The sequence below is a fragment of the Sorangium sp. So ce406 genome (genome assembly GCF_051474675.1).
Classification (GTDB): domain Bacteria; phylum Myxococcota_A; class Polyangia; order Polyangiales; family Polyangiaceae; genus Sorangium; species Sorangium cellulosum_G.
In genome coordinates this window covers 2,536,985-2,594,655 of record NZ_CP150340.1, presented here as the reverse complement: position 1 = coordinate 2,594,655, position 57,671 = coordinate 2,536,985, and the positions used below count along the sequence as shown (strand labels likewise).

General features: G+C 73.4%; 41 protein-coding genes and 2 pseudogenes (2 of these 43 running past the window's edge). 24 read left to right on the top strand and 19 right to left on the bottom strand.

What is annotated here, in order from left to right:
• A protein-coding gene (locus WME96_RS09725; protein ID WP_437289866.1) for a response regulator crosses the window boundary here: on the top strand, positions 1 to 319 show its final stretch. 1,253 nt of this gene lie to the left of the window's left edge; the window shows 319 of its 1,572 coding nt (coding positions 1,254–1,572); its start codon lies off the left edge, out of view; its stop codon occupies positions 317 to 319.
• Between the two features lie 27 nt (positions 320 to 346).
• Here the strand turns inward: WME96_RS09725 and WME96_RS09720 are convergent, their stop codons facing one another.
• Entirely contained in the window at positions 347 to 2,077 is a 1,731-nt protein-coding gene (locus WME96_RS09720) for a hypothetical protein (RefSeq protein WP_437289865.1), read from the bottom strand.
• Positions 2,078 to 2,848: 771 nt separating this feature from the next.
• Between WME96_RS09720 and WME96_RS09715 the strand changes: the two genes are divergently transcribed.
• The 4 genes from WME96_RS09715 (at position 2,849) to WME96_RS09700 (ending at position 7,780) form a co-directional block, all read left to right on the top strand.
• Entirely contained in the window at positions 2,849 to 3,142 is a 294-nt protein-coding gene (locus WME96_RS09715) for a GxxExxY protein (RefSeq protein ID WP_437289864.1), read from the top strand.
• Positions 3,143 to 3,834: 692 nt separating this feature from the next.
• Positions 3,835 to 6,312, top strand: coding sequence for a hypothetical protein (locus tag WME96_RS09710; protein ID WP_437289863.1), 2,478 nt, complete (start codon positions 3,835 to 3,837; stop codon positions 6,310 to 6,312).
• A complete protein-coding gene (locus WME96_RS09705) occupies positions 6,309 to 6,857 on the top strand; it encodes a hypothetical protein (protein WP_437289862.1) in 549 nt (182 codons plus the stop codon). Before WME96_RS09710 ends, WME96_RS09705 begins: the two co-directional genes overlap by 4 nt.
• Complete coding sequence (locus tag WME96_RS09700) at positions 6,854 to 7,780, top strand: HTTM domain-containing protein (RefSeq protein WP_437289861.1); 927 nt, start codon at positions 6,854 to 6,856, stop codon at positions 7,778 to 7,780. Before WME96_RS09705 ends, WME96_RS09700 begins: the two co-directional genes overlap by 4 nt.
• 322 nt (positions 7,781 to 8,102) lie before the next feature.
• Here the strand turns inward: WME96_RS09700 and WME96_RS09695 are convergent, their stop codons facing one another.
• Positions 8,103 to 9,194, bottom strand: a complete 1,092-nt coding sequence (locus tag WME96_RS09695; protein WP_437289860.1) for an alpha/beta hydrolase family esterase — start codon at positions 9,192 to 9,194, stop codon at positions 8,103 to 8,105.
• A gap of 217 nt (positions 9,195 to 9,411) precedes the next feature.
• Entirely contained in the window at positions 9,412 to 10,404 is a 993-nt protein-coding gene (locus tag WME96_RS09690) for an SGNH/GDSL hydrolase family protein (RefSeq protein WP_437289859.1), read from the bottom strand.
• A 210-nt stretch (positions 10,405 to 10,614) separates the two neighbouring features.
• Between WME96_RS09690 and WME96_RS09685 the strand changes: the two are divergent.
• Positions 10,615 to 10,914 (top strand): annotated as a pseudogene (locus tag WME96_RS09685) (AAA family ATPase); the annotation flags it as partial.
• 15 nt (positions 10,915 to 10,929) lie between these two features.
• On the opposite strand, the pseudogene WME96_RS09680 reads toward WME96_RS09685, so the two are convergent.
• Positions 10,930 to 11,109 (bottom strand): annotated as a pseudogene (locus WME96_RS09680) (hypothetical protein); the annotation flags it as partial.
• A gap of 291 nt (positions 11,110 to 11,400) precedes the next feature.
• Between WME96_RS09680 and WME96_RS09675 the strand changes: the two are divergent.
• The 4 genes from WME96_RS09675 (at position 11,401) to WME96_RS09660 (ending at position 14,790) form a co-directional block, all read left to right on the top strand.
• On the top strand, positions 11,401 to 11,721 hold the full coding sequence (locus tag WME96_RS09675) for a hypothetical protein (RefSeq protein WP_437289858.1): 321 nt from the start codon (positions 11,401 to 11,403) through the stop codon (positions 11,719 to 11,721).
• Positions 11,722 to 11,752: 31 nt separating this feature from the next.
• The gene (locus WME96_RS09670) at positions 11,753 to 12,472 is read left to right on the top strand and encodes a PD-(D/E)XK nuclease family protein (RefSeq protein WP_437289857.1); all 720 of its coding nucleotides are present in this window, start codon (positions 11,753 to 11,755) and stop codon (positions 12,470 to 12,472) included.
• A complete protein-coding gene (locus WME96_RS09665; protein WP_437289856.1) occupies positions 12,469 to 13,053 on the top strand; it encodes a hypothetical protein in 585 nt (194 codons plus the stop codon). Before WME96_RS09670 ends, WME96_RS09665 begins: the two co-directional genes overlap by 4 nt.
• 264 nt (positions 13,054 to 13,317) lie before the next feature.
• On the top strand, positions 13,318 to 14,790 hold the full coding sequence (locus WME96_RS09660) for a phospholipase D-like domain-containing protein (RefSeq protein ID WP_437289855.1): 1,473 nt from the start codon (positions 13,318 to 13,320) through the stop codon (positions 14,788 to 14,790).
• Positions 14,791 to 14,955: 165 nt separating this feature from the next.
• Here WME96_RS09660 and WME96_RS09655 read toward each other — a convergent pair whose 3' ends face one another.
• A complete protein-coding gene (locus tag WME96_RS09655; RefSeq protein WP_437289854.1) occupies positions 14,956 to 15,078 on the bottom strand; it encodes a hypothetical protein in 123 nt (40 codons plus the stop codon).
• Between the two features lie 435 nt (positions 15,079 to 15,513).
• Here WME96_RS09655 and WME96_RS09650 point away from each other — a divergent pair, with 435 nt between their 5' ends.
• Positions 15,514 to 15,852: a hypothetical protein gene (locus tag WME96_RS09650; RefSeq protein WP_437289853.1), complete on the top strand. Its 339-nt coding sequence runs from the start codon at positions 15,514 to 15,516 to the stop codon at positions 15,850 to 15,852.
• Between the two features lie 127 nt (positions 15,853 to 15,979).
• The gene (locus WME96_RS09645; RefSeq protein WP_437289852.1) at positions 15,980 to 16,393 is read left to right on the top strand and encodes a hypothetical protein; all 414 of its coding nucleotides are present in this window, start codon (positions 15,980 to 15,982) and stop codon (positions 16,391 to 16,393) included.
• Positions 16,394 to 16,482: 89 nt separating this feature from the next.
• Here the strand turns inward: WME96_RS09645 and fbaA are convergent, their stop codons facing one another.
• Entirely contained in the window at positions 16,483 to 17,556 is a 1,074-nt protein-coding gene (gene fbaA, locus WME96_RS09640) for a class II fructose-bisphosphate aldolase (RefSeq protein ID WP_437289851.1), read from the bottom strand.
• A 354-nt stretch (positions 17,557 to 17,910) separates the two neighbouring features.
• Between fbaA and WME96_RS09635 the strand changes: the two genes are divergently transcribed.
• Together WME96_RS09635 and WME96_RS09630 are read left to right on the top strand one after the other, a co-directional pair.
• On the top strand, positions 17,911 to 21,402 hold the full coding sequence (locus tag WME96_RS09635; protein WP_437289850.1) for a glycoside hydrolase family 97 catalytic domain-containing protein: 3,492 nt from the start codon (positions 17,911 to 17,913) through the stop codon (positions 21,400 to 21,402).
• 95 nt (positions 21,403 to 21,497) lie between these two features.
• Positions 21,498 to 21,908: a nuclease A inhibitor family protein gene (locus tag WME96_RS09630; RefSeq protein ID WP_437289849.1), complete on the top strand. Its 411-nt coding sequence runs from the start codon at positions 21,498 to 21,500 to the stop codon at positions 21,906 to 21,908.
• A 19-nt stretch (positions 21,909 to 21,927) separates the two neighbouring features.
• Here WME96_RS09630 and WME96_RS09625 read toward each other — a convergent pair whose 3' ends face one another.
• Complete coding sequence (locus WME96_RS09625; RefSeq protein ID WP_437289848.1) at positions 21,928 to 22,938, bottom strand: DNA/RNA non-specific endonuclease; 1,011 nt, start codon at positions 22,936 to 22,938, stop codon at positions 21,928 to 21,930.
• Between the two features lie 644 nt (positions 22,939 to 23,582).
• Here WME96_RS09625 and WME96_RS09620 point away from each other — a divergent pair.
• The 8 genes from WME96_RS09620 (at position 23,583) to WME96_RS09585 (ending at position 40,770) form a co-directional block, all read left to right on the top strand.
• Positions 23,583 to 24,587, top strand: coding sequence for an alpha/beta hydrolase (locus tag WME96_RS09620; protein ID WP_437289847.1), 1,005 nt, complete (start codon positions 23,583 to 23,585; stop codon positions 24,585 to 24,587).
• A 250-nt stretch (positions 24,588 to 24,837) separates the two neighbouring features.
• Complete coding sequence (locus tag WME96_RS09615; protein WP_437289846.1) at positions 24,838 to 25,134, top strand: DUF2288 family protein; 297 nt, start codon at positions 24,838 to 24,840, stop codon at positions 25,132 to 25,134.
• A gap of 104 nt (positions 25,135 to 25,238) precedes the next feature.
• Positions 25,239 to 26,141, top strand: coding sequence for a DUF6544 family protein (locus WME96_RS09610; RefSeq protein ID WP_437289845.1), 903 nt, complete (start codon positions 25,239 to 25,241; stop codon positions 26,139 to 26,141).
• A gap of 205 nt (positions 26,142 to 26,346) precedes the next feature.
• Positions 26,347 to 27,246 (top strand): WGR domain-containing protein, encoded by a 900-nt coding sequence (locus tag WME96_RS09605; protein ID WP_437289844.1) that lies wholly within the window; start codon positions 26,347 to 26,349, stop codon positions 27,244 to 27,246.
• Between the two features lie 202 nt (positions 27,247 to 27,448).
• A complete protein-coding gene (locus WME96_RS09600; RefSeq protein ID WP_437289843.1) occupies positions 27,449 to 30,250 on the top strand; it encodes a hypothetical protein in 2,802 nt (933 codons plus the stop codon).
• Positions 30,247 to 36,996: a HEAT repeat domain-containing protein gene (locus WME96_RS09595; protein ID WP_437289842.1), complete on the top strand. Its 6,750-nt coding sequence runs from the start codon at positions 30,247 to 30,249 to the stop codon at positions 36,994 to 36,996. Before WME96_RS09600 ends, WME96_RS09595 begins: the two co-directional genes overlap by 4 nt.
• On the top strand, positions 36,993 to 38,879 hold the full coding sequence (locus tag WME96_RS09590; protein ID WP_437289841.1) for an SWIM zinc finger family protein: 1,887 nt from the start codon (positions 36,993 to 36,995) through the stop codon (positions 38,877 to 38,879). Before WME96_RS09595 ends, WME96_RS09590 begins: the two co-directional genes overlap by 4 nt.
• Before the next feature lie 397 nt (positions 38,880 to 39,276).
• A complete protein-coding gene (locus WME96_RS09585) occupies positions 39,277 to 40,770 on the top strand; it encodes a reverse transcriptase family protein (RefSeq protein ID WP_437289840.1) in 1,494 nt (497 codons plus the stop codon).
• Positions 40,771 to 40,807: 37 nt separating this feature from the next.
• Here the strand turns inward: WME96_RS09585 and WME96_RS09580 are convergent, their stop codons facing one another.
• Positions 40,808 to 41,257 carry a hypothetical protein gene (locus WME96_RS09580; RefSeq protein ID WP_437289839.1) on the bottom strand — a complete coding sequence of 150 codons (450 nt, stop codon included), beginning with the start codon at positions 41,255 to 41,257 and terminating at the stop codon, positions 40,808 to 40,810.
• Between the two features lie 539 nt (positions 41,258 to 41,796).
• Between WME96_RS09580 and WME96_RS09575 the strand changes: the two genes are divergently transcribed.
• Positions 41,797 to 42,534 carry a hypothetical protein gene (locus WME96_RS09575; RefSeq protein WP_437289838.1) on the top strand — a complete coding sequence of 246 codons (738 nt, stop codon included), beginning with the start codon at positions 41,797 to 41,799 and terminating at the stop codon, positions 42,532 to 42,534.
• Between the two features lie 316 nt (positions 42,535 to 42,850).
• On the opposite strand, the gene WME96_RS09570 is transcribed toward WME96_RS09575, so the two are convergent.
• The 8 genes from WME96_RS09570 to WME96_RS09535 form a co-directional block, all read right to left on the bottom strand.
• Positions 42,851 to 44,050, bottom strand: coding sequence for an ARPP-2 domain-containing protein (locus WME96_RS09570; RefSeq protein WP_437289837.1), 1,200 nt, complete (start codon positions 44,048 to 44,050; stop codon positions 42,851 to 42,853).
• Entirely contained in the window at positions 44,050 to 45,618 is a 1,569-nt protein-coding gene (locus tag WME96_RS09565; protein ID WP_437289836.1) for a hypothetical protein, read from the bottom strand. The genes WME96_RS09570 and WME96_RS09565 overlap by 1 nt, the downstream gene beginning before the upstream one ends.
• Before the next feature lie 237 nt (positions 45,619 to 45,855).
• On the bottom strand, positions 45,856 to 46,467 hold the full coding sequence (locus tag WME96_RS09560; RefSeq protein ID WP_437289835.1) for a hypothetical protein: 612 nt from the start codon (positions 46,465 to 46,467) through the stop codon (positions 45,856 to 45,858).
• A 596-nt stretch (positions 46,468 to 47,063) separates the two neighbouring features.
• Positions 47,064 to 48,074 (bottom strand): TauD/TfdA family dioxygenase, encoded by a 1,011-nt coding sequence (locus WME96_RS09555; RefSeq protein ID WP_437289834.1) that lies wholly within the window; start codon positions 48,072 to 48,074, stop codon positions 47,064 to 47,066.
• 61 nt (positions 48,075 to 48,135) lie between these two features.
• Positions 48,136 to 49,560, bottom strand: a complete 1,425-nt coding sequence (locus WME96_RS09550; RefSeq protein ID WP_437289833.1) for a hypothetical protein — start codon at positions 49,558 to 49,560, stop codon at positions 48,136 to 48,138.
• Positions 49,544 to 50,602, bottom strand: coding sequence for a hypothetical protein (locus WME96_RS09545; RefSeq protein ID WP_437289832.1), 1,059 nt, complete (start codon positions 50,600 to 50,602; stop codon positions 49,544 to 49,546). The genes WME96_RS09550 and WME96_RS09545 overlap by 17 nt, the downstream gene beginning before the upstream one ends.
• A complete protein-coding gene (locus tag WME96_RS09540; protein ID WP_437289831.1) occupies positions 50,599 to 51,351 on the bottom strand; it encodes a nucleotidyltransferase domain-containing protein in 753 nt (250 codons plus the stop codon). Before WME96_RS09540 ends, WME96_RS09545 begins: the two co-directional genes overlap by 4 nt.
• 3 nt (positions 51,352 to 51,354) lie before the next feature.
• Positions 51,355 to 52,773, bottom strand: coding sequence for a DUF692 domain-containing protein (locus tag WME96_RS09535; RefSeq protein WP_437289830.1), 1,419 nt, complete (start codon positions 52,771 to 52,773; stop codon positions 51,355 to 51,357).
• 309 nt (positions 52,774 to 53,082) lie between these two features.
• On the opposite strand from WME96_RS09535, the gene WME96_RS09530 reads away from it, so the two are divergent.
• Complete coding sequence (locus WME96_RS09530; protein ID WP_437289829.1) at positions 53,083 to 54,300, top strand: glycosyltransferase; 1,218 nt, start codon at positions 53,083 to 53,085, stop codon at positions 54,298 to 54,300.
• Positions 54,301 to 54,353: 53 nt separating this feature from the next.
• Here WME96_RS09530 and WME96_RS09525 read toward each other — a convergent pair whose 3' ends face one another.
• The 3 genes in view from WME96_RS09525 to WME96_RS09515 are tightly spaced (at most 11 nt apart) and all read right to left on the bottom strand, a layout consistent with a single transcriptional unit that may run on beyond the window.
• Complete coding sequence (locus WME96_RS09525; protein ID WP_437289828.1) at positions 54,354 to 55,067, bottom strand: NTP transferase domain-containing protein; 714 nt, start codon at positions 55,065 to 55,067, stop codon at positions 54,354 to 54,356.
• A gap of 11 nt (positions 55,068 to 55,078) precedes the next feature.
• On the bottom strand, positions 55,079 to 56,662 hold the full coding sequence (locus WME96_RS09520) for a YcaO-like family protein (RefSeq protein WP_437289827.1): 1,584 nt from the start codon (positions 56,660 to 56,662) through the stop codon (positions 55,079 to 55,081).
• Positions 56,659 to 57,671 carry the final stretch of a S8 family peptidase gene (locus WME96_RS09515; RefSeq protein WP_437289826.1) on the bottom strand. Its footprint extends 1,084 nt past the window's final position, so 1,013 of the gene's 2,097 nt are visible here — the last part of the coding sequence; the start codon falls outside the window, past its right edge; its stop codon occupies positions 56,659 to 56,661. The genes WME96_RS09520 and WME96_RS09515 overlap by 4 nt, the downstream gene beginning before the upstream one ends.

Genomic DNA, 57,671 nt, shown 5'->3' with positions numbered 1-57,671 from the left:
CACGATCGACTCCACCCGGGCGCAGCAGGCGCTCGAGGCGGCGCTGAACGGCGTCCAGGCGAACCGCGCGCAGGTGGTCATCCTCGACGTCACCGGCGTGACGGTGCTCGACTCCGAGGTCGCGAGCACGCTGATGAGCACGGCGGCGGCGCTGCGCCTGCTCGGGGCGAGGACGGTGATCACCGGCATCCGCGCCGAGCTGGCGCAGACGCTCATCGATCTGGGCGTCGATCTCGGCGCGGTCGTGACGAAGGGGACGCTCAAGAGCGGCATCGGCTACGCGCTGAAGCAGGCCGGCGACGGCGCGCCCCGCCTCTGATCCTGCGCAAGCACGCTTCGGCGCGCTTCACCGCCCAGCCGACCGCTGCGCGGCCGCAGGGGGGCCGGGGAGCTGCGCCCGGTACCCGAGATAGCGTCCGAACCCGCGCATCGCCTGGTTCCAGTGCTTGGGCTGCTTCATCCACATCGACTGCACGCCGGCGTCGGCGAGCGCGTCGCCCACGGCGATCCACCGCGGATCGCGCGTCAGCGCGTAGGCGGCGCCGAACACGGGCACGATCAGCAGGTTGAGGTCGGCGGTGCCGCTGTCGTCGTACGCGTCGGTCTCGCAGCCCCAGAGGTAGCGGAAGGCGCGCCGGTCCGAGGTGATCGCGCGCTCTTCCAGCCAGCCCGCCGCGCGCGCGACGACGTGGCGGATGCGCGGATCGCCGGTGAGCGCGTGGTACTCCATGAGCGCGTCGACGAGCAGCGCGGTCATGAACGGCGAGCCGCCGCGGGGCCCGCGCTCGCACTCCGACGGATCGGCGCGGTGGAGGTCGTGCTCGAACGCGCCCGACGCGCCCTGCTGCTGCCACGCCACGGTGCGATCCGCGAGCCCGCGCAGCGCCGCGAGCACGTCCGGCCTGGGGTCGAGCGCGTAGGTGCTCGCCAGGGTCATCATGGCCCATGCCATGTTGCGCTCGGTCGCGCGCAGCGCGTCCTCCTTCCCGCCCGTGAGCGTGGCGAGGTTCAGCCGGAGCGCCTCGCCCATCGCGACGACCGCCTCCTTCGCCGCCGGGTCGCCGGTGAGCAGGTAGTCGTCGAGCATCCCCTGGCCGAGCATGCGCCGGAGGGTGTGCCACGAGAGCGGCCTCGACGGGCTCCAGTCCTCCTTCTCGCACACGTGGATCGCGAGCCGGCGGTCGGGCGAGAACCTCAGCTCGTTCTGCCGGTACCAGATGGCCTCGGCGCGCGCGCGCCGGTATCGGACGGCGTCCCCGTTCCGGAGGAAGCGCTGGTAGAGCGCGTGCGGGCCGTCGTAGTACGTGCGGTGCGCGCCCGAGCAGCTCACGCCGTACGAGTCGTACGCGGGCGTCATGCGGGCGAGCCCGCGCTCGATGCTGCTCTCGAACCCGGGGAACCGGCGGTCATCCATGGCGGGCTGCTGCGGCCCGCACACCTGGCTCGCCGCGTACCACGACGGCGGCAGCACGGCGGCGATCGGGCCGTCGGGGTTGGGGAGGAGCGCCTCGTCGAGCGTGGCGCCGGGGGCGACGGGCGCGCCCTGGGTGGCGGGCGTGCCCTGGGAGGGAGGCGCCGGAGCGCCGTACTCCAGGGTGTAGATCGCGCGCTCGCCCGGCGAGAGCGCGGCTCGGAAGGCGACGAGCGCGCTGCGGATCGAGCGGCCCTGGGGCCACACCGCGAGCGGCTTCGCGCGGAGCGGGACCGCCGCGCCGCGCCCGTCGCGCAGGCGGATGAGCCGCGCGTCGCGCAGCGCGCCCGGCGCGAACGGCACGGCCGTCGACACGACGACCTCTGCCGGCGCGGCGCTCGCCCCCGGCGGGCGTTTCTCGGGCGCAGGCGCGCTGCCGCCGCCGTCGGCGACGAGCAGCAGCGGCACCGAGCCCGCGCGCGGCGGCGCCGGTCGCACGGCGGCGTGCGCCTCCAGGACGGCGCGGACGCTCGGCTCCGCCCGGCGCGCGACGGCCATCCGGGCAGGCAGCCGGCCGCAGCTCGCCCAGAAGAGCGGCGCTGCGAGGAGCAGCGCCGCGAGCGGGCGGCGGGCGCCGGCCCTCGTCCTTGCTCGCTGCACATCCATGCCGGATGTGATGCCCAGCGCCGCCGCGCATCGCGGCCGAGCCCGCCAGCCGGAACAGGGCCGCGATGACCCGCGGCCGTCCAGCTGCGGAGCGCCGCCTGGTCGCGCCCGCCAGCTCCCCGCGCCCGCCGCGGCCCTCGCTCGGCTGGATTGCCCCGTCAGCTCCTGTTCCTGCCGGCGACGGCGACTTTTCCTGCCGGCGACGGCGACCGCCCCCTCAGCTCCTGTTCCGACCGGCGACGGCGCTTGCCGTGGACGCGCAGCCCTTCCGGCGGCGGCTGCTCATCCCCGGTGGCGCGTCACCGCGGTCAGCATGACGGTCAAGCAGATCACCCCCCGAAGGCGACCGCTCCCCCGATCCGAAATCGATGATCTTCACCGCGCCTTCCTGGCAGCACATGACGTTCTGCGGGGTGACCTTCGTGTCTCCACACCCGGAGCACGAGTCCCCTGCGGAGCACCCGTCCGCCGTCGCCCACGCTTCGCTCAGCGCGCCACGCGCAGCTCGGGTCCAGGTCGCCCGAGGCGCCCGCGCAGCGTGCCGGAGCGCAGCGGAGGACCTGGACGCGAGCGAGCATGGCGCGACCTGTCTCGCACGACGGCGGACATGCGGCCACGCTGCACGGAAATCCGGATTCGGCGCCAGCTGACCGAGACGCTATCCGTACACATAGCGCATATTCTGCGGAGCAGCCAGAATTCAACGCAAAGGCGCAAAGGCGCAAAGGCGCAAAGGCGCAAAACAACGGAGGGGGAATGAACGAGAGCGAGGTGGCTGAGATCATTGTCGACGCGGCGATCGAGGTGCATCGCAGCCCTGGAAGTCCGGGGCTGCTCGAAACCGTCCACGAAGAGGCGCTTGCCTTCGGACTTGAGTCGCGAGGGCCGGGCGTGGTGCGCCAGAAGACGGTGCCGCTCGTGTACAAGGGCAAGCGTCTTGCGTCGGACTTGCGCCTCGATCTGCTCGTGGGCGAGCGAGTCATCGTCGAGTGCAAGTCCACGGTCGCGTACAACAGAGTATTCGAAGCGCAGGCCCTCGCCCACCTGCGGCTCTCGAATCTCTAGCTCGCGATCCTCATCAACTTTGGCGAGGTGAGAGTGAGGCAGGGTATCCATCGCGTGGTCAACGGATTGCAGAAATGACTTCACCCCTCTCCCTTGCCTTTTTGCGCCTTTGCGCCTTTGCGCCTTTGCGTTAAATTCCGGCTTCCCGCTGCGAATGGACGGGCTCCGCCACCGCTTCAGCGACCAAGGTGCTGAAGTAGACGGCCCAACCAGCGGATGCCCCCGACGCTGCGTCCAGCCGCGTAGCGGGACTGGACGGCTGGGCACCCCCCGGCTGATTCGCACGTCGTTGTGCCCTTGCTCGAACCATGCACCCACAGATTCTACGGAGGAGCCGTTGATGGCTCTCGCGGAAAGAACGTGGTCCAAACCGCCTCCGCGCTGCCCGAACCGCCTCCGCGCTGCCCCGAACCGCTCCAGCGCTGCCCCGAACCGCTCCAGCGCTGCCCCGAACCGCTCCAGCGCTGCCCCGAACCGCTCCAGCGCTGCCCCGAACCGCTCCAGCGCTGCCCCGAACCGCTCCAGCGCTGCCCCGAACCGCTCCAGCGCTGCCCGAACCGCCTCCGCGCTGCCCGAACCGCTCCGTGGTGCCCCCAGGCGCCACGGACCCCCCGGTACCCCCCGGCGTGGAGCCCTCATCGCCTCGAACCCCGGGGGTCCTCGACCGTCATCGTGATAAGCGTCGCCGCACCATGCAGGCGCCCGACACCGACCCCCCCGCGCCCCCGGCTCCGCTCCACGCCAGCGCCCCGCAGGCCGTGGACCCTCCCGCGCCCGCCGCCCGCGCCGCCGCCTCGCCGGCCGCGCCGCCCCGCCGCTGGGCCGTCGGCCTGCTCGGCGCCCTCCACGCGCCCCTCTTCGCCTGGGCCGCGCTCTCCCTCCCCTTCCGGCCGTGGACGCTCTTCGCCGTGGTCACCGCCGCGCTCGCGCTGCTCCACGCCGCCACCGCCGTGCTCTCGCTCCTCCCCCACCCGCTCGCGCCGCGCGCGTTCCGGCTCACGTCGCTCGTCTCGCTCGGCTACCTCGCGCTCCTGAGCTACGGCCTCCTCTCCTCGGCCGTCTACGTCGCCTCGCTGAACCGCAGCCTCGGCGCCGGCATCGCGGCCGCGCTGCTCGCGGTCTGGGCGGTCGTCGCGCTCCTCACCCTGCCCTTCGCGTGCTGGGGCGTCGCCTCGACCGGCGGCCTCGCGCCCCTCCGGCGGCGCTCGTCCCCGCGCGCCGCCCTCGCCGCGCTCTCCGCGCTGGTCGTGCTGGCCGCGATCGCGCTGCTCTTCCGCCACCGCACCGCCAAGGCCGACGTCCTGCCCGTGCCGGGCGGCGCGCCGTCGGGCACCGGGGCCGCGCTGCGCGAGGCGCTCTCGTCCTTCGAGGAGCTCCCCGCGGCGCCGGCCAAGGCGCCGCCGCTCATGACCACGGCGCCGGCCGCGTGCGCCGCGCCCCCGGCGCCCGGCCGCCCCACCCTCGTCGTCACGCACCTCGCCCGCGCGAAGGAGCCCGGTCGCGCCGGCGTCGCCACCCGCTGCCTCCAGCCCCCGCCCGGCGAGGACGCCGCGGCCGCGCTGCGCGGCGCGCTCGCCGACGCGCTGCGCGGCCCCCTCAAGATCGACGTCGTCTCGGCCGTCCAGCCGCTCGGCTCTCCCGGGCCGGGCCTCGTCGGCCTGTCGCTGCGCCCCGGGCTCGACGGCCTCTGCCTCGCCGAGCGCTGCCTCATGCCCTGGCAGCTCATCGCGATCGACGCGTTCAACACGAACGCGCCGCTCGCCGGCGTCCCCGACTTCCGCTTCGGCGTGGACCTCGCGGTCCTGCGCCGCGCCCTCGGCGAGCCCGCGCCGCCCGGCGGCCCTGCCGGCGCGGACGACGGCGCGCCGAGGAGCGGCCTCCTCCGGATCGAGACGCTGAGCTACACGGTCGACCGCGCGGGCGCGCTCCACCTCCTGTCCCGGATCGGCGAGCCCGGGGTGGAGCTCACCGACGCGACCGTCCAGCAGGCGGCGGCCGCGGCCCAGCGTTACATCCTCGGCGCGCAGCGGAAGGACGGCATGTTCCGCTACATCGTCGACCCGTTCACCGGGCGCGCCTCGTTCGACGGCTTCTCGATCGCGCGGCAGGCCGGCACCACGCTCGCGCTCTGCGAGCTCGGCGCCGGCGCCGAGGGCGCCCCGGCGCCGCCGGAGCTCAGGACGACAGTGCAGCGCTCGCTCGCGCTGCTCGCGAAGCTCGAGCGCCGTTCCGGCGAGGGCGGCCCTGTCGGCGCGCTCTTCTACCCGCCGGACAGCCGCGGGACGATCGCGAACCTCAACCCCACCGCGCTGAGCCTGGTCGCGTTCCTCTCGTGCCGCGACGTCGTCCACGACACGCGCGACACGCCCGAAGCGCGCGCGGCGCACGACGCGCTCATCGGCCGGCTCGCCCGCATGGTGCTCGCGACGCAGCGGGACGACGGCGGCTTCGCGCCGCAGCTCGATCTCGCGCGCGTCGCGCCCGTCCTCGGCCCGACGCAGCTCTACGAGGGCGGCCAGTCGGTGCTCGCGCTGGCGCTGCTCGAGGACCTCGCCGCCCGCGACCCGCGGCCCGAGCTCCCGCCCGCCGCCGAGGTGCGCGCCGCCGTCGACCGGGCGATGGACTACTACGCGAACCGCTACTGGGACCATTTCGCCAGTGATTTCGTGTACATGGAAGAGAACTGGCACTGCCTCGCGGCGCGCGCGGCGCTCGGCCGTCACCGCCGCGACGACTACGAGCGGTTCTGCCTCGACTACGTGGCGTTCAAGTCGCGCCTCGTGCTCGACGAGGACAGCGAGGTCGCGCCCGACCTCGTGGGCGGCTACGGGTTCGGCAACGTGCTCCCCCCGCACAACACGGCGACGGCGGGGTTCGGCGAGGCGCTGGCCGCGGCGATGGCGGTCAAGGCGGCGCGCGGCGACGATCTCGCGCGCGACCGGGCGCTGATGGAGCGGGTGCTCGGGTTCCTGGTGCGGCAGCAGTGGTCGCCCGCGACCTGCTTCGCCTGCAGCCGCGACGAGATCATCGAGGGCGGCTTCAGCGAGAGCATGGCGTCGCCGCGGATCCGCATCGACTACGTGCAGCACGCCTGGGCCGCGCTCGGCCACGGCGGCAGGATGCTGGGGCTCTTGCCCGGGCGGAGCGCCCCGGTGGCGGGGCCGCTGTGAGCGCCGGCGAGGGCGGCAGGACGGGCCCCGCCGCGGTCGCCCGCGGCGTCGCGGACCCCAGCGGCGGCGCGGGCCCGAGCGCGGGCGCTCGCTGGGCCGACCGCAGGGCGTACGCGTACGCCCTGACCGCGGGGCTCTTGCTCCTCATGCTCGCCCCGCTGTTCCGCCGGCCGCCCGTGGACAGCTTCCCGCTGTCGACCTACCCGATGTTCTCGTGGGGCCGCCACGACGCCCGCACGACGGTCGAGCGCGCCGTCGGCGTGGACTCCCGCGGCGGGCGGCGGCCGATCCCGCCGCGCCTCGTGGGCAGCGAGGAGGTCCTGCAGGCCAGGGCCACGCTGGCGCAGAGCATCCGTCAGGGCGCCCGCGCGGCGCGCGCGCTCTGCCGCGGCATCGCGGCGCGCGTCGCCGAGCAGAGCGGCCACGCCGATATCGTCTCCGTGGAGATCCGGACCGACACCTTCGACGCGATCGCGTTCTTCGACGGGCAGGAGACCCCGCTCGACTCGAAGCTCCACGCGACCTGCAAGGTGGGCGCGCGATGAGGCGGCTCCTCGATCGCCTCCACCGCGCCTTCTTCGCCGAGGCGCCCGCCGAGCGGCTCGCGATCGTGCGGCTCCTGGTCGGCGCCTTCGCGCTCGTGTACCTGTGCGTCCGCGCGGCGCACCTCCAGCGGGTGGGCCACCTGCCGCCGGAGGGCTTCAGGCCCATCGGCGTGGTCTCGGTGCTCTCCGCGCCGCTCCCGCTCTGGGCGGTGCGCGGCCTGATCGGCGCGGCGATCGCGGCCGGCGCCGCCTTCGTGGCCGGCTTCAAGTTCCGCGTCGCCGGTCCGCTCTTCGGCGCCCTGCTGCTCTGGGTGCTGAGCTACCGCAACTCGTGGGGCATGGTGTTCCACACCGAGAACCTGCTCGTGCTCCACGTCATCGCGCTCGGCCTCGCGCCAGCCGCCGACGCGTGCTCGCTCGACGCGCGCGCCGCGCGCCGCGCGGGCCCGCCGTCCGCTTCCTCGGCGCCCGCGCCCCACGGCCGCTATGGCTGGCCGCTCCGGCTGCTCTGCGCGATCACGGTGACCTCGTATTTCATCGCCGGGGTCACCAAGCTCCGGAACAGCGGCCTCGACTGGGCGTTGAGCGACATCCTCCGCAACTACATCGCTTACGACAACGTGCGAAAGATCGCGCTCGGCGACACGCACTCTCCGCTCGGCGGCGCGCTGGTCCGCTACGGGTTTCTGTTCCCGCCGCTCGCGCTCGCGAGCCTCGCCATGGAGCTCGGCGCGCCGCTCGCCCTGTTCAGCCGGCGCATCGCCGTCGTCTTCTGCGGCGCCGCCTGGCTCTTCCACCTCGGCGTGCTCCTCACGATGGCGATCCTGTTCCCCTACCCGCTGCTCGGCATCGCCTTCGCCGGGTTCTTCGAGCTGGAGAAGATGCGCGACCTGAGGCGCCCGCGCCGCGCGGGGCCGACCTGAGCTTCGCGCCCAGGAATCCCGCCAGAGAAACCGGTCGATAGCGGGCGCTCGCGCGTCGCGAACGCTGCGGCGCTCATGCCGCTCGCCTCCCGCCGTGCCACACGCTGCCACGAGCCCTTCACCGCGGGCAATGCCCGCTCCGCCGCGGAGGACATGAGCATCGCAACGACGGCTGCCTTGTGCGCCCACGCTGCGATCGATGCGAGTTCGCGCGGAACCCCATTGGACCTCTTGTCCTCCCAGCCTGCAGCAGCGTTGCCGTTACCGGCGGACTGGAGGCCGCAGTCCATCCATGAGGATGGTCCGTCAGCGCGACTCGAAATCAGAATTGCGTGATGAATTTCCACGCCTCGGGGGCGTTCCAGCTCGTCGATTGCCCGGGGTCCTTCGGCTCCCAGCCGTGCGGGCCGTCGAACACGCAGTACTTGGTGGGGTGACCTGCGGAGCAGCCCTTGTACTCGGTACACGTGTGGGGCTGGCCAGCTGCCGGGAAGGTGGTCGCCGACGGCTCCTCCATGCAGCCGTTGACCTTCGCGAATTCGGCTTGTTTGACGCGACCGCTGGTCGGCAGAGGGGGGCCGCTGCTGTCACCGCTGGCTTGCGACGCGTAGTAGGCGATCGGCTTGGTCAACGTCGCCGTGCAGGAGCCCGTGAGATCTGCTCCCGAAAAGAAGGCGACGCCTCGGAACACGTCCGCGCGGGTGCAGGCGAGAGCCAACGACATCGCTCCCCCGAAGCTGAAGCCGGTGGCGAAGATCCGAGTTTTGTCGATGCAGAGATCTCCCTCGAGCTCCTCCAGGATCGCGTCCGTCAGCTCCACGTCGGACTTGCTCCAGGAACCGGCGCCGTTCGCGGCGTCCGGCGCGACGAAGATGGTGGTAGCTCCAGTGTCGAGCGTCGCCATCGTGAAGTAGTTCCGGTCCGCCACCGACATGGCGGAGGAGCCAGACTCCGCGAAGGCGAACACGAGCCGATACGGCTTGTCCTTGTCGTAATCGCTCGGCACGCGAAGGATGTACTTGCGAGAGGCGCCGCCGAACGAGATGTCGATCGTGCCGTTTTGCAGAGTCTTCGCTTTGCCGCAGCCAGCGCTCTTGACCGCGTCCGTCTCGGTCGCGCCGCCTGCGCTGCCGCCGCTGCCGCCCGCGCCGCCGCTGGCACCGCCGGAATCGGAGCCACCCGACGCGGCGCCGGCGCCGCCTGCGGCCGCTCCGCCTGCGCCCGCGGAGCCGGGCTGGCCACCGCCCGGGGTGCTGCCCGCGCTCGCGGCGTTATCGCCGGCGCCCGCCTGCGCCTGGCCGCCCGCGCCTGCGACCCCCGCTTCTTCCGACGGAGGGGTGCTGCTCGACGAACAAGCAACACCCGAGAGTGAGAACAGGGCGAGGACAAGGGAGGAGCAACGGGCGCTTGGCATCGGTAACTCCGCGCGCGCGAAGGGCGCGACTGGGACTCGACCCTACCTCACGGCTTCCCGACCAGCAATGGATTGAGGCGCGCCGGTTCAGCTGTAAAGCAACAGCTCAAATTGGCCCGCCCCTTGCAAGACGCAAGACGGGCACTCGAGGACATCGAGCCTGCACATGCCGCGCCGGGCGTCAGGCTCCGCGCGCCTCCCTTGAGCGACCGCGCCGTCAGAGCAGAGGCTGCAACGCCGCGTACCACTGCTCGCCCAGCAGCACGTAGCCCTGGAGGTTGGGGTGCCACTGATCTTCGAGTAACGTGGTCTTGTTCGGATTGAAGGGCGTGTACATGTCGACGGAGAGGATGTGTCGACCTGCGTCCGCGCGGGCCTTCACCACCGCCGGAATGGCGTCGTCGTAGGTCTTGATGCGCGCGCTGAGCGCGGTGTCGTCGCCCTTGCTCGCGTCGCCGCGCGACGGGACGGGCGCGGCCACCACGATGAGAACCTCGGGGAGCTGCGCGTAGATGCTGTCAATCAACGCGCCCAGACGTTTGGGGGCGTTGGGCATGTCGTAATTGTCGATCGCGTCGTTGGTTCCAATCATCAAGAGCACGATGTCGGGCTTGTATTGCGGCATGACGGTCGACACCAGCGTCGAGATGCCGCTCCTTCCGCCGGCGGGGGCGATCGTCCAGCCGCTGTGGCCCTCGTGGTTGTGCGGGAACGCCACGCCGCCAACGGTGTTCGGTCCGTTCGATCCCGAACCGACGAACGTGATGTTCTTGCCCGCCGCGTGCGCGAGCCGGAACAGCTCGACGCGATAACCGCCCGGCGTGTCCCCGTTGTATCCGTCGGTGATAGAGTCGCCGAACGGCATGATCTTGCACGCCGTACCGTCGGTCGGGCACGGCCGATAGGTCGAGCCCGCGCTGCCGCCGGCGCCACCCTGCGCGCCCGAGTCGCCGCCGCTGCCGCCGGCCGCCGCGCCGCCGCCATCCCCGTCACCGCCCGTTCCCGCGAGCGATCCACCGGTGCCGGCCGCAGAGGTCGTTCCGCCGGTGCCCGCGGCAGCGCCGTCCGTGCCGCCGCCGTCGCTCGTTCCGCCTGCGCCGCCGCCGGCGCCCGCTTCGCCCGCTCCGCCGGCGCCCGCGCTGCCGCCGCTGCAGCCGAGAGCGATGACGACGAGCCCGGCCACGACCGGCCAGGATGTGAGCGGCTTCATGCCAGAGGATGGTAACGCCGAAGGCTACGGCGTTGTCAACTGAAACAACGGCAGTCGGAATCGACGATCGGGCAGCCTATGGCAATCTCACGGCGCGACGACGGTCGCCCATCCGGTGCCCGGCATCGAGAACTGCAGCTTCGCTCTCCCAACGGACGCATCATAGAGCGGCTCAGGGGTGTGCTTGGTACACCGCCGCGCGCGGCGGACCTGCCGACCCGGGAGCTCCTCACCATCTATCCAGGTTTCGTGTCCGTCTACGAGAACCACTATCTGGAGTTCGACGAGACATGGCGCGACACCTGCCTTCTTCTGGGCGCGCCGCTGAAGCGGGGCATCAAGGAGAAGCGCGTCCGGGCGCGCCTCGAGCCGCTGGAGGAGACGATGGGCGGGTCGATCGAGCTCGACAAGAACGGTCGATTCTACCTTCGCAGCGGGAGCGGCCGCATGGAGATGCCGCCGCTCGTCGCGGAGGGCCTCCGCAAGCTCGGCATGCTCGGCGGCCTGCTCGATCGCATGGGTCAGCTCCACGTCCTCGTCGGACGGTGACGGGTCGCCGCTCGGATGGTTGCCAGGCGGGTCGCCGCTTGGAGGGCGAGCTCGGCGCGTTCCGCCAGCGCGAAGGGCGACAGGCGCGCGAGGGACGGGAGGTCCTCGACCGGGAGGGGGCGGCTGCCGAGGTCGGGCAGGGGCGCGTTCGGGCACGGGCTTCCTGCAGCGCGTCGAGAGGGGAAAGACGAACGTCGGCGTCGTCGTTCTGGTCCGGCTGGCCGACGCGCTCGGTGTCGAGCCCGGCGTCCTGCTGCGCCGCGCCGCTCTGCCCGCGGCGACGCGCGGTAGGCCGCCCAGCTCGCGGGCGAAGCGCCAGCCCGAGAGGGTAGGCTGACGGCGGCGATGCTCTGACACCCTCGCCAGGGACCGAGCGCTCGCGGCGGCTCACGTGAAGCGCTCGGCGTTGATTGTCGATTCGGTGCGGTCGTAATCTGCTCGGACCGCATGCCGACCAAGCGAGACCTTCGGACCCATCGCACCCGGGACGAGCTGCTGGCCCTCGTGGCCCGCTTCGAGCTTCCCGTGAGCGACCGCCGCGTCCGCGATCAGCTCATCAGCGTCGCGGGGTTCTGCGAGAGCGCGACCTTCGAGGAGGAGCGCGCGCACCAGCGTGTGCTGACGCCGGGGCGACATGTGGGGGGAATGGATGTGGAGGATGAGCAGGAGCCGTTCGAGGAGCGGTTTCCGAAGCTAGTGGCGAGGCTGGAAGCGCAGTTCGCGGAGTCCGCCGCCGGCCATTGCACGTGTACGCGAGGCGTTCTATAGGTCCGCAGAGAGGACAGGGTGAAGGAGACAGATGACACTCTTCGCGTCAGGGCCTGAAGCCGACGAGCCCCGGATCGCCGACCTCGCGACCGAGTGGCGCGCCATCGTGGCAAGGGAGCAGGAGACCCGCGTGACACAGGTTGCCGCGTGGGAGACACAGCTCGCCGAGATCCGCGCCGAGCAAGAGGCGCTGCTGAGAGATGGCCACTGGGTAGGCGGACCGGACGATCTCCTGAGCATCCTCGGGCAAAGCCGACAGGATCTGTATCATTCTGCGCTGCTGGCGTGGCTGCTCGATCCTCAGGGCCGACACGGCTTCGGTTCTGGCTTCCTCGAGGCGCTGCTCCGCCGCTGCACGTCCGATCCGCCGACAGCCGAGCTGAACCGCGCCCGGCCCGCCCTCGAGGTGAGCAAGGGCACGGTCCGCGCCGACATCGTGGTCGCTGGACCTGGGCTCTACCTCGTGATCGAGAACAAGGTCGATGCACGTGAACAGCCGCAGCAATGCGACCAGCTTTACGAGAGTTTCGGCCCAGAGCCAGGTGCGCTGTTCGTCTTCCTGTCCCCATCGGGACGAGCGCCCGTGACAGCGACGGGGGACGCGCGGGAGGCGTTCAAGACGATGAGCTACGCCGATATCGCCGTGATGCTCCGCGACGCGCTGGCTTGCGCGCCGGGGAAGGGCGCCACGGCGCACGGACGCGAGGTGGCGTCCAACTATCTCGCCACACTGGAGAGGGAGTTCCAATGAACCGCATCGACGATCCGCGTGCCGTATTCTATCTCCGGCATCAGGAGCTCATCGAGGAGTGGGCCGCCCTCGGCGAGCCCGTCGCCGAGCTCGCGCACGCCTTTCTGTGCTCTTGCGCAGATGACATCGCCGGGCTCGCCGCCGAGCTTTCTCCGGACATACAAGTTTACAAAGATCTGGAAGATGACTGGCCGAAGATCTTCTTGATCTTGCCAGAATGGCTCGAATCGAACGAAGGCGAGCTCGAGCCGAAGGTCGGGATCGGCCTGGAGTGGTACAAATCGAGACATCTCAATTTCACGACGTCTCCTGGCTGCCCCTACACAGGGGTGTGGACACATTACGAACTCGACGACGGCAAGGAGCTGTCGAGGAGGCTTCGTGCGGCGTTCGGAGAGGCCAACCTCATCAAGCCGCACAAGCTCGCCACCACCACCGCCTGGTGGCCCGCATACCGCTACGAGCAGGCGACAGGGGAGTACTGGAACGACCTCGGGCCCTACCGCGCGCAGATAGTCGAATCGGTGCGGTTCTTCTGGACGGTGTTCGAACCGCAGCTCCGGAAGGTGCTGGCTGGCTGAGTCTCCTCAAAGCCTGGCTCAGCCCGCGCTGCCCGCAGCCCGCCCTCCCCTACCGCCGCACCGGGATCTCCACCACGAACCGCGCCCCCTCCCCCGGCGCGCTCTCCACGGTCTGCCGGACGGACGACGTTGTGGGCCCGCGCGATTGGCCGACCTCCAGCGCGCCGGACCGCTCGCCGTCGTGGCCTCCGCGCGGCGATCTGGGTATGGAGGAGCATGCCGCGCATCCTCTCCCCGGGGCGGAACGTCTGGTGCGAGCGGCCCGTGCGAAACGCCGGGCTGCTCATCGACGGCTCCGACTACTACCGTGCCTTCTACGATGCGGCGCGACGGGCGCGTCGTTACATCCTGCTCTCGGGCTGGCAGTTCGACAGCGACGCCTGCCTGCTCCGCGGGGAGGACGCGGAGGGCGCGCCCGCGCCGGTCACGCTGCTCAAGTTCCTGGACAGCCTCTGCGAGCGCGCGCCCGAGCTCCAGATCTACATCCTCGCTTGGGACTTCCACGTGGTCTTCGCGATCGAGCGCGAGTGGCTCCAGAAGATCGTCTTCGAGTGGACGACGAGCGAGCGGCTGCGCTTCCGCTTCGACAGCAATCATGTCGACAAGGGCTGTCATCACCAGAAGTTCGCCGTCATCGACGGCGAGCTCTCCTTCCTCGGGGGGCTCGACCTCTGCAACGATCGCTGGGACACGCGGCGCCACCTGGAGAAGAACCCGCTCCGCCTCAGCCGCGGCGAGCCGCACAAGCCCTTTCACGACGTACAGGCCTACCTCCACGGCCGCGAGGTGAGCGAGAGCCTCGCGGACCTCTTCACGGCGCGCTGGAGCGCCGCCTGCGGTGAGCCGCTCGATCTCCCCGCGGCCGACGGCGCGACGTTCGGCGACGACCACGCGCCGGAGAGCGCGGTCCCGCTCGCCTCCGGGCGGGTGGCGCTGAGCCGGACGGACCCGCGCGGCGCCCCGACCGGAACGGAGGGCTGCCGCGAGATCTGCGACCTTTACCTCGACGCGATCGCCCGCGCCGAGCGGTCGATCTACATCGAGACCCAGTACTTCAGCTCGCGCGAGGTGAGCGAGGCCCTGATCCAGCGCCTGCGCCGGGCCGGCGGCTCCCCGCTGCAGGTCGTCGTCGTGCTCAACATGCGCGCCGAGACGATGAAAGAAGAGGTCGCGGTCGGGCTCGCGCAGGCCAAGGTCATCGACGACCTCCGCAAGGCGGCGGCGGGGACCGGCCACGCGCTCGGCATCTATTACACGGTACCGGCGCACGAGGGCGAGGGCGAGCCCCCGCGCGCCACCTACATCCACTCCAAGGTGATGGTCGTCGACGACCGCTTCTTCACCGTGGGCTCGGCCAACCTCACGAACCGGAGCTGCGCTGTGGACACCGAGCTCAACGCGTCCTTCGAGACGGACGATCCAGGCGACGCGCTCGGCCGCTCGATCTGCGCGGCGAGGCTCGGCCTGATGGCCGAGCACCTCGGGGTCGACGATCTCTCCTGCGGAGCGGACCTGGTAGCCGAGCTCGACGACCGCGCGATCCGGCGCGACGGGCGGCTCCGGATCCACCCGTCTCCGGACGAGACGCAGCGCGCGGCCCTGGCGGTGGTCGATCCGCAGGCGTTGCCGTTCGATCCGGACGCCATCGAGGACGAGGAGGACGACCGGACGATCTTCGCCCACGGCCTCGGCGCCCTGTGGCGGCGGCTCGTGAGCCACCGCGACGACAGGAGATAGCCCGCGGCGACGATCGTCCGGTCCGCTCGGTCGCCTGGCGTTGGGGACGAGCCAGAGGGTCGCGGCGGGGTATGCCTCCGCCGGCGTCCTGGCGACGTGGTCGCCGGGGCCCACGCCTCCGTTGCAGACGTGGAGGGGCGGAGACGCCGTGTACCACGCGCGTCGCTACGCGCCTTCGCCCGTCGTCTCGGCGAACGGCTCGCACACGACATAGACCTTCTTCCCGGTCGGGTGGATCGCGAGCGTCCCGAAGCGCTTGCAGGCGAAGCACGCGTGGGTGTCGGTCATCTCATCTTCCTTCCGCGGACAGCGCACCTGCCGCGGCCCGACGCCATCGCCCTCGACCTCCAGCCACGCCAACCGCTCCGGTGCATCCAGACGACAACACATGGCGCCCTCCTCCCCCGGCCCTCGGCCGATGCGAGGTGCGACTGCAATCGCCAAGCCAGACGAGAGCCAACCGCAGCAGAGTCCGATCAAGCCGTCCGGGCCGCAAATGGCATGGATCTTCCTCCCGTGCCACGCGCCTCCACCCGTTCTTCTCTCATGGGGTGTCCGCGCCAGGCCCGGGCGCCAGCGGCAGGTCGAGCTCCAGCCGCGCATGCTCTGCGCCGGAGACGCACGCGCTGCACCTGCGATGGCCGGGTCTCCCGCGCGCCTGCCCCTCTCTCGGCGCTCCCGGTGGCGCGCCCTTTGCCGCGCTCCTCGGAAGGGGGGTTTGCCATGGCAGACTGGCTCATCATGCTGCTGGCGGCCGGCGGGGGCGCTCTCGCGCTGGTCGTCTCCACAAGACGTCTGCTCGCCCGACGACATCACCGCGTCTCGGAGATCACCCTGGTCTGTCCGCGGACCGGTTCCCCGGTGCGGTGCCTGCTGGTCACCGACGGGCGCTCGGAGGAGCACGTCGAGGTCGCACGGTGCTCGCGGCTCCCCGGCGGGCGGCCCACGTGCGACCAGGATTGCGTGAAGCTCCTGAACCTCGGCATCCGGCTCGCGCCCTTCGAGCCGGGGCGCCCCGGCGAGCGCCCCACCGAGCCGCCGGGCGGCCCTCCTGCGCCTTGACGGCGCCCCGTCGCGCGGGACGCGCAGCGCATGCGCCGCCGCGCAACCGCTGCGTCGCGCGGCGCGCCCGTCAGCCCTCGGCGCCGGGTTCCGCCGCCGGCACAAGCCGTGCTCTCGCGCCCGGATCATGGCTTTGCAAACCCAGAAGACGACGCTCCGCTCCTCCGGCAATCTGCCGATCGCGCTTGTCCTGCTGGTGGGCGGCGCCCTGCTGTGGCTGCGCGCCGCGCAGCGCACCCCGAGCGCGCTCGCGCTGCTCCCCGGCGCAGACGGCTGCCTGACCGCCGGGATCGTCGGCGTGCTGCTCGCGTTGCTGCACGGCATTCCCTACCGGACAGCGCTGCTGACGGTCGCGTTCCCGATCGCCCTCGTGCAGCTCCTCGCCAGCGAGCTCGCGGGGTTCTCGTTTCTGCCCGTGCTCGGCATCGAGCTCACCGCCTTCGGGCTCTTCGGACTGCCGCTCTCCCGGCTACCCCGTCGCCGCCGCGCGGCGACGGCGGCGGCCCGCTCGCTTCACGCCGCGCACTCGTCGCCTTCGTGAGCCAGCGCCGCGAGCGGCAAGGCAGCTCGCGCGCGGGAGCGGGTCGCGCCGGCGCCGCCCGGAGGGGCGGGCCGGCGCCCTCGCCGTGATCAGAAGTCGAACTTGTCGAACGAGTTCAGGTCCTTGCACGCCTCGACGAGGCGCGCTGCCACGCCCTTCTCGCCGAGGTGGAGCCAGCCGCGCGGGTCGATGTACTTCTTGTTGGGCTTGTCCTCGCCCTCGGGGTTGCCGAGCTGCGACTTCAGGTAGGCGCCCTTGTCGTCCATGTACTTCTTGATGGGCTGCGTGAAGGCCCACTGCGTGTCCGTGTCGATGTTCATCTTGATGACGCCGTAGGACACCGCCTCGCGGATCTCCTCACGCGTCGAGCCGGAGCCGCCGTGGAACACGAAGTCGACCGGCTTCGCGCCCGTCTTGCGCTCCTTCTGGATCGCGTCCTGGGAGTTCTTGAGGATGGGCGGGCGGAGCTGCACGTTGCCCGGCTTGTAGACGCCGTGCGTGTTGCCGAACGAGGCGGCGACCGTGAAGTTGCCGATCGGCTTCAGCGCGTCGTAGGCCGCGAGGACCTCGGCCGGCTGGGTGTACAGCTTGGAGTTGTCGATGCCGCTGTTGTCGACGCCGTCCTCCTCGCCGCCCGTGACGCCGAGCTCGATCTCGAGCGTCATCTTGAGGGCCGCCATCTGCCGCAGGTACTTCTGGCAGATCTCGAGGTTCTCGTGGAGCGGCTCCTCGGAGAGATCGAGCATGTGCGAGGAGAACAGGGGCTCTCCGTTCTTCTCGAAGAACTTCTTGCCGTACTCCAGCATGCCGTCGACCCACGGCAGCAGCTTCTTCGCGGCGTGGTCCGTGTGCAGGATGACCGGCACGCCGTAGGCCTCGGCCAGGTTCCGCACGTAGTGCGCACCCGCGATCGCGCCCGCGACGGCGGCCTTCTCGCCCTTGTTGTCCAGGAACTTGCCGGCGAAGAAGTGGGCGCCGCCGTTCGAGAACTGGATGATGATGGGGCTCTTGGCCTCCCTGGCCGCCTGGAGGGCGGCGGTCGTGCTGTGCGAGCCGATCACGTTCACGGCCGGCAGCGCGCACTCGACGCTCTTCATGTACTCGAACAGTTCCTGAAGAGCGGAACCAGTGATCACGCCGGGCTTGAGCTTCATCTTGGACATGGCAGTTTGAATCCTTGTTCCTTGCTCGGGTTTCCGCCGAGCATGCAACGCGGCAACGGAAAGCGGAAGGGTGGATCGGCCACCAGGGGCAGGCGCGTCCGGTACCATCGCCAAAGCCCCGGGAGCAAGCGGATTCTCCCGTTCGCAAGCAGGCAGATTGAAGCGTCGCGTCACCGCCGATCATGCGCTCCGGGAAGAGGCAGCTCCGAAACGTCCCTGAGATGTCAAGCGCAACCTGTGCGGCGGGGTCCTGGCAGCACAAAACCATTGTAAATTCAACAAGTTAACATCGCCCAAGCGGGCGGCACACGATTGACGCCGCCCGGGAGGTACGCCATGTCGCACGGACGCCCCATGACCATCGAATGCGCAACGATCGCGAAAAGGGTTCGCACTCGGGTCGCCTGGCTCGGCCTGGTCGCGTCGCTCCTCCCGCTGACGGCCGGCTGTGGTGACGACGAGCACAGTCCTCCCGCTGGCACCGGGGGCGGTCAGAACGCTGGAGGCGGCGGCCTCGGCGGCGCTGGCGGCCTCGGCGGCGAAGGTGGTTTGGGTGGCGACGGCCCAGGCGGCGGTGGTGGCCTCGGCGGCGGCCCAGGTGGCCTCGGCGGCGGCGGCGGGGAGCCAGGCGCGGAGCAGCGTGTCACGTCTCCGGGCGGCGAGATCGTCGTGACGTTCGACGTGCAGGACGGCGTGCCCTCCTATTCGGTCGAGCGCGCGGGCAGGGCCATCCTTGCCGACTCCGCGCTCGGCCTCGACCTCGGCGACCTCGGGCCGCTCGGCCGCGGCGTGCGCGTCGCCAGCGCCGATCGTCGGACCGAGGATTCGACCTGGAACCCGGTGTGGGGCGCCGCCTCCGAGATTCGCGAGCATTACAACGAGCTCACGGTCCACCTCGAATCGGACGCCCCGGCGAGGCGCCTCGACGTCGTCTTCCGCGTCTTCGACGACGGGCTGGGCCTCCGCTACGTCATCCCCGAGCAGGACGGCCTCGGCGAGCTCACGATCACCTCCGAGGACACCGAGTTTCGCTTCGCCTCGGACGGCACCGCCTGGTGGACGCGCGCCGATTTCGAGGGCGACGAGTCGCTGTACAACCGGGGCGCCCTCAGCACGGTCGCCAACGCCAATACGCCCATGACGGTCCAGCTCGCGGAGGACCTCTATGTGGCGTTGCACGAGGCCGATCTCGACGATTACGCCGCCATGACCCTGGAGGCGCTGCCGGGCGTCCCCCACGCGTTCCGGAGCGCGCTCGTGCCGGCGCGGAGCGGCCAGGAGAGCACCGCCGTCAAGGCGCGGGTCGCGCTGCCCTTCGAGACGCCGTGGCGCACGCTGACCATCGGCACCGGCGCCGGGCGCCTCCTCGAGTCGCACCTGATCCTCAACCTCAACGATCCGTGCGCCATCTGCGACGGCGATCTGTCGTGGCTGCGGCCGGGCAAGTACATGGGCGTCTGGTGGGAGATCCACAAGGGCCTGTCGACCTGGGAGCCCGGCGAGCACGTCGGCGCCACCACCGAGAACACGCAACGCACCATGGACTTCGCGGGCGAGCACGGCATCCCGTTCGTGCTCGCCGAGGGCTGGAACCAGGGCTGGGACGGCGCGTGGACCGACATGGATTACACCGCGTCCAACGACCGCTTCGACCTCGAGGAGGTCGTCGCGTACGGGGCGGAGCGCGGCGTCGGCTTCGTCGCCCACATCGAGACAGGCGCCAACGTCGATGGCTTCGAGGCCCAGCTCGACGAGGCGTTCGCGCTGTACGAGTCGCTCGGCATCCACGCCATCAAGACGGGTTATGTCGGGAACATCCCGGGCTATCACCATTACAGCCAGCGCATGGTGAACCATTACGCCGAGGTGGCGAGGCGGGCCGCGGAGCACCAGATCATGGTCGACGCGCACGAGCCCATCAAGCCGACGGGCGAGGAGCGCACGTATCCCAACTTCATGAGCCGCGAGGGGCTGCGCGGCATGGAGTACGAGGCCTGGAGCGACGGCAACCCCGCCTCGCACACGCTGACGCTGCCGTTCACCCGGATGCTCGGGGGCCCGGTCGACTACAACCCCGGGATCTTCGAGGTCCTCTGGGCGCCGGAGAAGATCCCCGAGAGCCCCTTTGCCGGGAACCCGCCCGCCCGGGTGCACACGACGCGCGCGCACCAGCTCGCGCTCTACGTCATCCTGCTGAGCGGGCTCCAGATGGTGACCGACATCCCCGAGCACTACGAGGGGCGCCCCGAGTTCGCGTTCATCGAGCAGGTGCCGGTGACCTGGGACGAGACCCGCGTGCTGAACGCCTCGATCGGCGAGCACATGACGATCGCGCGCCGGAGCGGCAGCGCGTGGTACCTCGGGAGCGGCACGGACAGCACCGCCCGCGCGCTCCGGATCCCGCTCGATTTCCTCGGCGAGGGGGCGTTCGTCGCCGAAACGTACACGGACGACGCCGAGGCCGACTACGACGCGCGCCCCGAGCTGGTCGCCCGCAGCCGGTTCCTGGTCACGTCCGCCGACACGCTGATCGCGGCCATGGAGTCGAGCGGCGGCCAGGCTGTCCGCATCCGCCCGGCGACGCCGGAGGACACGGCGAGCGTCGAGGACTACCGGCCGCCGAGCTACACGGTCGAGAGCGTCACGGTGCCGGCGCAGGTCGCGCAGGGCGACTTCGTCCTTGTGACGGCCGAGGTGACCAACACCGGGAACCTCGTCGGCGGCGAGACGATCGGCATCACGGTGGAGGGCACCCCGGTCGACGCGCGCCTCGTCCGGATCAACGCCGACGCGACGGTGACGGTGGCCTTCGAGCTCCAGATCTCCCAGCTCGGCGAGGTCAGCGTGGCCGTCGGCGACGCGGCGCCGGTGCTCGTGACGGTCGTCCCGCCGGTCGACGCGCCGGCCGACCTTCGCGCCACGGGCACGAGCGCCGACACCATCGAGCTCGCCTGGGAGCCCGCGCCCGACGCTGTCGCCTACCGCGTGTACCGGCACCTCCCGGGCGGGCTATACGGCGACACGGCGCACGCGGAGGTGGACGGCGCCCTCACGACGTTCTCGGACACCGGCCTCACCGCCAACCAGACCTATTCCTACATCGTCCGGGCCGTCTACGCGGACGGCACCGAGTCGCCGGCGTCGAACGAGATCGTCCAGGCGGCGACCCCCCGGACGGTGGCCGTGACGTTCCGCGTCTCGGCGCCGCTCGAGACGCCGGCCATGTCCGCGATCTACGTGCCCGGCAGCATCGACGCGCTCGGCCCGTGGAACCCGGGCCTCGTCGCGATGACGCACACGGGCGGCGGGCTCTGGCAGACAACGGTCGACATCCCGGAGGGGACGGAGCTCCAGTACAAGTACGCCCGCGGCACCTGGGAGCGCGTGGAGTGGTGGGGCAGCATCACCGGCACGAACAACCGCGCCGTCTCGATCCCGATCGGGAGCAGCGGGCAGGTCGTCGACGACACCTCCACGGCGTGGGACGACGGCTCGATCCCCGACACGCAGAAGGGGATCCGGTACTGGCGCGATCCGCTGGTGGCCGGCACCGCCCCGGCGGATGGGACCCTCGTGGCCGGGGCGCCCGCGATCGAGATCAGCTTCTCGCGCGACGTCGATCCGCCGGACGCGGGCGGCTACGACGCCGCGGTCCAGGTGGCGCGCGACGGCGAGCCGGTCGCCGGCGCCGTGGACGAGATCGCGCCGGGCAGCCTGATCTTCACGCCGGCGGAGCCGCTCGCGCCGGGCGCCTACGAGGTGATGGTCTCCCAGGTGAAGAGCGCCCTCGGCCCGGACAGCGTGCCCATGCAGGCGCCGTACACCTTCGGCTTCACGGTGGAATGACCGGCGCCGCGGTGGAACAATCGTCCAGCTTCACGGCAAAATAACCATTTCACAGCAAGCGCGGGTTCGCCCGTGCAGCCGCCCGGAGATCCCGTATGCAGGCCCAACCCGCGTCGCCTGAAGAGCTCCTCGCCTCCCTGCAGGAGGCCGCGCAGGGCCTGCTGTTCCCCAGCGAGTCCGATCACCCGCTCCACCCGACCCGGTGGGACGTCGATGCGTCCTCGCCGGCCGCGCTGCTCGCGGCCGAGGAGCTCGCCGCGGACACGGCGGTCGAGGTCACGACCGTGGGCGACTTCTTCGCGCCCGTGCTCGATCCGCCCGAGGAGGCCGGCGAGGCGGCGCAGGCCGAGGCGGCGCGGTACCGGCGCCTCATGGACCTGCTGGAGCGCCAGCTGACCGACCTCCGTGTCTATCGCGTGGGGTGCGTCGCGATCGACGTCTACGCCCTCGGCCGGCACCCGTCGGGCGCGTGGATCGGCGTGAAGACGAAGGTCGTCGAGACGTGATCGACGGAGAGCGCGCCGCTCAGCGGCCGCCGGTGGGCCCGTCGTCGGTGCGCGCCTCGAGCGCTCGCTGCACCGCCTCGGGGACGGCCGTCAGGAAGTCGTAGCCCGCGCGCCGCTCGATCTCGTCGACCGTCGTCCGGTACTGCCCCCAGCCCTCCTCCAGGATCCCTGTCGCGTTCGGCATCACCGCCGCGATGACCCGCGTCGACGGCCCGATGTCCTCCGGCCCCTGCCCCGGCTCGAGGACCACGGCGATCTTGAAGAAGGCGTCCGGTACGGCGACGCCCTTGCCGATCGTCGGCGAGCGCCCGCGCTCGTCGAAGAGGCCGCCTGCGGTCAGGAACAGCACGCGCCGCTCCTTCTGCGCGAGCTCCTGGCACGCCTCCTCGAGCCGGAGCCACGGACCGGCGTTGAGGTCGTGCCGCTGCGGCAGGATGTTGGTGAGGAGGAACGTCGCCTTGTTGTCTTCGGGGGTCCGCGTGCGCTCCTCGGAGCGGACCATGTGGCCGCGATCGAAGCCCGAGCCGGTGTAGTCGTCGTGCTGCACGCGGTACCATCCGTCCGGCAGCGCGCTGTCCGCGAGGAACTTCCCCCGATGGCGGGGCGCGTCGCCGAACGACGCCGCGTCGAGCCGCCAGCTCACCCAGTTCGCCACGTTCCTCGACCGGTTGTAGGAGAGGGCGTACTGGGGCTTGATCATCAGGTGATCGTCGGACGCCGCCGCCTCGGTCCGCGCGGCCCGGGCTCCCGTGCGGACCGGCACGCCGAGCTCGAGGTGGACGCTCAGCGCGGGCGGCCGCGCGGTGGGCGCTCCCTTCGGGGGGGCGCTCTTCGCCGGCGGGGGGCTGCTGGACGACCGGCCGGGCGAGGGCGACGGCCTGGAGGGGCGATCCTCGCCGTGGTCCAGGCCGAGCTCCTTGAGCCCGCGCTCGAGACCGCACTTGACCCCCGCCGCGCTGAGCCCGGTCACGGCGAGCGCGATGAGCGCCTGGGCCCCCCAGGACCTGCGTTTTCGCTTCTTTGATGCCACGTCAGCGCGTCCAGCCCTCTACCTACGGCAGCGACGGCATGATCGTCCAGCGCGACGTCGCCAGGGCAGAGGGAGCCGGCGCGCCTGTTCCAGGCGAGGGCAACATCCGCGCTGCGGCTCGCCGGGACCGCCCGCCGAGACGCGACCAACGCCGGGGTCACGAGTACAGCGCGACCGTGAAAATCGCACATCGATACACGAGCGCATGTGCGGGCTGCGGTGACGGCTGTTTGCGATGACGGATCGCAAGGCGCCGTGAAGCGCAGCGAGATTTTGACACCATCACAGCAATGCAACGAGCGCGGCTGTCCGGGGATCCACGTGGGCGGCTGCGGCATCCGGCGTTCCATCTACGCAAACCATTGCGGCACAACGCAACGATTCGCGGAGCGTCCACGCTGCGCGACGGTCCGCGCGGGTCCGATCGTTCACACGGATGGCGCGCTGGAGGCCAAGAGCATTCCCGGGTGCCGTGATTCGGCCGCGCGCCGCGAACGTGCGCTGTTTCAAATGATGTCTATACTTACTGGTCCAATGCTTGCGAACACTGTGAAGCGGTGCTGGGGCGAAGAGGCTACGCGCATCGCACCTCGAGAGCCGTTGCCTCACCTCCAATCACCTACCGCAACCATGAGGGTCAAGTGATGAATCTGTATTCTCGCACACTCAGCACGGTTCTCTTCTCGGCGACGCTCGCGGCCACCGCGCTCCCCGCGAGCCAGGCCGAGGCGTCCTCGTCGAAGCACCAGCCCACGAAGGTCGAGCGCCTGGTCTTCCCGGTGACCCTCTCCGATGGCAACACGTACGACGTCGTCGGCTACCTCTACTACCGCGGCAGCTACAAGCACCGCCCGCTCCAGGTGCTTGTCCACGGCCTCACCTACACGCACGAGTACTGGGACATCCCGTCGTTCGGCGGACGCAAATACTCCTATGCCGATTACATGGCCAAGGAGGGGTATGCCGTCCTCGCGCTCGACGTGCTCGGCGCCGGAGAGAGCAGCCGGCCGGACGGCGACTTCCTCGACCTCGCCGAGACCGCCGAGAGCGTGCATCAGGTCATCACGGAGATGCGCACCAGCGGAGGGGTCTTCAAGACGCCTTTCCGGAAGATCGCCCTCGTCGGCCACTCGAACGGCGCCATCATCAGCACGTACGTTCAGAGCACCTACAATGACGCGGATGTCCTCGTCAACACCGGCTTCGCCTTCACGCCTCACCCGATCCCGGTGCCCCCCGAGGCGATCTCAGCGCTGCTGCAGACCCCCTATATCGCGATCCCGACGGAGATCCGCACCGACGTCTTCTACGACGCCGCGAACGCGGATCCTGCGGTGATCGACTTCGACAACGCCACCATCGCCGACACGTACACGCGGGGTCAGTTCCTGAGCCTGCTCGCGGTCTCCGAGAACCCCTCGCTGGCCGGGATCGAGGGCGTGACGAGCCCGGTGCTCATCCAGTTCGGAGAGACGGACGAGCTGCAGCCGGCGGCGTATGTGGACTCCGACGCGGCCCTCTACACCAGCGCCGAGAGCGTCACGACCGCGATCGTCCCCGACACCGGCCACATCCTGAATGGCCACTTCGGCGCGCGGGCGGGCTGGGAGCAGATCGACTGCTGGATTCACCACAACATGGGCTGGTAGAGCCCCGCGCCGCTCACCCGCCCAGTCCTGCGAAGCGCGCCTCGGCGCGCGGCACCTCGATCCCCTCGATAACAAGAATCAAGATCGGCTCGGCCCGCGCGAGGCGAGCGGCCACCTGCCCCGCGCCGCGCGAGCGACGCGGGCTGCCGTCGCTCCGCCTGGACCGCCGAGGCCGGCGGCCGCTGCCCTCGCCGGACCGAGCGGCGCGTCGCCACCTTGGCGGCCGCCGCCCGGGGTCTATGCTGCGCCCATGCGCGAACGGCTCGCCAACACGTTCGGGGAGGTCTTCTGGACCGACCTCCGCGCCCACGCAGCGCGTGATGCGGTCATCCTCGTCGACGCCGATCTCGATCTCCTGGACGTGGGCGAGGCCGTGGCCTCGAACGACGCGGCCGCGGTCCAGGCCTGGATCGCGAGCGGCAAGCTGACCAAGCCCACGGCCGAGGACCTCGCGCGCTGGCCCCTCCAGATCGATCTGCGCTTCCTGTCGCTCGTGGTCGCCCCGTACGTGCTGGTGCGCCGGCCGCCGGCGCCGCCGCTCTCCTGAGGCGCGCGGAGTCCGCCCGCGAGGACCGTGGCGCGTCGGGCGACCGGGCACGTCGGGCGACCGGGCACGAGCCCTGCTCTGTCGTGTCTCCGAGGAGGCTCTCCATGGACGAAGAACGCGGCTCCGACATCCTGCCCACCGCAGGACTTGCGCCGTCGCGCAGCATGCGCGCCAGGTTCCTCAGCGAGGTCGCGGAGGCCGGCCTCCGCAGCGACCCCGGGTCGCGCGATCCGGTCACCGAGGCCGATCTCGCGGCGCTCCCCGCGGCGGCGCAGCGCTACCTGCGCTTCATGAGGGTCGTCGGCCGGCCGCGCGTGTGGTCCTTCCGCGCGCGGTGGACGGGCGCGTTCCGCAGGCGCCCCGACCAGCCGTGGAGGCCGTGCGAGGCGTGGCAGTACGACTCGCGCCTCGGGATCGCGCGCATCTTTCACATGCGGCTCCGCTACGGCTTCGTGATGCTGCTCGTGCGCGACACGTACGTGCGCGGGCAGGGGCGGATGCTCGGCCGGATCCTCGACACGTTCAGCGTGGTCGACGAGGCCAACGCCAAGATCGACACCGGCGAGCTCGTCACGTACCTGAACGACGCCATCCTCTTCGCGCCGTCGATGGTGCTCGGTCCGGAGGCGACGTGGACGGCGGTGGACGACGGGTCCTTCGACGTCGCGCTCACGGACCACGGAAGGACCGTCACGGCGCGCGTCTTCGTCGACGAGCGCGGCGCCGTCACCGACTTCAGCACGACGGATCGCTACGTCGAAGATCCCGCGCATCCGCAGGAGATGGTGCAGGCGCGCTGGTCGACGCCCGTCGAGGGATGGATGGTCGTCGACGGCCGGCCGGTGGCGCGCGGCGGAAAGGCCGTATGGCACCTCCCGGGCGGCGATTTCGCCTATGCCGCCTTCGCCCTGGCCGACGGTGGCATCGAGTTCGACGTCGCGCCCGCGCCGCCGAGCACGGCGGTCCCGGCGCGCGCGATCAACCGCGTCCAGGGCGCTCCTCGATGAAGACCTCGAGCGCTGAGCGCCGTCGGCAGCCTGACGCATGCTCCTCAGCGCGAGGGCGCTCGCCACGTCGCCGTCAGCGCCACGGGTAGGAAGAGAGCCCCTGTCCAACCATCTCGGCCCCCGCACGAGCGCGCGCCCCGCTCCTTGCGGCACGCACGCAGCAGCGCGGCGCGCGCCGCTGCCGCATCGTGATATCGTCGCGTGCATGCGCCGGTTCGAGTTCGTGCAGGGAACGAGCGCCAAGTTCTGGATGGCCGACGTGGACGACAGGACGTTCATCGTCGTCTACGGCCGGCTCGGCACCGCCGGCCAGCGCAAGGAGAAGGCGTTCCCCACGGCGGACGCGGCGTCGCGCGAGCTCGAGAAGAAGGTCGCCGAGAAGCTCAGGGAGGGCTACCTGGAAGTGGCCGCCGCCTCTGGCGGCGCGCCCGCCGGCAACGCGCCAGCGGCCAGCGCCGAGCAGGCCGCGCCCCCGCCGCCGAAGCTCGATCTGCCGCCGCGCGTGCGGCCCGGCGAGGCCACGGAGGCACAGCGAAAGGCCGCTGTCCACGCGCTCGCGTCGCTCGCGGCGGCGCGCGGCCGGCGGAGCTGGGCCCTCGGTCGCGCTGCCCGCCGCGCCCGGCGCGCGCTCGAGGCGCTCGGCGGGCTCGACCCCGCGACCGACGCGGCGCTGTCGGCCGCGCTGGACGCGCTCATGGCCCGCGTCGTCGCGCCGAACGCGCCCGACCGGCTGCCGCTCGTGCGCGCGATCGAGCTGCTCTCGGAGCTCGACGCGGCGGCGTTCGCGCGCGCGGTGCGCGACACCTGGAAGGCCCCGCCCGCGACCTCGCCGGCAGCCGGAGCGCTCGCCCTCCTGAAACGGCAGCTCGAGGAGCTCGGCGACCCGGAGCTCGGCCTCCGGCTCGGCGCGCTGCTCGTGGACCGGCCGCACCACGGCTCGATGAGCGCGGAGGCCGGGTGGACGCTGCGCTGGAAGGCGCTCTCGCCGCACCTCGAGGCGCACCTCGCCCGCAGCGGGCGGTCGCTCAAGGACTACCTCGCGAGCCTCGACGCGGGCGGCGACCCGCACATCGCGCGACGCGTTCAGCGGATGCGCGCGGCGTGAGCCGACCGCCGTGCGCGCGCCCGAGGAGACGCCCCGCCACGCCGGTGCGCGGCGCGGCGTCTCCTCGGGCGCGGACGTGGGCGAATGAGCGACACGTAGACACGCCACGCGAGGGGATGCTTCGGCCGTGACCGGAGCGACTCTGCTTGACCTGATCTGCTGAGATCGCGATTCTCTCAGGCCATCCGCCGCGGGAGGCGCCTTGGCGAGCTCACCGAACCCGATCGACATCGCGAACGTCAAGCAGCTCGCCGCGAGCGGATCACCTTCCCTCGCCGAGACCATCGAGGCCTACCTCGATCAGCCGGAGCCCACCCCGGAGGCGCCGCCCCGCGAGGGCGCGCTGACCTTCCCGGCGTTCCTGGGGCTGCTCTCGAGCGCGCAGGGCATGCGCACCCCCGAGCAGCGGCGCGAGCGGGCCACCGACGCGTGGAAGCGCTTCCTCGCGCAGCTCGACCCTGCCCCGCCGCCGCGGCTCGAGCTCGCCGACCTGCTCGTGCGCATCTACGAGGAGGGCACCGACGCGGGGCGCAGCGCGCTGTGCGACGTCGCCAGGAGCGCGCCGCTGGTCTTCGGCGCGTGGGGCGGGCTCAAGCGCATCTACAAGCTGGCCGAGGCGCGCCTCGACGCGGAGCTCTTCGGGGCGCTCGCGTTCCGCTTCGACACCGAGGTGGCGCGCGGCGGGCGGCGCGAGGTCTCCCGCGGGACGCTCATCTACATGCGACGCCGCGCGTGGCGCTTCCTCCGCGAGCTCGGCCGCAGCGTGCCAGAGCTCTACCCGCAGTTCGCTGTCGAGGTGCTCCGCCACTACACGCCGGACACGAGGTTCGGCGACCTCTGGGTCGCGAACCACGTCTGGGCGCACCGCGCGGGCAAGTACGACGGGCGCTCGTTCCACGGCGGCGTCCCGCCGAGCGACATGGTGAAGCACCGCGCCTTCGACGAGGCGTGGAAGCGATCGCCCGACCCGCTCATGCTCCTCCTGTCGACCTGCGAGGCCGATCCGCCGGCCAGGTTCGCGATCCAGGGGCTCAGGAAGGACTTCCCCGAGGTGCTGAGGAGCGTCACGCCCGCGTGGCTTGCGCGCCTCGCCTTCCGGCCGCTCGCGAGCGCGCACGACTTCCTGATCGAGACGCTGCTCGGCTCGCCGGAGCTCCACCAGAGCAAGCTGCGGGGCCTCGGGCTGCACGACGCCGCGCTCGCGCTGCTCGACTCGCCGAGCGCCAAGGCGCGCGCGTTCGCGATCGAGTACGCCCGCGCCCACGCGGCGGATCTCGACCCGGAGCGCCTCGCCGGCCTGCTCGCCTCCGCGCACAAGGACACGCGCGCGTTCGCGGCGGCGGCGCTCCAGGGCAGGAGCCCGCGCGCGCTCGGCCACGAGCTCCTGGGGCGGCTGCTCACGCGCGGCGAGACCGAGGCCTGGGCCGCCAAGGCGCTGAGCGAGAGCTTCGACCGCGCGGAGCTGCCCGAGCGCTTCCTCATCGACATGATCTACGGCGAGCCCGCGCAGAAGCGGTGGGCGGCCGCGCACTTCAAGGCCAGGTACCGCCCCGGCGAGCTCGGGACGGGGTTCTGGGTGCGCGTGCTCGACGACCCGCGCCACGAGGAGGACGACCGCGCGACGGAGACCGCGCTGGACGCGCTCGGCAAGTACCCGGTCGCGGCGATCGGGACGCCGTGGCTGCTCGACGCGCTCACGCGGAAGAGCATCGGGCGCACCGTCGCGACCTGGCTCCAGAAGGCCGACGCCCTGCCCGACCTGACGGCCGAGAGCGTGGAGCGCCTGAAGGGGCTCGTCTTCAGCGCCGAGACGCGCGCTGTCGCGCTGGAGGTGCTCGGCAACCCGAAGATCGTGACGCCGCGGCAGCTCACCCTCCCGTGGCTGCTCGCGCTCGCGCGGCGCGCCGATCCCACGCTGAACGGCTTCGCGCGCCGGTACCTCCTCGCGCACATGAAGCCGCAGGACTTCGACCCGGGGCAGGACCCGAGCGGCCGCGGCGACCGCGAGGCGGGCACCGCGAAGCTGTTCGCGCTCGCGCTCGGCGAGAAGGAGCCCGAGCCGATGCGCGCGTTCGCGCAGACCTACCTGCGCTGCCACCACCCGGTCCTCGGGCCGGAGCAGAGCGAGGCCAAGGAGCTCGAGCTCAAGCCCGCGCTGAAGCGCGCGGCGTTCACCGCCGAGCGGATCTGGCCCGCGCTCCTCGACCCGCGCGAGGACGTCCGGCGCTTCGCCGCGCTCGTCACGCGCGCGGAGCTCCGGGCGTGGGGCTACCAGACGCGCGTCTACGAGCTCGCCCACAGCGACGCGAAGGAGGTGCGCAACATCGCCTTCGACGCGCTCCGCAAGGCCGGCGATCCGTCGGCCGATCCGGCGATGACGCTCACGGTCGAGGAGCTCGATCCGGCGCAGGTCTTCGCGCTCACGGAGAGCCTGAAGAAGAGCGCGCGCGAGCTCGGCCTGTCGCTCATCCTGAAGCACTACGCGCGCCTCGGCGGCCCGGAGCGCCTCGGCTGGCTGATGCAGAGCGCCGACCGCGAGGTGCGCCTCTTCGCGGTGCGCATGCTCTGGGAGAAGCACCGGCCGCGCGATCTGCCGCCCGGCTGGAGGCCGCGCGCGGCGCGCGGGGAGGCCGGCCCGACGACGGAGCCGCCGGAGGACGCGGGGCGGTTCGAGGACGTCGAGGCGCTCCGGCGCTTCCTGCGGTACGTGCTCTCCGGCATCCCCGCGGGGCGGTCGCCCGATGCAGGCGACGGCGCGGGCCCGCGGCGGCGCGTCTCCGCGAGCGAAGCCAAGCGGCGCGTGATCGAGATCGTGCGCGACCTCGCGGTCGAGGACGCCGCGTTCGCGGCGCTCGTCGCCCCCGTCATCGCCGAGTTCACCGGATCGATCGCGAAGGGCGAGTGGCAGGCGTGCCTGGCGGCGCTCCTGCATCTCCGGCGCGCGCACCCGGGGCTCGTGATCGAAGGGCTCGCCGCCCCCAGCGTCGGACAGGAGCGCGCATGAGCCACGCGATCGGCCACTACGAGAAGGTCCGCGCGCTCGCGGTCGGCCCGCGGCTCCTCGCCGTCGGCGGGGTGCGCGCGCCGGCGAGCGGAGGCGGCGCGCGCGAGACGTCGGCCGCGCGATCTCCCGCCGGCGCGAGCCAGGTGACGCTGTTCGATCACGCGGCGAACAAGCCGGTGCGCTCGATCGACGTGCCGGCGCACGTGCTGGGGCTCGCGTTCGCGGGCGACCTGCTCGCCGCGGCCTGCTCCGACGGCGCGCTGCGGCTCGTCGCGGGCGCCGGGGCCGAGGCGCGGGCGCTCGACGCGCACCCGGGCGGCGTCACGGCGGTCGCGGCGGCGCCGGACGGCGCGCGCCTCGCGACCGTGGGCGTCGACGGCGCGCTGCGCGTCTGGCGCGTCGGCGGGGGCGCCGGGTCCCCTGCACCGCCGCCCGGGACCGCCGCCGAGATCTCGTCCTTCGCGCTCTCGACAGCGCCGCTCCGCGCCGTCGCCTTCGATCCTGCCGGCGAGCTGGTCGCGGTCGCGGGCGACGACGGCATCGTCCGCGTGATCACGCTGTCGACCGGCGCGCAGCGCGACATGCCCGGCCACGAGGGGCCGGTCGCGGCGCTCGCGTTCACGCCGCGCGACGGGCGGCTCGCGTCGGGCGGCGACGACGGCACCGTGCGCCTCTGGTACCTCGTCGGCGACGTGGAGTGCGAGGTCCGCGGCGCGGACGGGAGCGGACACGCGGGCGGGGTCCGCGCGCTCCTGTGCCTGCCCACCCCGCCGCCGCAGGAGGACGGCAAGGAGGCCGGCGACCGCCTGGTGTCCGCGGGCGTGGACGGCGCGATCCGAATCCACCGGCTCGAGGACCGGCGCAAGCCGCGCACGCTGGAGACGAGCGCGCTGCCGCTCCACGCGCTCGCGCTCGCGCCGCCCGCGGACGGCGGCCCCGCGCGCAAAGGATCGCGAGGGCACGCCGGGCGCGGCGCCACCGACGCGAAGGACGGGCTCGGCGCCGTCCTCGCCGCGGGGGACCGGCGCACGGTGTGGCGCTTCCCGATCGACGCGACCGGCGCGCCGGCGGACGGCGCCGTCGAGCTCGCGCACGGCTTCGATGTCCTCGCCCAGGCGCTCTCCGGGGCGCGGCCGGCGCGCGAGAGCGCCGTCAAGACGCTCGCGGCGCTCGACGAGCCCGAGGCGCTCGAGGCCGCGCTGCGCGCGCTCCGGTCGGACCGCGACGCCGAGGTGCGCGCGCTGGCCGCCCGCGAGCTCGGGGCGCACGGGCGCCGCGGCGCGCGCGTGAAGCTCCGCGAGGCGCTCGACGACGAGCACGCGACCGTCCGCCTGGCCGCGCTCGAGGCGCTCCGCGCGATCGAGCGCGACGCGCCGCTCACCCCGCTCCGGGCAGGCCTCGAGGCCCGCGCCGCGGACGTGCAGCGCCGGGCGCTCGTCGAGATCGGCAAGCTCCACGGCAGCTCGCCGCTCATCCCGGGGCTCATCGCCGACAAGCTCGCCGCCCGCGACGCGTCGGTGCGGCTCACGGCGCTCGACCAGCTCCAGAAGCTCCACCCGGACGGCCCGGAGCCGCTCCGCGCCGCGTTCGAGCGCGGCCCGGCCGACCTCCGGGTCGAGGCGCTCGTCCGCGCCGCGCTGAGGGGCTGGCTCTCGGCGCCGGCGTTCGCGCCGATCGCGGCGCGCGCGCTCGACGACGACGACGCCGAGGTGCGCCGCATCGCGTTCGCCGCGAAGGTGCTGGAGCGGCGGGCGCTCGCCCACGCGCTCGAGGCGCGCGACGAGGACCTCGGCCGCGCGGCGCTCGACATCGCCCGGCGCGCGGCCGAGGTGCTGCGGCGGGCCAGCGCCGGCGGCGACGAGCAGCCCGCGCCCGAGGCGAAGGCCAAGGCGAAGGCGGCCGACGAGGCGCTGCTCCAGGCCACGCGCGCCCGGATCCCCGGGGTGGGGAGCCCCGGGGCCGAGCCCGCCGAGGCCGACCTCGAGCCGCTGCTCGCCGCCGTGGCGTGCCGCACGCCGGACACGGCGGTGCGCGGCGCCCGCGGGCTCGCGCAGCTCGGCGACACGCGCGCCCTCGGCGCGCTGCTGCAGCTCACGCGCGAGCAGGATCCGTCGCTGCGCCGGCAGGCGGCGACCGCGCTCGCCGAGCTCAGGGACACGCGCGCCGAGAAGCGGCTCATCTGGATGCTCGACGACGCGGACGGGTCGGTGCGCGCCGCCGCGCTCGACGCCTACGCGCGGCTCGAGTCGTCGGCCCCGCTCGCCGTGGCCGAGGCGTCGCTCCGCTCCTCGCAGGAGGACATCCGCGTCCGCGGGCTCGACCGGCTCGTGGCGCTCGCCGGCGAGGGCAAGGGCCCGCGGCCCCCCGAGGCCGAGGCGCTGCTCGCCGACGCGATCGAGGACGAGTCGCCCAAGGTCCGCGGCGAGGCGTTCCGGACGCTCTGGTCGTGGCACACCTCGGACCCGCAGAAGGCGCTCGACCGCGCCCAGCTCGCGCGCTTCCCCGATCTGCGCCTGCGCGCCGTCGAGGAGCTCAAGGCGCACGGCGAAGCGCCGTGGGCCGCGGAGCGGCTGCACGCGGCGATCGGCGACCGCGACGCCGGCGTCGCGCAAGCCGCGTACGACGCGGTCGTGAAGCTCCGCGGCAAGGCCGCCGTGGAGCCGCACCTCGCCGCCATGGCGTCGATCCACGCGTCGGTCCGGGAGAGCGGCGCGCGCGGGGCCACGCACGCGCCGGTGAGCGAGGCCGCGCGCAGCGCCCTCATCCGGCTGCTCGAGGACGACCACGCGGGGCCGCGCACCGCCGCGATCGAGGCGCTCGACAAGCTCCTGCCCGGCGAGGCGGGGCCGCTCCACATCGGTCTCCAGTCGAGCTACCTCGATCTGAGGGTGCGCGCGGCCGAGCTCTGCGCCGCGCGGCGCGACGAGCAGCTCGTGAACCCGATGCGGGCGCTCCTCGCCGACAGGTCGCTCTTCAAAGAGCTGCCGATCCAGATCCTCGGCCCCCTGCGCGCCCGCGCCGCGACCGCGCTGGCGACGCTCGGCTCGCCGCGCCTCGTCAAGTACTTCGCCACCGAGCTGCTCAAGGACGACTACCCCGACGTGCGCGAGCAGGCGGCGCGCGGGCTGGCGATGGCCGCCCGCCGCGGCGAGGAGGGCTACCTGCTCGACGCCATGGGCCACGCCGACGTCGCGGTGCGCTCGTGGGCCGCCGACGGGCTCGCGCGCCTCGGCGACGTGCGCGCGCTGCCGGTGCTCACGGGCACGCTGCGCCACGAGCACCCGCCCATCCGCATCGCGACCATCATGTCGTTCGCGGCGCTCGGGCCCGAGGGCTACGGGGGCATGCTGCAGGGCCTCGAGGACAGCGCGCGCGAGGTCCAGGAGATCGTCTTCGCGATCGTGCTGGCGCGCGACCTCAGGGCCTTCCGCCGGGGCGATCCGCCGGATCTCCTGACCAGCGCGCTCTCGTCGCAGCGCTCCGACGTGCGCTTCGCCGCGGCGCGCGCGCTGGAGCTCCGCGCCGACCCGGAGGCGTACCTCGCCCACCTCATCGAGGTGCTGATGCCCGCGCGCCCCGACGCCGCCGCGCAGGCGGACCGCGATCGCGCGGCCGACGGCGAGAAGCCCTCCGGCATGAAGGAGTGGCCGCCCGAGGTCGCGCGCGGCCGCATCCTCGTCGGCCTGGCCGAGGCGCTCGCCAGCGACAACCCGGAGCAGCGCTACGCGGCGGCGCAGGTGCTCCGCCTCCGGCGCAAGCCCGTCGAGTACTTCCGCGAGGCGAAGCGGGTGGCCGCGCTGCGCCCCGCGGGCGCGCCCGTCATGGCGGACACGACGCCGCGCGCGTCCGAGGACACCGACACGACGCCCAGGAAGGGGTGGCTCCGCCGCCTCTTCGCGTTCGCGCAGCCCGGGCAGAAGCAGAGCAGCAAGCAGGAGATCGCCGCGGTCCCGGAGGGCGAGCAGCAGCGGCTGCGCTGGCTCGCGTTCGGCGCGTACATGGGGCTCCTCCGGCAGGTCGCGCCGGGCGACGACGAGGCGCACCGCACCCGCCGGGACGCCATCGACCGGATCGTCGACGTCTGCGTGAGGGGGCACGTCAGCAGCACGGCGGCGATCCCGCCGCTCGTACGGGCGCTCGACGACCCGCACCACCTCGTCCGCAAGGCGGCCTTCGCCGGGCTCAAGGCGCTCTTCCCGGCGGGGGCGCGCGAGCCGCTCGCGCTCGGGCTCGCGTCCGCGTCCGCCGACGTGGCGCGGGCGGCGCTCGACGAGATCGCGGCGCGCGGCGAGGACGCCCGCCCCGAGATCGTCCGCGCGCTGAGCTCGCCGCTGCCCGACGTGCGCCGCTACGCCTTCGAGCTCCTCGAGCGGCTCTGCCCGAAGGGGAGCCTCGAGCCGCTCCTCGCGGCGCTCGGCAGCGAGCACGCCGACCTGCGCCTCGGCGTGCTGGAGCGCCTCGCGTCGTCGAGCGATCCCCGCATCGTGCCGGCCCTCTGCCGCGCGATGGAGAGCGACCACGACGACCTCCGCCTGCGCGCGGCGGAGCTCCTCGCCCGCCGCCGCGACGATCGCGCCGTCGACGTGCTGGCGGCGTTCCTGCGCGACGCCGCGGCCGCGACGTCGGCGCGCGCCCGCGAGGCGCTCGTCGCGCTCGCGAGCGACGCGGCGGTGCGCGCGCTCGCGGCGCACATGGACGAGGCGGCCGCGCCGGCGGACCGCGCGGCGCTGGCGCGCGCCCTCGGGAGCACGCGGAACCACGAGGCGACGGGCGCCCTCGCGGCGCGCTTCGACGACGACGCCGCCGAGGTCCGGAGCGCGGCGTTCAAGGCGTGCCTCGAGATCGTCGACCGGGGGCGCGAGCGCGAGAAGCGCGACGCGGCGCGCGCGCTCGGGTTCCTCGCCGCCGCCGCGCGTGCGAAGGACCCGGCGCTCCGCCTCGGCGCGGCGCGCGAGCTCGATCTTGGCGACGATCTCGCGCAGAACGACCTCCTCGTCGCGCTCTTCGCGGATCGCGACCTCCCCACGCGCGTCACGGCCGTCACGTCGTACGCGAAGCGCGTGAAGGACAGGGGCGCGCCCTCGGGGCCGCTCGAGGCGGTGCTGCGCGCGGGCGCGCGCGAGCTCGTGCTGCCGGCCGCGGAGGGCGTGGCCGCGAGGGGCCTCGCCGCGGCGCTCCGGCCGCTCCTGCTCGTCGCGCGCGCGGGCGAGCCCGGAGAGCGGGAGCGGGCGCTGCTCGCGCTCGGCACGCTGGGCGACGCCCGCGCGCTGGACGAGCTCGAGGCGATCGCCGCCGGCGGGACCAAGGATGCGCCCGTCGAGCCGAGCATGCAGGCCGCCGCCACCGAGGCGCTCGGCCGCATCGCCCCGAAGCTCGCGATCGCCGATCTCCGCCGGCGCGCCTCGGAGCGCGTCGAGCAGGCGCTCAACGCGGACGCCATCGACCTCCGCGAGTCGGCGGCGCGGGGCGCGCGCTGGATCGGCGGCGAACGCGCCCGCGTGCTGCTCGAGGAGCTCGTGCGCGCCGGTGACACGCCCGACCGGCTCCGCGTCGTCGCGGTGAACGAGCTCGGCCTGCTCGGCGACCCCGCGGCCGAACCCGCGCTCGCCCGCGCGCTCGACGCGCGGAGCGCCGAGGTCCGCAAGGGCGCGCGCAAGGCGCTGGAGAAGCTCTTCCCGAACGAGCGCACGCGCGTCGAGCTCCTCGCCGTCGGCAGCGAGTACGACGACATCGCGAGCCCGGCGGCGAGCTACCTCGCCGCAGAGGCCGATCCGGCCGAGCTCCTGCCGCGGCTCCCGTCGCTGAAGGACGAGGACCTCCGGCAGCGCCTCGCCATGGGCCTGCTCCGCCGTGGCCCCCTGCCGGCGGCAGCGCTCGAGCGCATGCTCGCGGACGAGCGCGCCCCGGCGCGGCAGGAGGCCGCGCGGCTCATCGCCGCCGGGACCGTGGACGGCGATCGCGGGGCGCTCGCAGGCGCGCTCGCCGCCGCGGCGCAGCGCACCGCGGAGCGCTGGTCGGCGGCGCACGGCGACGAGCGCGACGCCGAGGCCGCGGCGTGGCGCGAGCTCCTCTGGGCGGCGGCGCGCGCCGGCGCGACCGCGATGGCGCCCGCGCTGCGCGCGCTGCTCGTCTCCAGCGGCGCTCCGGGCGGCGTCCGCCGCGAGGCCGCGCGCGCGCTGGGTACGCTCGCCGCGCTCGAGTCGGCCGAGGCGACCGCAGGCGGCGCGCGGGACATCGTGGAGGCGCTCACGGCCGCCCTCGCCGACATGGACGCCGGCGTCCGGGCCGCGGCGGCGGCCGCCCTCGCCGCGCTGGCGCCGGACGGCTCGGCCGCGCGCGCGGCGTCGGCGCGCCCCTTCGACCCTGTCGCCTTCGAGGCGACAGCGCGCGCGGCCACGCCCGAGGCGCTCTCGGCGCTCGCCGCGAGCGAGCCGGGCAGGCGCCTCGCGCTGCCGGCGATGCTCGCGCGCGGCGCGCTCGCCCCGCTGATCTCGCTCGCGCAGGGCGCGGGCGGCGACGCCGCGGCGCGCCTCGACGCGATCGCGGCGCTCGGCCGCGCCGGCGGCGAGCGCGCGATCGAGGCGCTGGCCGCGATCGCGTTCGACAAGGCGGCGGCCGACGTCGCGGCGCGGAAGGCCGCGTACCGCGCTTACCGGCGCGCGAAGCGCAAGGCGGCGGTCGATCGCCGCACGAGTAGCGCCCGCGCCCCCGCAGAACCCGAGACCCCCGACGGAGTCAACGCATGACGGCGGCCCTCGCACGCCCGATCCACCTCCGGTACGCCGCGCCGAGCGAGCTCGCCGCTGCCCCGCTCCACTCGAGCGTGCGCCTCTCCCTCGACAGCGCCCGCGGCCCGGTCGGCGTGCGCGGCACCCTCCGCGACGCGGCGCTCTTCCGCGACGCCATGGCCGCGCTGGCGACCATCCTGGAGAGCGACCTCCGGTACAAGGGCAGGGACCGCGCCGCGTACCTCGCCTACCTGATGAAGCAGGGCAAGAAGGCGACCGCGGCGATCTGGGAGGCGCAGAAGGCCTTCCTGGAGAGCGCCTTCGCCGACGACGCCGCGAGCGCCAGGCAGGGCGACGGCTCGCCGGCGAAGGCGTCCGGCGCGCTCGATCCGGTGCTCACGGTGCACCCGGACGAGGTCTCGATCGAGGTCTTCTCGCGCGACGAGAGCGCCTACGCCCGGCTCGCCTTCTCCAGCGACCTCTTCGAGGGCCGCGAGGCGGCCCACGGCACCGCGTTCGTCGATCTCTCGCCGCGCATCGTCGAGCAGATCGACCGCCTGCGCGTCTACACGAAGGTGGAGCTCGACGCTGGCGCGTCCCGCGCCGCCGGCCCGACCGGCGCCGGCGCGCGCGGAGCGTCGATCGAGCGCTCGCTCGAGGTCCCGGCGACGTGGCTCCGCGGCTTCCTCCAGGTGCAGTCGGCGGCCACGCTCCCCGCGGTATCGTGCGAGCTCGCCCCGATCGACCTCTACAACGCGCTCTTCGTGCTCCGCACCCGCAAGGCGAAGAAGCCCCCGCGCGGCCTGCGCTTCGAGCTCGTCCCCGGCAAGCCGCCGCGCCTCATCCTGGAGCCCTGGGAGATCCTCCTCGAGGGTCACGGCCCGCCGTACGAGGGCCCGCCGCGCGTCGTCCGGACGTTCGGCCGGCAGCGGCTGCTCGCGCTGTCGCGCCTCCTGCCGCACGTGCGGGGCGCGCGCGCCGAGCTCCGCGGCCCCGGGCTGCCGGTCTTCTGGGTGCTCGATCTCGGCCGCGCGACGCTGACCGTCGCGCTCACGGGCTGGACCGACAGCAGCTGGGCCAGCGCCGCCTCGTTCGACGCGCTGATGCCGCGCGACGGCGGTGTCCGCGCGACGCTCGACGCGCTCGCCGGGCGGCAGCTCGCCCTGCTCCGCGAGCGCGGTCCGCTCCCGCTCGCCGCCCTCGCGGCCGGCGGCAGCGCCGAGGACGCGCGCGCGGCGCTCCAGCTCGAGTGCCTGCGCGGCCGGGTGCTCTACGACGTCGCGCGCCGCGTCTACCGCCCGCGCGAGCTGTTCCCCGAGCCGGTCGACGAGCGCGAGATCCGCTTCAGCTCGCCGCGCGAGGCCGCGGCGCACCGCCTGCTGGGCGCGCCCGGCGCGGTGAGGCCGACCAAGGTGCACGAGATCGCCGGCGAGGGCACCGAGATCCACGGGCAGGTCGCGGACCGGGAGGCGCACCGCGACTTCTCGCCGCGGTTCACGATGGACCTCGAGGGCCGCGTGTCCGACCCGTGGTGCAGCTGCCCAACGTTCCGGCGCAGCGGGCTGCGGGAGGGGCCGTGCGAGCACATGATCGCGCTCCGCGTCGCCTACGCCCGCGAGCGCGCCGAGAAGGACGCCCTGCGCCAGACGGCCGAGGGCCGATCGCTCATCCGCGCCGAGACGCGCACCTATGTGCGGCGCGAGGCCTCGGGCGCCGAGGTGGTCTATCGTGTCTCGCTGGACGACCGTGTCGTGCACCTGTCGTGGGGCGCGCGCGGCGGGGAGCCTCGCCACCAGCGCATTTGGTTTGACACGGACGGCGAAGCGCGCGACGCGTATTTCAAGCGCCTCGATGGGTTAACATCGTCTGGATTCGTCGACGCCGACGCGTCGTCTGCATGAAGCAGGGGGAGGAGGTCAAGGGTCAGATACTCGTCGTGTTGCCAGGAGAGGTTCTGAACGCACCAGCCTCCGCGCCTTGAGCGTAGGAGCGGCGTCGCGCCGCTCTGGAGGAACCGCCAGTCACTCTCCGCAAGGTAGCCTGTTCTTGGTTCTCTTCGGCTAGACCAGCGCTACGGCGCGGGGAGAGCTGAGACAACCTCGCGAACGCCGTTTCTCCCCGCGCCGTAGCGCTGGTCTAGCCGGAGAACCGGTGAGGCTACCGTGCCCCATGAGAAGAAGGTGATGCGCTCGGGGCCTCTCTTGGCGACATGAGTTCGTATGCAGCGACGGGCATCCCGGCCTCGCCGGGGGGACCGGCCGCGCTCGTCGTGATGCACAGCCACGCTTCCACCGAGACATGACCGCGAAGATCGACGCGACCGTCCAGGCCCGAGCCCCCGTCGTCCTCCCCCTCACGGCGTCGCCGGCCGCCGGCGGCGCGGCGGCCGGCGGCGGCAGCGCCGAGGAGCGCCGGCTCGCCCACGAGGCGCGCGTCGCCCGCTGGAAGGCGATCGCGGAGGCGGGCGGGATCGACGCGTGGGTGATCGCGGAGCTCACCGCCCGCGGCGCCCTCGCGACGGGCGACCCGAAGGCGATGTCGGACCGGGAGCGCGCCCAGTGGAAGGAGCGCAAGAAGGTCGAGGCGAAGGAGCGCCGCGCGCTGCGCCGCCTCGCCTGGGAAGCCTACCTCGCGACGCACATCAACTACCTCGGCGCGGGCGTGCACTGGGGAGATCGGCCGAAGCCGGACAGGCTCGATGTCCCCGGCCTGAGCGAGCGCGCGCGGTCGCACGGCCTCCCCGAGCTCCCCGGCGCGGGAGAGCTCGCGACCGCGCTCGGGCTGTCGATCCCGCGGCTCCGCTGGCTCGCCTACCACCGCGAGGTCGACACGGGCACGCATTACCGGCGGTGGCTCATCCCGAAGCGCGACGGCAGCGCGCGCACCATCGCGTCCCCGAAGCGGGATCTCAAGCGCGCGCAGCGCTGGGCGCTCCGCAACCTGTTCGAGAAGCTCCCGGTCCACTCCGCGGCGCACGGCTTCCTCGCGAGCCGCTCCATCGTCACGAACGCCGCCGCGCACGCGGGCGCGGACACGATCGTCAAGGTGGATATCAAGGACTTCTTTCCGACGATCACGTGGCGCCGCGTGCGCGGGCTGCTCCGCAAGGCGGGCGTGGCCGAGGGGCCGGCGACGCTCGTGGCGCTCCTCTCGACCGAGGCGCCGCGCGAGGTCGTCCAGTTCCGCGGGCAGACGCTGTACGTGGCCACCGGCCCCCGCGTGCTCCCGCAGGGCGCGCCGACCTCCCCGGCGATCACGAACGCGATCTGCCTGCGCCTCGACCGGCGCGTGTCCGGCCTCGCGCGCAAGCTGGGGTTTCGCTACACGCGGTATGCCGACGATCTCACGCTCTCCTGGCGCGCGCCCGACGCGCGCGGCGCGCCGGCAACGGCGGAGACAGGCAGCGCGCCGCGAGCCAGCGCGCCGCGCGCGCCGGTGGGCGCGCTGCTCCGCGGGATTCGAGAGATCCTGAGCTCGGAGGGATTCCGGCTTCACCCGAGCAAGACCGTGGTGATGCGCAAGGGCAGCCGTCAGAAGGTGACAGGCCTCGTCGTCAACCACGCGGGGGACGCCGCCCCGGCGGCGCGCGTCCCCCGCGAGCGGGTGCGGGCGTTGCGCGCGGCGATCCGCAACCGGGAGCTCGGACGGCCCGGGAAGGGCGAGACGCTGGCGCAGCTCAAGGGGCTCGCCGCCTTCGTGTACATGACGGATCCGGTCAGGGGGCGCGCGTTCATCGAGCGCATCGAGGCGCTCGAGCGGAATCAGCCTGCATCGGCCGGCGAGGCGGGCTGACGCTGGCCGCGCGCGGGCGCCGCGCGCTGACGCAGGACTACTGTCGTTCCATCCTGAGCAGCGTGACGTCCCCCGGGTCCCGGCTGATCGCCGTACCCCGCTCCCCCTTGGCCGTGAGCACCCAGTCGAAGATGCTGACGCCTCCGGCCGAGTCGATCGTGGTGAACGTGCCCGTGCCGTCGCCGCCGAGCGACCACGTGCCCGTGAAGGTGTCCGTGAAATACTCGCCCTCGAGGTTCCCCGACTCCGTGGCGGTCAGCGTCCCGTCACGGTGGAACACGATCACGCCGTTCGCCACGAAGTTGCCGAGCCCCACGAGCGAGCCGGCGGCGTCCCACCCGTACCGTCCATGGAAGCCTCCGCCCCTGCGCGCGGACTCCGACGCTTCCTCTGCATGAGCGATCCGGGCGCCGCCTCGATCGGCGTCGACGAAGCATGCGATCGTCATCAGACCAACGACAGCCATCCTCTTCATCGTCTTCTTCATGGCACACCTCCAGCTCCAGCGGTCGCGGCTCGCGGCGTGGTGCCGGCGAGGAGGCATGGGCTCTGCCGGCCCAGCCGCCCGCGTCACCGCGCCTGCGACGCGCCCAGGAATCGTGACTCTGCCGATGCCTCGCGCATCGCACGCCCAAGCGTCGACATTCGATTCACCTTACAGGCGCGTCAACAGCGCTGTCAACGCGGCGCCCCGGCGCCGATCTCGTGTTCTGGCCATCCGGCTCGCGAGGCGGGCATCTGGCCATCCGGTCGCCTGGCTTTTCGGATCGCGGCCTGAAGCAGAAAGGACTGCTCGGGACGAGCCTGCTTGCGCACGTGCGTAGCGCATGTAGCAGCCGCGGCGACGCGATGCGCTGCTCACGGCTCGTCGGCGGCGCGCGCCGGCGCGACCGCGATACCAGGGAACCTTCCCTTGAGAGCATCAATCCAGCGTCCACTGGGCAGCATGAAGGTCTGCTGCTGTAAAGCTGCTACACCGAGCGGCGTCTGGACATCCGGAGTGCAGCCTGGATAGAATGATCGGCTATGCAAAAGCCATCTGCTCGTCTCGTCGCGCTTCCGGCCGTCCTGCTCATTGGCTCCCTGCTCTGCGGGTGCCCCAACCCGAACTCTTACGGGACGCCGCGGACCGTGGCGCCTGGCAAGGTCTCGCACTCGGTGTCTCTCGAGAGCCTCGGGTTCATCGCGCCAGTCGACGAGGTCGAGGTGGATCCGAACACCGGCGAGGCCGCGCCGAGGCGGAGGACGACCAGCGGGTTCCTGCCGACGCTGCCCTCGTACCAGCTCCGGGCCGGCTTGACGGACATGCTCGACATCGGCGCTCACCTCCACAACCTCAGCTCGTTCGGCGTCGATCTCAAGGTGAACCCGGTCCGCGGCGTCTTCGACCTCGCCGTCGATCCCGGGCTGCAGTACTTCTACGTGGCGTCCAACGATGCCTCCGTGCACGTCCTTTACCTGCACGCGCCGGTGATGCTCGGCGTGAACCCGGCGGACTGGTTCTCCATCGTGGTGACCCCCGGGGTCACGTACGCGCTCGCCTCGGGCGACATCGTGGGCGACGACGAGGCGGCGGCGGCCGCGGACGGCCTCCTCCTCCGCGGCGGCCTCGGCTTCCAGTTCCGGACCTCCGACAGCTTCGCGATCCACCCCGAGATCACGATGATGAAGAGCATCGATGGCCCGGGGCTCGTCTACAACTTCGGTATCGGGTTCAACTTCGGCGCGCTGCCGAGCTACAAGGACCTTCAAGAGCCGATGTGACGCGACCGTCGCGGCAGCCCATTCGTCTCGGGAGGCGCTCGGTCGGCGTGGTGGTCCGCTCCTGATCCGTGACGCCGACGAGCGGCACGCCGATGATGCCTTCGGCGGCCTCCAGGACCCGTTGTCCGCGACGCGTTCGGGTGTCCGCAGCAACAGCCATCGCCCCAGCGGCCGCGCCTCTCGTGAGGTGAACGAGGTGTGTGGTGAGAGAGGCGATGGGCGCCCTTCGAATTGAGCGTACATCGGAAGTCGAACGCGAACAGACGAGCTCGTTCGGCGGAGCAGATTGCCCTTCTTCCTCGCTGCCGGGAGCGCCTCAGCGAGCGCGCTCGCGCGTCCGCTTCAGCGCCGCCTTGAGGACGTGCTCCGCGATCAGATACCCGAACCCCTCCCCGTCGATCCGCCGGAGAAGCTGGTCGCGCGCGATCCGGAGCGCCGCCGCGGTGGCGTCCAGGTTCCACGCGTGCGCGGCGAGCTGCTGGAGCAGCCGCGCGCGCCGCACCTGGCCCGCGGAGAGCCGGTAGGTCTTCGCGTACTCCAGCGTGCCGTCGTCGCGCACGATCGCCTCGCCGATGTGGTTGTCGAGCGCCGGATCGAGCTCCGTCATGAACCGCTGCAGCGAGAACGGCCCCGCCCGGTACACGCGCTCCGCCGTGATCGGCCGGCCGAGGAGGCCCGCGGCCGTGTCCACGTGCAGCGCGCCGGCCTCCGCCCGAGCGCGATCGAGCGCGGCCCGCAGGTCGTCCAGCGATCCGACCTGCGCCGCGTCGAACGTGTGAACGAACGCCTGGCTGTCGCCGTTGTGGCGGGCCGCATGGAGCAGCGTCTGCTCGAAGAAATCCTCGATCAGCGTGCGGTGCAGCGCGCGGTAGTCGTCGGGGTGCGACACGACGAACACCGACGCGAGCAGCTCGCCGATGAAGAGCAGGAGGCCGCTCTGGCCCTGATGGATCTCGAACACGCGCAGCGCGTCCTCCAGGCTCGGGATCGCCCGGCCGGAGAGCGATGTCTCGGTGCGCGGGTCGAGGCCGCGGGAGATCGCTCGCCGCGAGTACTCGGACCAGGCGATCTCGGGGGCGTTGAAGTGCAGGGCGAGGAAGCCCTCCATGGCGAGGTGCTGCGGCAGGAGGCGCAGGCGGTTCCGCTCGGCCGGATCCTCGCCGCGCGCCTCGCGCCGGACCATGCGGTGGAGCAGGTTGACGCCCCAGCCCAGCTTGGCGAGCGGGTTGCGCTCGCCAGGTCCCGCGAGCGCCGCGCCGTACGACGCGACCGGCGAGCCGTCGTCGGTCCACCCAACCACGAGCGCGTGCGGCACGTAGTTCGAGCAGTAAAGCGAGCCTTCGCCCACATCGACGAGCGCCATGGGGTCGTCGTACCCGCGGCGGGCGATGCGCAGGTCGCCCCGCGGCGCGGCCCGGAGGAGCGGGACGAGGCGCACGCCCGCGAAGACCTGGGCGTGCGTGGCCGTGAGACCCCGGAGCGCGAGAGATCGGAGCAGGGCGGGCGCCTTGGCCATCAGGGCGCTCCCGGCGCCGCGTCGAGCGCCTCCACGGCCTCCTCGCCCGAGGCGGCGAGCGCCTCCACGGCCTCCTCGCTCGATCCGGCGGGCGCCTCCGCCGGCCCGGCGACGCCCGAGGGCCGGCCGTGCCGCGACAGCAACGCGGCCGCGCGCTGCGCGAGGTAGCGCTCGAGCTCCGCGAGCGGCGCCGTGCCCTCGGCGAACCGGGCGAAGCCGAGGACCGTGGGCAGGTCCTCCGCGTCGCGCAGGCCGACCGTCGGGATCGACGGGCCGAGCCCGCGGGGCGCGTAGCGCTCGCTGTCGAACACGGGGTTGATGTGGACGATGGAGGTGCGCTGCCCGGGGTCGAGCCGCGCGCGAAAGCAGCGGGCGACCTCCGCGGCGGCGCCCGGCGGGTCGTTCTCGAAGCCGTCCGAGAGGACGACCACAACGTCGGGGCGGCAGGCGAGCGCGTCGAGCAGCGGCGTGGCGAGGTCGGTCTGGCCGCGCGCGTCGACGAGGATCTCGTCGGGCGTCGGCGCGGTCCAGAACGCGCGGTACTCGCGGGCGGCGGCGCGCAGCAGGTAGCTCACCCCGAGCGCGACGGCGAGCGGGCGGCGGCGCTTCTCGCTCGATCCGGACGCCGAGTAGCTCCGGTCGAGGACTGCAGCCACGCGCCCGAGCGCGGCGGGGCTCTTGCGGAGCGCCCGGGCGGCGGCGCGCTCGAGCGCGGCGTGGAGCTCCTCGCGGCGGTCACGGCGCGCCTTCTCGGGCAGGGAGAGGGCGTACAGGGCGACGCGGGTGAGCGGGGCGCGGCCGAGGTCGACGGCGAGGTCCACGTCCTCGCGCCCGGCGGCGCGCTGGAGCCGCAGGCGCTCGCCCTCGGTCATGCGCGGGGCGGCGCGGCGCAGGAGCTCGTCGCGCGAGACGCCGCGGGCCGCGGCGAGCCCCTCGGCGACGGTCAGCGGCAGGTCGAAGATCGCCTCCTTCGCGTAGCGGGCCTGCCGCGCGCGCTCGAGGAGCGGCGCCTCGAACGGCGCGCGACGATCGGGCTCGAACAGGAACGGCCCGAGCTCGCCGGGGAGCCGGAGGTGAGCGTGCGTGGCGAGCGCGCGGACGTGGGCGCGGTACTTGACCGCGTCGAAGGCCGGATCCGGGCGGCCGGCGAGGTAGTCGCGGATGACGGCGCGCGCGCGGCGGTTGTTCACGCGGCGCTCCCGGAGGGCGCGGAGCGCCCGGAGCGCGCGCTGCGGCGGGAGCTCCCGGAGCGCCGCCGCGATGAGCAGCCCCTCCTCTCGCCGGTCGGCGGGGGGCGTCTCGGCGCCGGTCGCGAGGAGGTTCACGGCGATCAGGGCCTGGTTGAAGTGGTTGATGCCGGCGGCGAGCGTGCGCGCGTAGAGGCGCCGGTAATTGCCGAGGATGTACTCGTGGAGGAACTCGACGGACACGACCTGTCCGCCGGAGGATCCGTAGAACTCGGCCTGCCCGGTGCACGCGAAGCAGGCGTTGATGAACATGACGAGGTCCTCGCGCTCGACGCGCTCGGTGTGGAAGCGGGCGGGGGGCGAGGCTGACGCGGGCGACATGAGAAGAGCCGCCCGGGGAATGGTGGGGCGAGTTACCTAAACAGTTACCAGACTGGGCTCGGGAATCGCCCCGGAGTCCCACGGGCGGCAAGAGGCAGGATACACCGGGACCAGCGCCTCGCAGAACCGGCCGAGCAGGTTTGCATCACCGGCGCGCGGGCTCCGGGGTGGCCGATGCGCGCTCCTCTGCCGTCCGGGCAACGTTCATCCGGCGGATCTGGCCGGCGATGTGGCCGGCTAATCTGGCCAGACCTCGATCCAGACGAACAGCACCTGTCCGGCGGCCTGGTTGTCGACCGCAACCGGATGAACGGTGCGGGCCCGGAGCGCCGCGACGAGGTGACCGTGGTTGATCGCGAACCTGCCGATGAAGTCGTCGTTGATGAGGTCCCTGTCGATGAGCTCACCGCTCAGGTGGACGTCCGGCGTGAGCGGCACGCGACGCCACGTCGGCGGGCCGTTCCATCCCGGCGTGCACGTGTCGCGCTGCCCCGATCGATCGAGCGTGCGCCTCCCGAGCGATCGCGCGCCCACGAACAGCTCCGCCGAGCCGAACGGCTCCGGCGGCTCGGTCCCGGATCCCGCCGCCTCCGCGGCGAACCCGGCCACGCTGGCGGCCGCCGCGGCTGGGTGCTCCGTGCGAAGGAGGCCGCCGATGGCGGTGAGCGCCCCCGGCGCGACCGCGCCCATGCCGTCCCATTGACGCCCGTCCGCCTTGGCCGGGCTGATGACGGCGCCGTCGATCGAGATGCGCACATGGGCCGGCAGCGGCTCCACCGCCGGCCGGCAGGCCGCGCAGGCGAGGGCGATCCCACACAGCGAGGCCGCTCCGAGAGGACGTGACGCCATGCTTCGAGAACGTATCCCGGCGGCGGCGGCGCACCAACCCGGAAGAGCGCGCGCGAGGCGCGGCGGGAGGCATCGGTCGCGCGGCGGAGCCTCCGGCGACCGAGGTCGTGCGACGACCGCACGCGCTGCGCCCACCACATCGTACACGGAGATCAGAAAGCGCCACTGCAGATATCGATACAGCCGTCGTCAGCCACACAAAGGATGAGGTTCATCGCGGAGTCCCAACCAGCACACGGGGTGTAATTGCCAGACGCGAAGCACTCGGCGCACACTTCATCGTCGGTGCAAGCATTCGCCTCCACGCAACAGTTGGTCTTCATGCAGTCGTCGCATTCGACCCATCTTGTCTGAATGTCGCCACATGAATCCATCCCCGTCGTGCTCGACGCTGTCGTGCTCGTCGACGCCGACGAGCCGCCGGAGCCATCGGTCTGGCTCTCATCGCTGCATCCTGTGAGGACAACAACACCGATGCAGATCGGCAAGATACACTGTCGACGCATCATGACCTCCGAGTCTGGCGCGCGGCGCGATCGCGCAGGCGGTCGCGCGTCGGTAGCCGAACAACGTCTGCCTGGATCCGTGCCTGTCCGTCATCGGCGTGGCGCGCAGCTCACGTCAAGGGCGCTCATCTCGGCGATCGCCTCGGCCAGCGCGCCGTCGTCCGTGCCCTCCGCATCGCCCGCGAGCGCCTCCTCAGCGGCGGCGAGCGCCGCGTCGCGGAGGCGGTAGAGCTCGGGCTCGGGGATGCGCTCGCGCGCGGCGAGGACGCCCGGCGGGACGCCGCGCAGCATCTCCAGGACGACCCCGAGGCGGCGGCGGGCCTCGGGCGGCGGCGGCGCGCCGAGGCCGAGCCGCCGGCGCGTGGCCTCTGGCGCGGCCGCGAGGCGGCGCGTGGCGGCCTCGGCGACCTGGGCGGCGAGCGCGTGGTACGCGCGCGGCGACGGCAGCTTCGCCTCCGTCCAGACGAGGAGCCGCACGAACTCGCGCGCCCCGCCCTCGAACGCCCGCCGCCCGTGGAGCATGCGCCGGTTGTCGACCACCAGGATGTCCCCCGCGCCGAGCGAGAGCTCGATCACCTCGCGCCGCGACGCCTCGACGAAGCGCGCGAGCCGCGCGGCGATCGCATCCCCCGGCGGCACGATCGGCGCGTGCGTGAGCGCCAGGGCGCCGCCGCGGAGCGACACGGTGGGCCCGAAGAAGTCCCCGAAGACGAAGGGGATGCGCCTGTACACCGTGAAGAGCGCGCGGAAGAGCCCGGGATCGTCGCGCTCGATCGTCGCGAGCAGCGCCCAGCCGTCGAGCAGGAGGCAGCCCCCGCCGCGCTCCGCGGGCCTGACGCAGGCCATGATCTGCACCGCCGGCGGCGCGCCCGCGAAGCACTGGCTGTCCGTGTGGAGCGGCGCCGCCGCGGAGCTCGCCGCGAACGACCTCCCCCCCGGCACCGCCTTGATCGGCTGCCGCTCGACCAGGAGCGGCCTCGTCCCGAGCAGCCGCTCCGCGAACCCCCACGGCGCCCGCGCCGCCTCCTCCGGCGCCAGCGCCCCCTCGTCGCCGCGCAGGACCGCGAAGCCGCGCGCCGCGAGCTCGTCGAGGAGCCTCATCTCTCTTCCTCTGTGCCCTCTGTGCCTCTGTGGTTCAAATTCTCTTCTCCCCCGCCTCCGCTCACCCGTCGAGAAAGCGGGCCTCCCGGAAGCCGGCGCGGAGCAGGTCGCGCGGGATGGGCAGGATCCGGAGCAGCGGCGCCCCCTCGGGCACCTCGATCGCCGCGCCGATGCGGCGCACGTGGAACACCGCCGGTGTCGCGAAGAAGACGTCGGTCGCGACCACCCCGCGCATCACGTCGTAGCCCTCGCCGTGGATGCCCTCGAGCAGGCTCGACCAGCGCGGCGGGGTCGCGGTGAAGGCCCACGGCTTCACGAAGAAGTGCGGCTCGCCCGGCGGATGGGGCGTGAAGTACTTCGTCAGGTACCAGAGCGCCCCGCGGTTCGCGGCGACGAAATCCTCCCCGAAGACCCGGGCAAACGTGCGCTCCACCGCGGCCGCCCCCTCGGCGAGGCGCGGCGCCTCCGGCGCGACAGCGAGCGTGTGCCCGTCGAAGGTCGCGCGGAACGGCACCGCGTTCCTCACCACGATGGACTGGAGCCGCCGGGCTCCCCCGCGCCAGGGGACCGGATCCGGCCCCGCCGCGGTCGTGACCTCGGTGACCTCGGCGATCTCGGGCGCCCCCGGCCCGGCCACGACCAGCCGCGCGCGCGCCGGCCCCGCGCGCTTCGCTCCCGCGCTCCCTTCCTCCGCGCTCCCTCCTGCCGCGCTCCCCTCGGCCGCGCCCCCCGCTCCCGCGCGCCCCTCCCCCGCCCTCGCCTTTCCCCCCACGAGGCGCCGGTACTTGCGCGTCACCTCGCCCTTCTTCACCGCGAAGTACTTCGCGTCGTAGAACGCCGCATGTGCCCGCCCCACCTCGGGGGCGTCCGCGAGCGCGCAGGCCTCGATCTGCACGTCGGGGAGCACCGGCGCGACGCAGCCGATCTCGCCCTCGAGCCGGAGCACCCGGGGCGCCTCGTCGCGGACGCGCAGCTCGACCACCAGCGGCACGAAGGCGCCGTCGTCGGCGAGATACGCCTCGCTCACGTCGATCAGCACGTTCCGGCGGTTCGCCGCGCCCGCGACCCGCAACCAGAGGCCCGGATCCGGGCGCACCAGGAGCCCGGTCCACAGCCGCAGGCGCGGCGGGCCGAGCGCCGTCCGGCACGTCCAGGCGATGCCGCCGCGCAGCGCCCGGTGCCACGCCCCCTCGGGCGCCAGGAAGCCCTGCGTGACCAGCCGGGGCAGCGCGGCGCGGTGCGCGCGGAGCAGCGCCTCGCGGTGCTCCCCCGCGGGCTCGGCGCGCAGCGAGCCGAGCCGCCGCTGCACCTCGAACGGACGCGCCAGCGTGATCTGAAGCCCGAACGCGTTGCCCTCGAGGAGCGGCACGCACGCCTTCGCCACCCGGAGCGGCACCGCGCCGTCGAGGTCGCCGGCGCGCCGGGTGAGCCGGCAGAGGCCGAGGGCGTCGAGCACCTCGAAGCAGGCGTCACCCGCCGCAGCCACCACCACCGCCGCAGCCGCCGCCGCCACCGCAGCCGCCGCCGCCGCCGCAGCTCGACGAGCTGCAGCTCGATCCGCCCGACGAGCCGCCGCCCGTCGAGACCGCCACGGGCGGGCCCATCGCGTACACCATCGGCGCGAAGAGCGGCGACATCGCGAGCATCGCCGCGCCGCCCGCGGCCACCGTCAGGCCGATGTCCACCGCGTCCCGGCGGCGACCGCTGGCGACGTCCGAGCGCAGCGAGACGGTCGAGTCGTCGAGCCACGCGAGGTAGCTCGCCCTCAGGCTGCTGTACTTGCTCGTGGCCATCGCCACGAGCCACGTGGCGAACAGGAGCGCGATCATCTCCATCACGAGCAGCGTGTGGGGACGGTTGAGCTCCTCCGCGCGAAGGACGCGGATCAACCCGACCCCGAGGAGCGCGAGGCCGACAGCCCAGATCACGGCCGAGAGCGTCTTCAGGGTCCCCGGCGTGCGGAGCATCCCGGCGGCCGCGAGCTCGCCGCGGAGCTCCTGCTCGAACCGCTGCGCGATCTGGTCGGCGGAGGCGCGCAGCTGCGCCACCGAGAGCGTCGCGCCCGCGGCCCCCCTCGAGGAGAGCGCGCTGTGAAATGCCGCGAGCACCCTGTCGCGCGGCGGCGCGCCGCCCATGACCTGGAACGCCTGCGGCGCGTCGTTCGCGTCACCCGCGGGGACGAGCCAGCCCGCGGCCATCGCGACAGCGATCAGCGTCTCGGCGACGCCCTTGCTCTGGTCCCGGAGGTACGCGATCGCCCAGTACTCGTCCGGCTGGGGGATCCAGCCCGCCGAGAGCCGCTGCCGCTGCGGCGGCTGCGCATGGAACCGGTACGGCGTGCCCGCCGCGGCCGCAGCGGCCGCCGGCGCGCCGACGGGCTGCGCCGACCGGTCGAGGGAGGCGCCGATCGCGTTGCGCAGCAGGATGGCGAAGATGAGGCCGGAGAGCGAGAGCGCGCCGTAGAAGAGCAGGAACGCCGGCCCCGACTCCATGTTGAACGGGAAGAAGTCGAAGATCTCGTGGATCACGGCGACCCCTGGTGCTCGAGCCGATCGACGTCGTCGACCGCGCGCGCGAGCAGCGCGGCGAGCGCCTCGTAGGCAGCGCCCGGCGCCTCGTGGACCCGCTGGAGCGGGGCCATGTCGACGCCGAGGTGCTTGCCCGCCCCGGCGAGCACGGTCGCGAGGTCGTCGTCCCCGCCGTCCCCGTCGATTCCGTGCAGGCCGAGCAGGGCGTGCAGCGGGCCGCGGATCTGCTTCACCTTGCGGAGGACAGCGCCCCGCAGCGCCTCGTCCGAGCCCATCCCGTCCACCACCGCGCGGCGGAGCCGGATCTGCGCCTCGCGGAGCTCCTGCTCGACGCGCAGGCGGCGGTTCTTGCCGTCGATCACCAGCGCCGAGAACGGGTCGCGCCCGGAGAGGAGCACGTGGCACCGGCGGATGTCGTCGTAGAGCAGCGGGAACACGTCCGCGGCGCGCGGGATCTCGGCGACGGTGAGGATCATCGCCTCGATCCGGGCCGCGTAGCGCGCGATCCTGAGCGCGTTGGCGATCGCGTCGAGGCCCTCGCGGGAAGCCTCGTTGAGCACCACCATCAGATCGACGTCGCTCTGCCCCTCGCGGTAACCGCCGCGCGCCGCGCTGCCGTAGACGAGCAGGCACGCGAGCTCGTCGCCGAGCGTCCGCTCGAGGCTCTCCTTGAGCTCCGTGAGCCGCGCCTGCACGGGCGCCGGCAGCCTGGAGACGGCGCTCCCCTGGGCGATCGTTCCTTCTTTCATGCGCTACCCTCGCGACCCGAAGAGCCGGACATCGGCGCTCGAGCCAATCCCCTTGATCGCCCAGAGTACCCGACCTCCGGGGAGCCGTTCTCGCCGAATGAACGGCAGGAGCCGGGGCCGCACGCTCCCGTCGCCCGCGGGCCCGACGAAGCGGGCGCGGAGGAGCAGGCGATCCACGGCCGCCTCGGGCGCGAGCCGCGCGTCGGCCTCGGCCGCCGCGGCGATCCGGAGCGCGTCGGCCACCGCGGCGAGGCGCGGGGCCCGCGGCGACGCCTCGAGGCACCGGGCCGCGAGGCGCGCGGCGGCCTCGCGGTGCGACGCGAGCCGCGGCAGCAGCGGAAGCGCGTCGTCCACGCGCTTGCGCTGGAGGATCCCGCGCGAGCGGGCGACCTCCGCGGCGTCGAACGGCCGCACGCCGTCCGGCGATGGATCCAGCGGCGCGGTGAGCAGCTCGGCCACGTGCGCCTGGACCGCAGCGAGCGCCGGGGCCCCGGCGGGCGGATCCGGATCGTGAGTGGAAATTTGCAGTACCGCTGCGCGCCCGGCCGTCGGCGGGGGGCGGGGCGGCGCGGATCGGGCGAGGTCGCGGAGGGTCGCGATCTCGGCCGCGAGCGCCGCGAACGGGGGGAAGTCGCCGTCGCGCTCGAGGAGGATCGGGACCGGCCCGGTGCGCTCGAGGACCGCGGCGAGGAGCGCGAAGACAGGCTCGGGGACGGGGTGGGCGTGCGTGTCGAAGTAGAAGCCGTGCTCGCGGGCGCCGCCGGCGATGTGGATCATCGCGACGCGATCGAGCGGGTAGGAGCGGACGAGCGCGGTGGGGTCGATGCCGTCGTTGACGGCGTTCGCGTAGACGTTGCCGACGTCGAGGAGGAGGTCGCAGCCGGTGCGGGCGACGACCTCGGCGTAGAAGCGCCCCTCGTCGAGGTCGTCGTCGGGGAAGCGCAGCGTGCGCGCGGCGTTCTCGAGCAGCAGCGGGATGTCCGGGAGCGCCCGCCGGGCCGCGGCGACGTTCCGCGCGACGACGCGGGCCGCCTCGACCGTGTACGGCAGCGCGGTGAGGTGGCCGATCTCGCGGCCGCCGCCGCGCACGAAGGCGACGTGCTCGCTCACGACGGGGGCGGCGAGCTCCCGGCAGAGCGCCCCGAGGCGGCGGGCGCGATCGAGGTCGATGCCCGCGGCGCTGCCGAGCGAGAGCTTCACGCCGTGGGGCACCACCGGCCAGATGCGGGCGATCGCGGCCGCCTCGCGCCGCGCGGCCGGGCTCGCGAAGCAGGCCTCAGCCACGACCTCGACGAAGTCGACGGCGCCGGGCGCGGACAGCAGATCGGCGGCGAGCTCGGGGCGGAATCCGACGCCGACGCTGCCGACGCCGCCGACGCTGCCGACGCCGGAGAGCGGTGCGCTGGGGAGGCGGGCAAGCACGCGGGGACCTCGCTCAGTTTGCCTCAACGCAGGGGTTCGCGACAGGGGGGGAGCGGCTCGCGACTGCGGGAGACCGAGGTTCGCGCTGTCAGCACGCCAGGATAGAGGAGCTCACCTCATCGGCCAGAAGCGGAGATCACGAGTCGCGCACCGCAACGAAGAACGAGACGACGTTGCAATGGAAAAGCGACCGATCCAGACGCCGTCGCCTCGCCATTGACGGCCGCTCGCGCGGCGCGGACACACTATGTCCGCGCAGCCGCCTTCGGCATTGCGCGCCTCCGCGCCGCGCGCGAGGCTCGGCGCCGAATGAAGATCCTCGCCATTGCGCTCGCGCGTCATAGCCAGTTCTCCGGTATCTTCGATGTGCTCCGCCGCAAACACGAGATCACCCTCGTCGCGCCGGACGGCACCGGCGAGGCGCCCGGGCTCCGCGTGATCCCCTTCACGCCGGCCCGCGTCACCTCGGGCAGCCGGGCCGAGCGCGCTGTCGGGTCGTTCCTGGGCACGGCGCGGGCGGTCGCGAGCGCGATCGAGCCGCTCCGGGGCGAGCGCTTCGACGTGGTGTTCGGACAGGTGAGCTTCGGCTGCACCCACGAGATCCGGCGCGTCCTCGACGCGCCCGTCGTCTCCCATGTCGAGCTGCCCGGCCGGGAGATGGCCACCGCGCGCCCGGAGTTCCCGCCCTCGCACGAGGACATCGAGGCCGGCGAGGCGCACCGCGCCCTCGTCGACCAGAGCCTGCGCGCGTCCGATCTCATCATCACGCCGTCCCGCCACGCCGCGGGGCTGCTCCCGCGCGACGTCGCGCCGCGCGTGCGGGTCAGCATGGAGGGCTTCCGCGTCGGGCCGCTCAGGGACGCCGCCGAGCGGAGGGCCCTGCGGCAGCGGCACGGGCTGCCGGCCGACGCGCCGCTGCTCGGCTATTTCGGGAGGACGCTCGAGGCCATGCGCGGCTTCGACATCTTCGTCCAGGCGGCGCGCGAGGTCCGCCGCGCGCTGCCCGGGGCGGCGTTCCTCGTCGTCGGCGAGCCGGTCACGCACTACGGCAGCGAGCAGGCCGCGCTCGGCGGCGAGAGCTTCAAGGACTTCGCCCTCCGCACCGCCGGCGTCGCCGAGCGCGAGCTGATGTTCCGGAGGATCCAGCCGTTTCCCGTCTACCGCGAGCTCCTCGCCGCCGTGGACGCCGCGGTGTTTCCGATCTTCGAGAGCGCGGGGCACTGGAGCTTCTTCGACAGCCTCGCCGAGGGCACACCCGCCGTCGCGGCGCGCCGGGCCTTCTTCCCCGAGGTCATCAGGGACGGGCACAACGGGCTCCTCTGCGACGTGCGCGACGTCGAGAACTTCGCCGCGCGCAGCGTCGCCCTGCTGACGATCCCGGGGCTGCGGGCGCGGATCGGGCGCGCCGCGTGGGAGACGGCGCGCCGCGATTTCACCGAGGAGCGCGCGGCCGCGCGGTACGAGGCCGTCTTCGAGGAGGCAGCGCGGCTGCCTGCACGCGCGCTGACGGCGTGCGCGTCGGGCTGAGCGCCCGCCGCGCAGCGGCGGCGCCACGTCAGCCGCGCAGCGGCGGCGCCACGTCAGCCGCGCAGCGACGCGGCCGCGTCGAGCGCGCGCGCGGCGGCGAGATCGGCCGGGGTGTTGATGTTGATGTACCGGCCCTCGAACCGCAGCGCCGAGAAGCGGACGCCCCGGCGCATCGCGAAGCGGAGGGCCTCGGTGATCTCCCGCTCGTTCCGGGACGGGCAGATCGGCGCGAGCGCGAACAGATCGAGGACCTCGGGGGTGAGCAGGTAGAGGCCGAGACCGCAGGCGAGATCGCCGGGATCCGGGGGCTTCTCGGCGAGCTCCTCCACGAGCTCGCCGCGCAGCCGGACGCCGTAGTTGCCCCGCACGCTCGCGGCGTCGCCGCCGGACCAGACCGCCAGCGCGGGCGCGGCCGGCCACGGCTCCACGAGGCGCCCGTCGAGCACGAGGTCGCCGAGGACGACCAGCGCCGGCCCGCGCACGAGGGGCCGCGCGCAGAGCGCCGCGCTGGCGACGCCGTCCGGCGCCGGCTGGCGCACGATCGCCGCCCCGGGGCACCGCGACAGCGCGAAGCGCGCGACGTGCTCGTCATCGCCCGCGACCACGAAGACCGGGGGCGCGCTCGACGCATGATAAGGCAGGAGCTGGCGCATGAGCCGGCCGACGAGCGGCTCGGCGCCGAGCGCGATCATCGATTTGGGCACCCCGGCCGGCTTGTGATCGCCGAGCCGCGTGCCCCGCCCGCCGCAGATGAAGACAAGCTGCATGGCGGCTCCGCTCATCCGATCGGGTGCGGGGTCGGATCGCCGTCGAGGCGCGGCCTCAGCGCGTCGCAGTCGAGCGGCGCGAGGTCGGGCGTGATCACGCGCGCGACCCGCAGGCCGGCCCGCGCGACGTCCGGCGTCGTGAGGTCGACGAAGCACGCGTCCGGGATCCGCGCCGCGATCTGCCGCCATCCGGGCGCCGGCGGGCGGGGTCGCGCGACGCCGTCCGGGCGCAGCCAGCGCTGCCGGCTGGCGATCAGATCCCGCCGGATCGCGTGCGCGCGCGGGTGGTCGCTCAGCGTGCGGGGCGGGTACGCGGGCGGCGGCTCGCCGCGGGCGAGCCACCCCCGCAGCCAGATGTCGACCACCACCGTCTCGAGCGACGCGGCGCGCGCCGCTTCCTCGAGCGATCGGCGCGCCGCGAGGCCGGTCGCGGCGTACGGCGGCTCGGGCCGCTCGAGGAGCGAGACGACGACCTCGAGGCCGCTCTCGCACGGCAGCCGGCAGAGGTGGAGCCCCTCGATCGGGACGGGGCGCACGTCGACGCGCTCGACCGGCAGGTGGAGGCGCCACGCGCGCATCACGCTGTCGCGCTCGATGCGCTCCTCCAGCGCGTGCTGGATCGCGTCGTCGAGCGTGCGGCCGAGCGCGAGGCCGCAGGTCGTCTGCACGCCGAGCGAGGGCTCGCCCTCCGCGCGGCGGTACGGGAAATAGACGAATGCCGCGGGCACCCAGACGGGCGCGTCGTCGACGAGCGACGTGGCGCGCGCCCAGCGCAGCGGCGCGTCGGCGTCGAAGGGCTCCCCCGGGGCGAGGCGGCGCGGGTCGAGCCACCGTCCGTCGAGATCGCGCGCGCGCGCCAGCGGGAGATCGTCGGGCGCGAACGCGGGACAGTAGCGCTCGACGCTCTCTCCGCTCGCCCGGGCGCGGGCCGACGCCCTCGTCGTGTCGGCCGCGATGCCGTCGTTGAGCCCCCGGACGCCCAGCTTCCACCCGAGCGGATCGGTGGAGCAGCCGACCGCCAGGGCCGCCACGATCCCCGGGAAACCGCTGGCGATCTCGTCGACGCGCGTCACGACGCCGAGCCGCTCGCTCACGAGCGCGTCGATGCCGCTCGCCTCCGCGGGCGGGGGCGCCTGTCGACACCGCGAGCACCCGGGGACCGGGACGAAGTCGTGGCGGCGCGTCCCGCCGTCCGGGAGCAGCTCGATCTGGGCCGCGCCGCCGTCGTCGCCGTCAAGAAAGCGCCGCAACGCCGCGGCGACGCGCGCCACCAGCGCGTCGGGCGCCTCCTCGACCGGCCGGCACGCCCTCGCCCCGTTCGATCGGCGGCGCGCGGTGAAGCACGCGAGGCAGCCCGACCCGCCGGCGCCCAGCGTCGGCCCGACGAGCACCTGCCCCTCGTCGCCGGCCTCGATCAGGATCCACGGCGACGGCGCGTGGCTGTCGAACGCCCGCAGCGCGGCGAGGTCGTCCCAGTGGCACGCGAGGACGACGGTGGACGACGCCGCGCCGCGCGGCGCGCCCGCCCCGGAGAGCGCGCTCCGGAGCGCCCTCGCGAACGGGGTGTGTCCCAGGATCTGGATCTCTTTCTTCATCTCTCATCCCCCCGCGCTCGACGATGGATGTCCTCCGCCAGGACCCCGGCCGGTCCAGCGCGCGCCGCGATCTGCGCGTAGGTCTCGTCGGGCAAGCCCAGCGTCCCCCGGATCTGCCGGACATCCTCGATGGGGCGGTGCGCGACGAGGATCCTCGCGGTCATGCGCGGAATGCCGAAGCGCGCCGCCAGCTCCTCGGGATCGCTCTCGTTCAGGGCGGCGAGCACCCCGTCGCGCTCGGCGCCATCCGGCGCGGGGCGCGGCGCGGCCGGCGCCGCGGGCTGCTGCGGGCGCCCGCCGCGCGCGGCCGCCGCGCGCACGGCGGCGGCGCCATCGATCAGGCCGGCGCCGAGCCCGGGGTCGCGCGCTGGCGTCGCCGCCGCCGCCATGATCGCGCGCACCTCGGCGGGAGACAGCGTGGGATCCTGGGACAGGATCAGCGCCGCCACGCCGGCGACGTGCGGCGTCGCGAAGGAGGTCCCGAAATCGGACCGCGCGCCCCCGCCGATCGCCGCGGAGAGGATGTTCTCGGCAGGATCGTGCGAGCCCGAGCCTCCGGGCGCCCCGAAATCGACCTCCTTGCCATAGAACGAATACCTGCACCGGGCGCGATCCGGCCCGACGGCGCCCACCGAGATCACCGACGGGTAATCGGACGGGTAATGCGGCTGATCGGCCTGATCGGGCCAGTTGCCCGCGGAGCAGACGACGACGGCCCCGCGCTCGACGGCCGTCGCGATGGCGTCCCGGATGAGGCCGACATCGCCGCTGGTCTTCCAGCTCAGGCTGATCACGAGCCGCTTCCCCGCCGGGACGCGGCTCAGCGCATAGAGGATCGCGTCGCGCCGCCGCGCATAGCTCGCCGTCTCGCCCGAGAGCGGCACCTTGAGCGGCAGCAGCCGGCACCCGCGGCAAACCCCCTGGATCGCCTGCGCGCCGCTGCCCACCAGGATGCCGGCGATGAACGTCCCGTGCCCGACCTCGTCGTCGGGGACGAGCACCCCGTCGC

What these genes read in the sequence shown, in the direction of transcription:
- WME96_RS09590 (WP_437289841.1), top strand. Translation starts at nt 36,993, where the DNA reads ATGACGGCGGCCCTCGCACGCCCGATCCACCTCCGGTACGCCGCGCCG.
- WME96_RS09610 (WP_437289845.1), top strand. Translation starts at nt 25,239, where the DNA reads ATGGACGAAGAACGCGGCTCCGACATCCTGCCCACCGCAGGACTTGCG.
- WME96_RS09650 (WP_437289853.1), top strand. Translation starts at nt 15,514, where the DNA reads ATGGCAGACTGGCTCATCATGCTGCTGGCGGCCGGCGGGGGCGCTCTC.
- WME96_RS09530 (WP_437289829.1), top strand. Translation starts at nt 53,083, where the DNA reads ATGAAGATCCTCGCCATTGCGCTCGCGCGTCATAGCCAGTTCTCCGGT.
- WME96_RS09655 (WP_437289854.1), bottom strand. Translation starts at nt 15,078, where the DNA reads ATGACCGACACCCACGCGTGCTTCGCCTGCAAGCGCTTCGGGACGCTC.
- WME96_RS09575 (WP_437289838.1), top strand. Translation starts at nt 41,797, where the DNA reads ATGCAAAAGCCATCTGCTCGTCTCGTCGCGCTTCCGGCCGTCCTGCTC.
- WME96_RS09555 (WP_437289834.1), bottom strand. Translation starts at nt 48,074, where the DNA reads ATGAGGCTCCTCGACGAGCTCGCGGCGCGCGGCTTCGCGGTCCTGCGC.
- WME96_RS09615 (WP_437289846.1), top strand. Translation starts at nt 24,838, where the DNA reads ATGCGCGAACGGCTCGCCAACACGTTCGGGGAGGTCTTCTGGACCGAC.
- WME96_RS09565 (WP_437289836.1), bottom strand. Translation starts at nt 45,618, where the DNA reads ATGTCGCCCGCGTCAGCCTCGCCCCCCGCCCGCTTCCACACCGAGCGC.
- fbaA (WP_437289851.1), bottom strand. Translation starts at nt 17,556, where the DNA reads ATGTCCAAGATGAAGCTCAAGCCCGGCGTGATCACTGGTTCCGCTCTT.
- WME96_RS09630 (WP_437289849.1), top strand. Translation starts at nt 21,498, where the DNA reads ATGCAGGCCCAACCCGCGTCGCCTGAAGAGCTCCTCGCCTCCCTGCAG.
- WME96_RS09620 (WP_437289847.1), top strand. Translation starts at nt 23,583, where the DNA reads ATGAATCTGTATTCTCGCACACTCAGCACGGTTCTCTTCTCGGCGACG.
- WME96_RS09690 (WP_437289859.1), bottom strand. Translation starts at nt 10,404, where the DNA reads ATGAAGCCGCTCACATCCTGGCCGGTCGTGGCCGGGCTCGTCGTCATC.
- WME96_RS09595 (WP_437289842.1), top strand. Translation starts at nt 30,247, where the DNA reads ATGAGCCACGCGATCGGCCACTACGAGAAGGTCCGCGCGCTCGCGGTC.
- WME96_RS09720 (WP_437289865.1), bottom strand. Translation starts at nt 2,077, where the DNA reads ATGGATGTGCAGCGAGCAAGGACGAGGGCCGGCGCCCGCCGCCCGCTC.
- WME96_RS09560 (WP_437289835.1), bottom strand. Translation starts at nt 46,467, where the DNA reads ATGGCGTCACGTCCTCTCGGAGCGGCCTCGCTGTGTGGGATCGCCCTC.
- WME96_RS09675 (WP_437289858.1), top strand. Translation starts at nt 11,401, where the DNA reads ATGCCGACCAAGCGAGACCTTCGGACCCATCGCACCCGGGACGAGCTG.
- WME96_RS09525 (WP_437289828.1), bottom strand. Translation starts at nt 55,067, where the DNA reads ATGCAGCTTGTCTTCATCTGCGGCGGGCGGGGCACGCGGCTCGGCGAT.
- WME96_RS09570 (WP_437289837.1), bottom strand. Translation starts at nt 44,050, where the DNA reads ATGGCCAAGGCGCCCGCCCTGCTCCGATCTCTCGCGCTCCGGGGTCTC.
- WME96_RS09700 (WP_437289861.1), top strand. Translation starts at nt 6,854, where the DNA reads ATGAGGCGGCTCCTCGATCGCCTCCACCGCGCCTTCTTCGCCGAGGCG.
- WME96_RS09635 (WP_437289850.1), top strand. Translation starts at nt 17,911, where the DNA reads ATGACCATCGAATGCGCAACGATCGCGAAAAGGGTTCGCACTCGGGTC.
- WME96_RS09665 (WP_437289856.1), top strand. Translation starts at nt 12,469, where the DNA reads ATGAACCGCATCGACGATCCGCGTGCCGTATTCTATCTCCGGCATCAG.
- WME96_RS09645 (WP_437289852.1), top strand. Translation starts at nt 15,980, where the DNA reads ATGGCTTTGCAAACCCAGAAGACGACGCTCCGCTCCTCCGGCAATCTG.
- WME96_RS09695 (WP_437289860.1), bottom strand. Translation starts at nt 9,194, where the DNA reads ATGCCAAGCGCCCGTTGCTCCTCCCTTGTCCTCGCCCTGTTCTCACTC.
- WME96_RS09670 (WP_437289857.1), top strand. Translation starts at nt 11,753, where the DNA reads ATGACACTCTTCGCGTCAGGGCCTGAAGCCGACGAGCCCCGGATCGCC.
- WME96_RS09605 (WP_437289844.1), top strand. Translation starts at nt 26,347, where the DNA reads ATGCGCCGGTTCGAGTTCGTGCAGGGAACGAGCGCCAAGTTCTGGATG.
- WME96_RS09580 (WP_437289839.1), bottom strand. Translation starts at nt 41,257, where the DNA reads ATGAAGAAGACGATGAAGAGGATGGCTGTCGTTGGTCTGATGACGATC.
- WME96_RS09540 (WP_437289831.1), bottom strand. Translation starts at nt 51,351, where the DNA reads ATGAAAGAAGGAACGATCGCCCAGGGGAGCGCCGTCTCCAGGCTGCCG.
- WME96_RS09710 (WP_437289863.1), top strand. Translation starts at nt 3,835, where the DNA reads ATGCAGGCGCCCGACACCGACCCCCCCGCGCCCCCGGCTCCGCTCCAC.
- WME96_RS09520 (WP_437289827.1), bottom strand. Translation starts at nt 56,662, where the DNA reads ATGAAGAAAGAGATCCAGATCCTGGGACACACCCCGTTCGCGAGGGCG.
- WME96_RS09585 (WP_437289840.1), top strand. Translation starts at nt 39,277, where the DNA reads ATGACCGCGAAGATCGACGCGACCGTCCAGGCCCGAGCCCCCGTCGTC.